The organism is Emticicia sp. TH156 (genome assembly GCF_002855535.1).
In the GTDB taxonomy this organism is placed as follows: domain Bacteria; phylum Bacteroidota; class Bacteroidia; order Cytophagales; family Spirosomataceae; genus Emticicia; species Emticicia fluvialis.
Map to the genome: position 1 here is coordinate 1 of NZ_PKRS01000016.1, position 57,671 is coordinate 57,671.

Genomic DNA, 57,671 nt, shown 5'->3' on the forward strand with positions numbered 1-57,671 from the left:
AAAACCCCGAAATTCCAAGAAATTGGCAGTTTTCGGGGTTGTTTTTTTATGTAATACGCTGATATTTAATTACTTATCTCTCATAAGGTTTCCCTATTTTCATGGCACAGGTAATACCTGACTGTCTTTGAAACTGGAAAGAATAACCATTGTTTGTGTATTGGCTACTTCTTCTATTTCATTAATAGTTTCCATTATCAGTTTTTGATATGAATTAATATCTTTGGCAATTACTTTCAATAAGAAATCGCAAGAACCTGTCACATGGTGGCATTCAATAATTTCCGGAACCCTCAATATTTTCTCTACAAAAGCATCAGTGATAGATTTTCTATGGCCTGAAAGAGAAACCTGAACGAAAGTCATAACACCAAGGCCAACTTTTTCTCTGTCAATCTGGGCATGGTAACTTTTAATAATTCCTGATGATTCAAGTTTTTTTACACGTTCTAGTGTAGGTGCAGGTGATAATCCAATTTCTTTTGAAAGCTGTGCGTTGGTAATCTTGCCATTGCTTTGGAGAATCTCCAGAAGTTTATGGTCGATTGGGTCGAGTTTATTAATACTCATTGCTTATAGGTATTTTGAAGTGCAAAATTTTATTTGGCTCAAAGTTATCGGTTTTTTCTTTAAATGCCTAATATAATACGGAATAGTTGCCAAAATGGGAAATTATTTTTTGTAAATCAAGGAAAATCAAAAAATGGCCTGCCTGCCTTAAATGAAAGTAATTATGGAATGTAATTTCTTCAAATAATGTTATTTGAGTAATACAACAGAATTGATTCAGATAAAATAGGATTAGAAATGGCATCTCAGATAAACGTAATTGTAACAGGCGCCACAGGCATGGTAGGCGAGGGGGTTCTGCATGAATGCCTTTTACACAACGAAGTGGCTAAGGTATTGGTTATTAACAGAAAGCCTTGTGGGGTGCTGCACCCTAAGTTAAAAGAAATTATTCATAATGATTTTCATGATTTTTCTGCAATTGAATCTCAGCTGACTGGATACAACGCCTGCTTTTTTTGCCTGGGGGTTTCGTCTGTGGGCATGAAAGAAGACCAGTATTACAAACTTACCTATTCGTTAACCATGCATGTAGCCTCTACATTAGCCAAACTTAATCCGGACATGACATTCTGCTATGTTTCAGGTTCAGGTACTGACAGCACCGAAGCTGGCCGCTTAATGTGGGCCAGAGTAAAAGGAAAAACAGAAAATGATTTGGCAAAATTGCCATTCAGGCAGGTGTTTAACTTTCGTCCTGCGGCTATTGAAGCCACCAAAGGCCTTAAAAATGTGCTGCCATATTATAAATACTTTAGCTGGCTTTTTCCGGTTGTTAAGTTATTTGCCCCAAATGCGGTTGTGAAACTCAGTGAAGTAGGTTTGGCTATGATTAACACAGTAACAAAAGGTTATGAAAAGCAGATTCTGGAAGTAAGCGACATAAAAATGCTGGCAGCCAGATAAAAGAAAAGTCTCACTAAAACAGAGAGACTTTCTTGCATTTAACCAACAGTTACATTTCTGTAAATGCTTAAATAATCTTCAGAGCAAGTGTTAATTGCCAGCCACTTGCTTTCTGGCTGAACTGAGCGTTGTTTTGCAGATTCAGAGCTGAAATTTCTGATAGACTTCCTTCTTTCCTTAAATCAATATCAAATCTTAAAAATTTTATACCTACACCTACCTGATACCCAAAGGTGGCTTTTTTCATGGCGTCATCAAAACTGCCTGATGAATAGCCCTTAATGGCGTCTTTCAGGCTTTGGTCTTCGCTAACTTTAAAAGTAGCTACCGGGCCACCCATAATGCGTATAAACTTTAATACTTTTACACCTAGTAGAACCGGTACATCAATGTTACTGTATTTATACTTTACTTTGCCTATGTTTTGCACTTCAATGGTGCCGCCGCGTTGGGCAAATAATACTTCAGGCTGTAGAAATAACTTATTACCAACACGGCCAAAGGCACCAAAAACATAGCCTGTCTGGGTATCAAGGCTTTCTTTTATATTGGTTTCCATGTTTCCGGCATCTGTGTAAACCTTATTGAAGTTTACACCGCCTTTAATTCCGATGCCAGACTGAGCCACGGCAGAGGTATAACAGGTAATAAGAGTAAAAAGGCCAAGCAATTTGATTTTTTTCATAAAGTTTTTTGTTAAAATGTTGGTAATGAACAATGATTTTGTTTCTGACTGTAAAGTTGAATCATCAATATTTCTGTAATGATTAACGATAATCAATTTCAAAATTGTATTATTAAACTCATTTTCCAAACTGAATGTTACCAGTTTTTTATTTAACAGCTTAAACGTATTTATTTTATATAACAATTGTGTATCGGCATAGACTTTAAAATTTAAAAGAAATCTAAATGGCAAAAATCAGAACCGCATATTTCTGTCAGAATTGTGGCTATAACTCACCAAAATGGTTAGGTCGTTGCCCATCGTGCGGCGAGTGGAATACCCTGGTTGAGGAGGTGCTCACAAAAGAAGAACCCGAGAAAGGTAACTGGAAGTTCTCAACATCTGGCTCACCCAAAACGGCCAGTAAGCCTAAAACCCTGGCTGAGATTTCAAAACATGAAAGATATAGAATCATAACTGAAGATAATGAGTTAAATCGTGTGCTGGGCGGTGGGCTGGTACCGGGCTCGTTGGTTTTAATTGGCGGAGAACCGGGCATTGGTAAGTCTACCTTAATGCTTCAGATAGCACTAGGTTTGCAAGACTATACGGTATTGTATGTATCAGGCGAAGAAAGCGAGCAGCAGATAAAAATGCGTGCCGAACGAATGGGTATCATGAACGAGCGCTGTTACATTCTGAATGAAACTTCTACAGACAATATTTTCAGACAAATAGAGTTGACAGAACCAGATATTGTAGTGGTAGATTCTATTCAGACACTTACTTCTCCATTAATCGAATCAGGTGCCGGGAGTGTATCGCAGGTGAAGGAATGCACTGCAGAGCTAATGAAGTTCTCGAAAGAATCTGATACGCCGGTTATAATGATAGGGCATATAACCAAAGACGGCTCTTTAGCCGGGCCTAAAGTACTTGAGCACATGGTAGATACCGTTCTGCAATTTGAAGGCGACAGGCACATGACTTACCGGATACTGCGTACCACCAAAAACCGATTTGGCAGTACCTCAGAACTGGGCATTTATGAAATGCAGAGCGAAGGGCTCAGGCAGGTGAGTAATCCATCAGAAATATTGATTTCGCAGCGTGAAGAAGACCTGAGTGGCATTACCATTGCTGCCATGCTTGAAGGTAACCGCCCCTTACTGATTGAGATACAGTCTTTAGTTAGTGCGGCTACTTATGGGACACCTCAAAGAACCAGCAATGGGTTTGATAACCGGCGTTTACAGATGCTATTGGCCGTTCTTGAAAAAAGAGGGGGATTCAGGTTGGGTACTCAGGATGTGTTTCTGAATATTGCAGGTGGGCTGAAGGTGGAAGACCCGGCCATTGATCTGGCCATTTGCACATCGCTGGTGTCGTCATTTGAAGACCTAAGCGTGCCTCATTTGTTTTGTTTTGCCGCAGAGGTGGGTCTTGGCGGAGAGGTTCGGGCAGTAAACAGAATAGAAAACCGCATTACTGAAGCTGAAAAACTGGGTTTTACCAGGATTTTTATTTCAAAGTTTAATATGAAGGGCTTGAATCCGAAAAACTATAAGATAGAAATTTTTGCTGCCAGTAAACTGGAGGAGGTTTTTTCTGAGCTTTTCGGATGACAAAAGTTTTTACCGATGGGTGCCTGCTGAGACAACTCGCTGGTTAGTAATTTTATCAACCCCGCATTTGAATGGTTGTTTATCTGACGGCCAGAACTTTTGCCTGCGAGTACCCGCCACCGGAAAGTCTGATAATATAATTACCAACAGGCAGGTTTTGCAGCTGAATTTTTCTTGAATACTTACCTGGGCTTAGTTTTTCATCAGGCAAGACCTTTATTTTTTTGCCTGATGAATCAAAAACTGAAATAGATAAAATGGTATTTTGTATGATTGAGAAATCTACCGATACTTCGTCTGCAGCCGGGTTAGGCAATATTTTCCAGTTAACTAAGTCGGCCTTTGGTTCTACTCCTGTAAGCGCGGGCCTTTCTTCTTTTACATTTTTCAGAATCTTGTTTTCAGGGTCAAAAATAACTTCAAGAACCTCGTCTTTCAGATTCGGTACTTCAATTTGAAAGGTTTCTTTATCTACAAAAACAGTAGTAGTAAATTCTGTTGAAGCAGTAACAATTTTAATATCTACCGGCATAGTAAAATAGGCTGGTGTTGTGTTTTTTTCCTGGGTTATTTTTAGAGTTAAGGTGGTTGTTCCGTCAGAAGTCGGCCTGACATCCCAGGCATAGGTATAAACCGGGAAATTTTCTCCGTATATCCATTGCTTAAAAAAGTAATCCAGAGTTAAGCCAGTGGTGCTTTCGGCAATCTTCTGAAAATCTTCAGTGGTGGCTGACTGATAAGCAAACGGCGAGTTAAGGTAATTCTGCAATATTTTAAAGAATTTATCATCGCCCACTATTCCTCTTAGCATGTGCAGTACCACCGAACCTTTGGCGTAGGTTCTGTTATAGTTAAAAATCTGGTTTTCGTCTTTGGTGTTCTGCACATAGATGCTTCCAATTGCTTTTTTTGCATAAATCATATTTGAGCTGATGTCTGCCTGATAACCTGCTTTGCCGCCGGTTGCCTCTGCATAAATTGACTCACTGAAATTGGCAAATCCTTCGTTTAGCCAGATGTGTTCCCAGCTTTTGCAGGTAATTTTATTACCAAACCATTGATGCGCCAGCTCATGCGCCACAAGGCTGCTTTCAAAGTTTCCCATTGAGCTGCAGGTCTGGTGTTCCATTCCACCATTTATTTTGCATTGGGCATGACCATATTTTTCTTTTATAAAGGGATACTGTCCGTATTTTTCGGTGAAAATCTTCAGCATGGCAGGTGTTTTGTCGAGTTGTTCTTTTACGGAAGGCGACAAATACTCCGGATAGACATAATGCGTAACAGCCATTGAGTCGTCAGGCGTGTATCTGAAATAATTTTTGTATTCTGTATAGTTGGTACAGGCAATAGAAATGAGATAGTGGGCAATGGCGTATCTGTTCTTCCATTGGTAGGTACGCGTTCCGTCTGGATTATCACTTACCTGCCCAAGAACCCCATTTGAAACAGATACAAATTCTTTGGGCATAGTTACCCACACATCAGAAGAGTCGGCTTTGTCAGCCGGGGTGTCCTTACAGGGAAACCAGCCGGGCGCACCATAAGGTTCGCTGAGCGTAGAAACAATAGGGGCGGGGTTTATTGTGCCATGTGTGCCAAAACTAAAACTACCAAAACCCGTATTAGCCGGGTAACCTCTGTAGAAAACAATTATTGTAACATTTTCATTTTTAGCGTAAGGGTAATCAAAATAAATATAGAGGCGGGAATCTGTCTGATTGAAAGTCAGTTTTTTGTTGCCGAGTTTAATGGAATCAACATTCATTTGATTACTCAGGTCAAGAAAACAATCAGTAATGGTTTTTACGGTTTTAAAGCTGATGGTTGCCTCACCTTTCAGGTATTTTTGTGCGTAAGAGATATCCAGATTGAGCTTGTAATAGCCGATATCAATGGTTTCGTCGCCAGTGTAAGCGGTTGCAGCGATACGAGCATTTTTTTTAAATACTGCCTGCTTGGTAATGGCACAACTTTGCCCACCTATTAAAGTTTGGGCAGATGTAAACAGCGGCAAAAGTAAAATAGCCAGCAACAAAAAACTGTTTCTCATGTTTTTAGTAAATCAGAATTCCCAACGGTAACTTAGAATCGGTATAAGGCCTAATTGATATTGTTTCACTACTTTTTTCTGATACACATCATAATAGCTGTAGGCTATGTTCTGATGACCTGCCACATTTTGCAGATCTAAGGCAAGGGTACGAGAGTATTTTTGTTTAGATTTTTTCAGGTAAACCCGAAAATCAGGTCTGAAGTAATCAGACTGTTTAATGGTGAAAGTTTTGCTGGTCTCGTAAACGGCCTGGCCATCCCTTTGTGAAAGTGTCTCATTAATTGGTGTTTCATAAAATCCACCTAACCAGATTACCCGTATGCTTGCGCCAATGGTACGGTTTTTACTTCTGTTCCACTCTTTACCTGCCGTCAGGTTAAAGATATGCTTACCGTTATAGCGGCTATTTCTTTTTATACCGTCTCCACCTACATAGGTTGCATTGTAAAGTGTTCCATTTACGAGGGTATAAAATCCATTAGTAAGATATTGCTGATAAGTAAGTTCTATACCATAGTTTTGGCCGGTTCCTTTATTTTGCAAAGGGTCTCCAGAAAAATCCTCAACCAGATTTAAGGTAGAAAACGTACCGTCTACTTCCTGTGTTGACAACAACGCGGAAACCTTAACCGGCGCATTAAATATTTTCTGATAAAACAATTCAGTTTTAAAATAAGAACCGCTTTTAAAATAATACTGGTGGCTTAGCACAAAATGATGTGCTTTGGTGAAATTGAGGCCAAGGTTTTTATTGATTTGAGAACTGCGGTCGATACCAAAATATACCTGCGGTAATTGTAACTGGCTGTGCAGGCCGTAAGCTATACTTAAAGATTGGTTGGTAGTTAATTGATAACCAACTGAAACCCGAGGTTCAAGGGATTGGGTTTTGTTTACAGTATAATTCAGATAATGTAAACCGATGTTTGCGGTTAATTTATAGACAGGTGTCAACTGCCAGTTTGCATAAGGTTGTAATACAAAACCGTTGCCTTTGCCAAGTGCTTCTTTATTGCCTGATTGTGAATAGATGGCATCAGACTGATGTGTAATAAAAGCACCCACTTTCAATAAGTTTTTTGAATTTATTTTATAGCTCAACGAACTGGAAACTGAGATTCTACTTTTGGTTACACTGTCTGACTGGGTTAATTGTCTTTGAAGAGTTGTTTTGTCGAGCAAATATCCTTTGCGCACACTTTCTAATCCGGAACCCACCAATACGGTTCTCCACAAAAGTTTGTTACTAATGTTTTTACTATGCGTGGCACCCAAAGCACCCATTTTGTTGGTGTAATTAATATCGTAGCCATCTTTCTGAACTTCCCATAAAGAGACATCACGGTTACCTTTAAAATAATTGCTGCTAAGACCGCCCATACCAAAAATTGTAAACGAACCAGCTTTGGTGGTAGGTGATGAAATATTGAATGATAAATCCTGAAAAGTGATGTCTTCACCACCAAATGTTACCCCCATTAATCCTAAAAGACCTGTAAATGAATAACGGTAATTAACCAGATAACTGCCATTTTTTTTAGTTTGGCTGAATGGGCCTTCGGCAGCTACATCAAGGCCTATTAGTCCGGCCTGAGCTGTAAATTCATGTTTCTGGTTGTTTCCTTTTCTAAGGCGCATATCCATCACCCCAGACAGTGCATTGCCATACTCGGCAGGAAAAGCCCCGGTAAGGAAGTTCATATTGCCCAGTAATTGTGCTGAAAGAATATTTACTCCGCCTGAGTTTTGCGTAACACGGTCGCTGAAAGTACCAGCATTACTCAGGTGGTTAGGGTTTACTATTTCAACGCCCTCCAGGCGCCATTGCATACCATTCGGAGAGTTACCACGAATTACCATTCCGTTGGCCTGATCATTTGAATTGGCCACACCCGCATAGGCAGATGCCAGCCGTGCAGGGTCCAGGTATGTACCCGGATAGCGGAAAATCTGCTCTGTTGTAATTGTGTGTATGCTGGTAAGCGAGCCTGATAGGTTATTTGATGGCGCCTTTATCTGTGCTTCACCCAGTAGTTTGGTGGCCTCTTGCAAGTGTATTTCAAGCACAATTTCTTTACCGGATTCAACCAGTATTTCAGAGATGGTTTGCATTTGGTAACCAACTGAGCTGATTTCTATCTGATAGCGCCCGACCTGCACTTTCTCAAGTCTGAAGTATCCGTTTTCGTCTGTTTTGGTTCCCTGTTTTGTGTTTTTTAAAGTTACACTGGCTGCAGCCAAAGGTTGTTCAGTATTGGTGTCAATTATTCTTCCACGAATGGTCTGGGTGGTTTGGGCATAAACTGAGGTAAAAGGTAAAACTATGATGAAAAACAGAAGAACTTTCTTAAACATTTGGTTGTGGAGTTGAATTATAAACGTACTTTAAAAATATTATAAAACCTTATGAGTAATCAAAAGACTGGTGCCAATTTCTCTTGTTACAAATTGCTGCAAATCTACATAAATCCAGTTTCAGAACATTGTTTTTTTGCCGCCATGATTCATAAATGTTCAGCATAGGCTATCGTTAGGGGCACACAATAATTGAATGCCCTCTTTATTTTTTTCTAATACAAATTTATCGGACTTATTCAAAGGCAATTATCAGCCGCATTTAGACCAATCCGGATCCGCTTTGTATAAATGTGATAGCTAAATTAGCATTGATATTGCACTCAATTCGGGTAAATGTTGTAATATTGTACCCTCACAAACCTGACGCATTAGTCAGTTTTGAATTTTCCCTGTCTATTCTGTAGCCAGGCGCTGTGAAATACTTTTATACATTAAATTTTCATTTTTAGCTTGACGAACTCAGCAAAAATCGCAAAGAATACCTTCTTTCTGTATATCCGTATGTGTTTTACTTTGGGTGTGGGCTTGTACTCATCCAGAATCTCACTCAACGTTTTAGGTTTTGAAGACTACGGTTTGTATGATTTGGTAACTGGTGTGGTTATGGTTTTTAGCTTTTTGCAAAGTTCTTTGATGGTTACCTCTACGCGTTTTTTTAATCTGGCTCTTTCTGAAAATAATAATTCACATCTGAAAGATGTTTTCGGTAGTGCATTGTACCTGCACCGGCAGTTTGCTTTGCTTCTTTTTTTAGCATCCGAAACCCTGGGTATTTGGTTCTTGAACTACCGACTTAATATATCTGATACCAAATTGCTTGAGGCAAACATCCTCTTTCAGTTTTCAACGTTAAGTCTTATGTTTCTGGTAACCCAGATTCCGTATCAATCAATCATTCTGGCCAGAGAAAAAATGTTAGCCTTTGCTTACATTTCGGTTCTAGAAGCCCTGCTAAAGCTATTGGTACCAGTTGCACTTATATGGGTGGGCAATATTCAATATAAGGTTGCTATTTACGGTGGTCTGGTTTTCTCGGTTGGCGTTATAATCAGATTGATTTACAGGAATTACTGTCGTAATGAATTTCAGGAAACAAGAACAACAGCTGTTGGCAATAAAGATATAGTAAAAAAAATGAGGACCTTCTTTGGATGGGACCTCTACAAGAAATTCAGTGAAATTCTGCTGGTTCAAGGTGTTAAGGTCAATCTTAATTTGTTTTATGGTGTAATAATTAACTCGTCTGTTGCAATTGCCAATCAGGCGCAGGGTGGAATAGCCGCATTTGTAAATAATTTTACTTCGGCTATCAGACCACAGACAACACAAAGTTTTGTTACGAAAGAATTCAAAAAGCTAAATGCAATCATTGATCAGGGTACCCGAATAGGTTTTTTCTTGCTGTACGTAGTTTGTGTACCGGTTATTTTTAATGCAGAATTCGTTTTTTCGTTGTGGCTTGGTAACGTTCCTGGTTTTGCTGTGGAATTTTTTAAACTTGGCATTTGCGCAGTTCTTATCAGTGTAATTACATATCCTGTTTTGATGACTATTGAGGCCTCTGAAAAAATGAAATGGATGAGTTTTACCTGTGGTACTTTAAATATAATTGGCCTGATTGCAGGATACTATCTTTTGAAAGCCGGATATCCGGAAACAACTCCGTTTATAATTAAGATAATCATTGAGGCTGTTTTCTTTGTTTTTTATGTCTTATATCTGAAAAAGGTGGTATATTATCAGTTTCAGATTCGTCATTTTTTACTCAAAGTTATCTTACGCATTGCAACTGTTGTAATATGTTCCGTAACTTTGCTATACTGGTTTAATAATGCGGTTTTAGATGCTGAGTCTTTTTTCCGCTTAATATTGAATTTTGCAATATGTTTATTTACAACCGTATTACTAGGTTTTAGAAAGGCAGAAATCAATTATGGTTTCAACCTAATTATTCTAAAGCTCAGACAGAAGCGCTGAATACAATGATTTAAATATTGTTTGCCTATTCTAAAATTTAGAATCTGCGTTTATTGATATTGTGATGGAGAATTATCAATTATGGATTTCGGGCGTTTACTTATTTATGAGCATTCTGGCGCTCGTGAATGCGTTGTGTCTCGACTTTCTGAGAAAAAGAATAAAAGGTGAATTATACATTTTTAACATCTTTATTCTGCTTTTCTTTATTCTGATATTTGGATTCAGAGATGTGGAGATAGGAACCGATACATGGTTATATCACTGGCAGTATTCAAATCCTGAAAAAGTTATATATGGCTTCGATTTCCTGATGCCATATATTAACAAGAGCCTGCATCTGATAAGTAGTAATTCAACGGTTTTCTTTTTGTTTATGGCATTTACCTTTATGGTTACGTTTTCTCTTGCATTAAGGAGTTTATCTAACTATTACCAGGCCAACTGGTTTTTGGTATGTTTCTCTTTATTCAGCTTTTATTTCTTTTATAGTTTAGGAACGAACATAATAAGACAAGGCACCGCTTTAGGATTTTTAATGCTTGCAATTGTTAACTACGCTTTAAATCCTGGCAATAAAAAACTGGCATTCTTGTTTGTGATTTGTTCGCTGGGCATACACTCAACCCTAATTGTGGCAGTTTTTATCTTTTTGCTGAGTATATTATTACGAAGAATAAAGCTCATATATTTTTACCTGACTTATTTATTGGTTATTGTTGCGGCCGCGCTTAATATAGGAATAATGCAGCTGGAACCCATTATTGGTTTGCTACTTGTTGACGACAGGCGTTCTTCATATCTTACCAATGAAAGCGTGGTTTATACAGTAGGGTTCAGGCCTACTTTTGTTTTATTTAATACTTTTTTTCTTGTAATTTTTGCGTATATATACAGAAGACTCGAAGAGAAGTCTGAGCCATATAAGCTTATTTTTATTTATTTTATACTTACCAGTGTCTTTTTCTTTTTTACGTTTCAAATTCCGTATTCAGACAGATGGGGTGTAATATCCTGGGTTTGTATTCCATTTTTAATGGCGCCTCTGTTTTCAGAAAAGAACGCATTCAGATTTGCAACAGCTGGAGTAGCTACATTATTTGTCATTTATGTTTTTTTTCAGTTTTATTTAGTAAGTGGAAATTAAAAAGGACAATTTGAAATGGAGGATAATTTTACCGGGCAAGCTGAAGCTTTAGTTACTGTAGGGTTACCGGTATATAACGATTCTAAATATTTGAAGTTCGCTATTCAGTCAGTAGTAAATCAGACTTTTACCCAATGGCGCCTGATTATCATTAATGATGGCTCAGTTGATAGCACTGAAGAGATAATAAAGGGTTTTCTGTTTGATAAACGGATAACTTACATAGCCGGTGAAAATGAAGGATTAGTAGCACGTTTGAATCAGCTGTCAAATTTGTGCAATACAAGGTATTACTGCAGGATGGACTCAGATGATATCATGCATCCTGAAAAACTTCAAAAGCAAGTAAATGTTCTTGAAACCCATCCTGAAATTGATGTATTGGGTACAAATGCCTATACCATTGATGCCTCTAATTTAGTGTCGGGTATGCGTAATGAATACGATGGGATTAATTATATCAGAAAAGTTAGGTCATTTATTCACCCGACAATCATGGGTAAATCTGAATGGTTCAGGGCTAATCCTTATGACCCGGATGCCATAAGGCTTGAGGATGTGGAACTTTGGTTCAGAACGGCCGGAAAATCTAATTTTATGGTCATTAACCAGCCTCTGTTCTTTTACAGAGAAGTTGGCGAAAACTATTTTAAGAAGTATGTGCTGATTGGAAGAAGTAGTTATAAAATACTTGAAAAATACAATGGTAATTCTACATGGCAAAAGTTTTTTATCAAGAATGCTTTTGTCGGAATGGTGTATTGGTTATTTAATGTTTTCAATAAAGAACAATGGCTTTTAGCCAGAAGAAACAAGGTCAGCTTTGAAGAAAGGATACACTATGAAAACTATTTACACGCTTAGCATCTTATTTATTGCGTTTTGTGGTTTCGTTTTTTCAATAGATATATTTCAGGTAAAAGCTGTGCCTGAGAATCTTTCCAGAAGATATTTTAACCCTGATGCTAAATTCAATTTTCCTGCAAATACGTTTCGCATTACCAATCAGGAGGTTAGAAATCAGCCCAGTGTAACGGCATATATACAAGATATGCTCAATAAGCACAACTCTGTTTTATTGCCTGATACAGTTTTAAGAATTGAAAAACCGGGACTGTTGATTCCATCAGGAAGAAACCTGTATTTTAGTAAAAATACACTAATTGAGTTTGTAAGCCAGGCAACATCAAGACTAGACGATATTCTGAAGATTTACGATGTGTCTAATGTGAGAATTTATAATGCAAAAATTAAAGGAAGTAAAAATCTGGAAGGGCAGAAAGGGGAGTGGAGTGCAGGGATAGCCATTCTTAACGGAACCAATATTTACATTGAGAATGCCCATATTTATGACACATGGGGAGACGGATTGTTCATAGGTTCTGAAAGCAACGGTGTTTCAAAGAATGTAACGGTCAGAAACGTCTGGATTGATAATGCCCGAAGAAATGCAATATCTGTTACTTCTGCAATTAATGCAAGCATTCATAATGTGTTATTATGTAATACAAACGGCACGCTGCCAGAGTGCGGGGTAGATGTTGAACCCAGCCTGTCTGGAGAATACCTCCAAAATGTTAAGTTCAGAAATCTGTATTCTTACAACAATAAAAATGCGGCTTTTAATATAAACCTGGGTTCATTTAGCTCAGACACATACCAATACCCACACCCTGTGGATATCGAACTTAATAACTTCGTTGATGAGCATTCCACACGTTTTGTTGGCATAAACATTAATAATGCTCATAATAAGTTTACACCTGCCGGGAAAATACGTATATTCAATGGCACTTCTTTTTCATCGAACCATAACATAGAATTTTGGAAGAAGGAACCAGAGGCCAATATTGATTTGATTTATGGAAATATCAAAAAGAAAAGTAATTAGAACCAGTACAGTGCCAGGTTCGCTTCGTGCATTATTAAAAGGACAATTGGCTTTTTTGAACCAGTATTTTGATGTGATAGCGGTGTCAGGCAACGGCAAATCGCTTGAGCATGTAAAAGAAACAGAAGGTGTGCGTACCTTTGCATTAGAGATGCAGAGGCAGATATCCCCGGTAAATGATTTTATTTCTTTATTAAAGCTCTACCTGCTATTTAAAAGAGAAAAACCACACATTGTTCATTCTATTACACCTAAAGCCGGTTTGTTATCTATGCTTGCTGCCAAATTGGCTGGTGTGCCAATCAGGATGCACACTTTTACGGGTCTCATCTTCCCGTCTAAAAAAGGGAGCTTGCAAAAGCTGCTTATAAAAATGGATCAGCTTTTGTGTTGGGCAGCTACCGACGTATTTCCAGAAGGTGAAGGAGTAAAAAAAGACTTAATCAATTTCGGAATCACCACAAAACCATTAAAAGTTTTAGCAAATGGTAATATTAATGGAATAGATTTTAATTATTACGACCCCGCGGCTTATTCAGACCTTCAAAAACAGGAACTAAGACAATCATTAAACATAAATCAGAACGACTTTGTATTTGTTTTTGTTGGCCGGCTTGTAAGAGACAAAGGAATCAATGAACTGGTCGTGGCATTTAATAGCCTGCTGCCGATGGTTGACAAAGACGAATCAAAAAGGTTAAAGTTAGTTCTGGTAGGATATTATGAGCAGCATCTTGACCCCTTATTGCCTGAAACGGTTAAGGAAATAGAAGATAATCAACAGATTATATTTACAGGTGCCCAGTCAGATGTAAGACCCTATTATGCCATTTCAGATTGTCTTGTTTTTCCGAGTTACAGAGAGGGTTTCCCTAACGTAGTTCTTGAAGCCGGAGCCATGTCTTTACCCAGTATTGTAACAGATATTAGCGGGAACAATGAAATAATAGAAACCGGGTATAACGGAATAATTGTACCCAAATATGACACCGAATTACTCATGGAAAACATGCTTTATTTGTTTAAAAACAATGAAGCCAGAATTGAAATGGCCATCAATAGCAGAAAGAATATAATTGAAAAATATGACAGACAATTAGTGTGGAATGCAGTTTTAAATGAGTACAAGGCTGCTCTGGCTGGTAAAAATATCTCAAATTAGTTTTAAAGTGAAAAACATACGCTACTACATATTCTGGTTGGTCGATTACTTAAAGGGTTCAAAAATCAGAAAACACTATAAAGAAATTGAAAGCATCTATAAAAGCGAACCTGGGTCGGTAAAGCAAAAAAACAATAGATTATTTGATTTATTAACTTACGCTACGCAAAACACCGCATTTTATAAAGATTGTGTTGCCCAGGATTTAAGCACTTATCCGGTACTTACCAAACAAAGTATTATGCGTAATATTGAGGCCTTGTTTTCAAGAGAGTATGCCGATATTAGAGAATCTCTTAAAACCATGACCACCAGTGGTTCAACGGGTACCCCGCTCAAGGTATATCAGAACGTCGAAAAATTCAGAAGAAATAAGGCCGATTTATTGTTCTTTTACAAAATTGGTGGGTATGATATAGGAGACAGGTTTTATTTCATGCGCACATGGACAAAACTGAACCGGAAACCGGTACTTAGCCGATTTTTTGAAAACCTGAAAGAATTTAATCTGATAAATCTGGATATTGAAGGCGCAAATCAATTTACAGAGAGCATGGTTGCAGACACAAGGCCAAAAGTACTATTAGCTTATGCCTCAACCATCCATGCACTAATGGACAAAATCAGAAATGTTAACATAAATTGGAGTATTAAGGCTTTTTTTACTGGCGCTGAGGAGTTACCGGTGAATATAAAGAATCAGATGCAGGAGACATTCCGGTGCCCTGTTATGTCAAGGTATTCAAATCAGGAATGCGGGATTTTAGGGCAGCAACCCATAACAGGTGAAAATTTTTTCAGGTTAAACGAGGGTAGTTATCATTTCGAGTTTTTAAAGATTGGGTCAGACGAAAACGCAGAAGAAGGAGAAAAAGCAAGGATTGTCGTTACAGATTTATTTAACAAAGCAATGCCAATAATCAGATATGATACCGGTGATATAGGTGTTTTTCGTATTGATGAAGAGGGCAAAAGAATATTATCTGAAATAAATGGCCGGTACACTGATTTTTTAAAAACGAATGATGGTAAAATGCTCTCTCCGCATGTAATTACCAATCTGATGTGGGAATATAACCATATTGTCCAGTTTCAATTTATTCAGGAGAGCCTCACCGCTTTTAAAATGATTTTGAAATGTGCGGGTGAAGAAGACATTATAACCATTGCCAAAGACCTGGAAACGAAACTGAGAGATATTTTTGGCCAGAAAAGTGTAATTGAAATTATCAGAGCAGACGAAATACCGTCTGAGAAGTCAGGAAAAAGAAAGTACATTATTTCTAAAGTTTAATGTGTGAAATTGGTATTTTTAGTTTAGCCGGGCTTAATGAAGCTGCGGTAATTGAATTTTCTGCTTGTCAATAATGAAAGATATTAGGTTTTATATTTTTTGGATTTCAGATTTTCTGAGGGGCTCGCCAGTTTACAAGCACTTTAGAGAGGTCAGAGGTATTAATAAAAATGAACCTTTGTCTGAAGTAACAAAAAGTAACAGGTTATCTTCAATATTGTTGTATGCCACCGCTAACTCTCCTTTTTATAGTTGTTTTAACCATCAAAGCATTGAATCGTTTCCTGTTTTGAAGAAAAAGGATTTTCAAGACAACATGGATTCAATGTTCTCTCGCCAGTATCTGAATCTGAAAGACAGATTGAAAAAAATGTCTACCAGTGGGTCAAGTGGTATTCCGTTCAAGATTTTTCAGGATTCTGATAAAGCCGCAAGAAATAAGGCAGATCTGCTTTATTTTTACGAGCTCGGTGGTTATCATCCCGGAGACAGAATCTACTCAATGAGAATCTGGAATGACTTGAATCAAAGAAGCAGTTGGACACAGCTCAAAGAGAATTTCCGTATGTTTGATACCTCTGAAATTGACGATAGCGGAGCCCGGAATTTTGTTAAAACCATGCTTGCCGATACCAATTCGAAGGTGTTATTGTCGTATGCCTCTTCATTTGTAAGTTTAATGAATCATATCAGCCCAGGTGAATACAGATGGAATATTAAGGCAATTTTTACTGGTGCAGAAGAGCTACCAGCCGACACCAGGCTTAAAATGATTGAGGTATTCAAATGCCCGGTTATTTCAAGATATTCTAATCAGGAAAACGGTATTCTTGCGCAACAGCCTGCAGCAGGCGGAGATTTTTTTTGTCTCAATGAGGCCAGTTATTATTTTGAGTTCCTGAAAACTGATTCGGATGCACCTGCCTCTGCGGGGGAAGAAGCCCGTATTGTAGTTACCGATTTGTTTAACAAGGCAGTACCGATGATCAGGTACGATACCGGAGATATAGGTAGATACCAATTACAAGAAGATGGCAGAAGGGTACTTACAGAAATTAGCGGCAGAAAACTAGACTTTCTGAAAACCACTGATGGCAAAACCATTTCACCTTATGCAGTAACAATACTGATGCGGGAACTCTTCAATTTGAATGATAACATTAGTCAGTATCAGTTCATTCAGGAAACCGAATTTCATTTTACCTTGAAGATTGCTTATAAGAAAAAAGATAAACCAATCATTGATGAAAATGCAATGGTTGAAAAACTGAAAGTGATTTTTGGTAAGGAAAGCGTAATTTCAATAATGACAGAATTTAGCATTCCGATGGAACCCTCTGGTAAAAGAAAATACGTTGTTTCGAAACTCGGATAGGTATATCTGTTCTAAAATCATTGTAAAATGTATGAATATAAACTCAATTATTAAGTTTGCTTTCTACTTTTTGCTGGATTCTGACCGGAAGCCGATTTTTGCAATGCTGAAAGATATCAGGGCTTTGAAGAGCCAATACAATTACAACCGGATTAGCCATTATTTTACATGCCTGATGTACAAAAAGAATTCTGGTAAGGTAAACGATTACTTAAGTAGAGAGGAGTTAGTGACGATACCAGAAAAATTTCATCTGCACAATGGGTATCATTCAGTACTGAGCAATAAGATTGCTTTCAGAATGTACCTTCAAAAAAAAGGTTTACCAATTGTAAAATTTCTGGGAGAAATAAAGCACAATACAATCATCAGCGATTCCGGAGAATTGATACCTTTAACTGACAAACTTAGCGTGCAGTCAGTTGTCAATAAATGGCTTGAAAAGCACGGGAGTATTTTTATTAAACAGGCAAGTGGCCTTGGGGGAAAAGGCATTTTTAAATTTGAAAGGGGGCAAAGTATTAACATTTCATTATTGACTCGCCATGAAGCATATATTATTGAAGTTGGTATTATCCAACACAACCTTTTAAATAACATCAACCCGAATAGTGTAAACACACTAAGAGTAAGCACTTTTTTTAACCATGGTAAAGTAGTTATGCTGAGTAGTTTCCTGAAAATGGGTACCGGGAATTCTTTTGTTGATAATGGCGCTATGGGAGGTATGTTTGTAAACTATGACATACAAAAAAATGAGCTTGGTGAAGTGGCCTACCAGCTGCCCAAATGCGGAGGGCGTTCATTTTTTCAGCATCCGAATACTGGTTTTGTTTTCAAAGGATGCAGCCTGCCTTATCCAGCAGCGATTATTAATCTGGTAACCGAGGCCGCACTGGCGTTTCCGGACAAAGAAATTATAGGTTGGGATATTGCATATACTAACGATGGGCCAGTAATTGTAGAGGGCAATAATAATCCGGATCTGACCATGACCCAAATTTGTGCGAAGGGAATCAAGAATAATCCTGATTTTAAATTGGCCTATGATTTACAATAATTGCTTTTATCAATAACCTTATTTTTAGTGAAAGGTTTGTTTTTAGTAGCCATGATATTGAATATTAAAAACACTTCATTAAAAAAATTAAGTAGTAATGCTTAGTTAAACTGTTTATTTTTTCTATTTTTAATAAATATTAAACCCGCTCACTAAAGTTTTACTTTTTTCAGATATTTTTTCGTTTTGACGTAATTCTTTAATAAGAGCTTATTGTTCCCAAAATGTATCGATTTTTTTTCAAGCGATTCTTTGACATCTTTTTTTCTTTTTTCGGGTTATTGATTTTTAGCCCTGTTTTTTTAGTCATAACTGTTTGTTTGTATTTTGTAAATGAAGGTAAACCGTTTTTTTTTCAGAAAAGACCCGGAAAAAATGGGAAGATTTTTTCAATTATCAAGTTCAAATCAATGAATGAAAAAAAGGATGCCAATGGTAGATTACTGCCGGATGAGCAAAGACTAACCGGGATAGGGAAATTTATCCGCAACGCATCGCTTGACGAAATACCCCAGTTAATAAATGTTCTGAAAGGTGACATGAGCCTTATTGGCCCCAGACCATTGCTGGAAAGATATCTCGATTATTACAATGATTTTGAAAAAAGAAGGCATGAGGTTAGACCTGGAATAACCGGATGGGCGCAAATAAATGGCCGTAATGCTATTTCATGGCATAGGAAATTTGAATTAGACGTGTACTATGTCGATCATCTCTCTTTATGGTTTGATATCAAAATTCTATTTAAAACTATAAAAAAAGTACTTTCTTCTGATGACATTGCGCTTGTACCCATAGAGCAATTTTTTAATGAAAAGATTAGAAATAATGAAAGTAAAGAAGTTAAGTAGAACCCATTTAGAGAACCGTTTGGCCTGGTTAAATCATCCTGACGTTTACCAGTACATGAATATGCAGTATCCGTTAACTTTTGAGGAGATGGAAAGTTGGTATGATAGAATTAAGGGTAATCAGCTGCGTATAGATTTGGTATTTGAAGAAGAAAATGAAGTGGTAGCTATGACCGGCTTAACCAATATTGATTTTGCAGATGGTTTGGCCGAGTATTATATTCTGGTTAATCCTGAGAAACAGGGTCAGGGTTTTGGTAAAGCTTCTACCCAATTTACTACCAACTATGCATTTAATAAATTCAATCTTAATAAAATTTATTTGTACACCAACAGCTACAATACAAGGGCAAATAAGCTTTACTTAAAATTAGGATTTCAACAGGAGGGCTTACTTAGAAAGCATAAATTCAAAAATGGTGGTTTTATCGACCGCTGTATTTTTGGCCTTTTAAAAGATGATTGGAAACAGCAGTCGTATTCTTCAGATATTGTTTCTTTAACATCTTAATAGGTATCATATCAGTGCTGTGGCAATTTTACTTATAACTATCAATGCTGTTTCTTTTTCAAATATTTACCTATTAGTGCAGGAAACATATTTGATTTTAATGATTTAAGATGAATATTTTATTCACTTGCGCAGGCAGAAGAAACTACCTGATTAATTATTTCAAGGAGGCCTTAAAAGGCAGAGGAAAGGTGTATGCTACCGATTCAAACCTGACAGCCGCGGCACTTGCAGAGGCCGATGTGGCTATTCATGTGCCGTCTATTTATGATGATACATACATTGATACCATTCTTGAAATTGTAAAAAAGAACAATATCAAGGCGGTTATCCCGCTCATTGACCTTGAATTGCCCATATTGGCGGCTTCAAAGGAGCTTTTCAGTAAAATAAATGTTCAGGTAATTGTTTCCTCTTCCTCAGTAATTGATATTACCTTTGATAAGTTGCAGACTATCCGATTTCTTGAGACAGTGGGGTTGGGGTCTCCCAAAAGTTTTGTAAGCCTGAATGAAGCAAAAGATGCCTTAGAAAATGGAAGCCTGCGTTTTCCGGTAATTCTGAAACCAAGATGGGGAAGTGGTTCTATTGGAATAGACATTGCCGACGATACCACAGAACTTGAGCTAGTTTATCAACTACTCGCTAAGCGGTTATCAAGAACAATACTGGCCAAAGCAAATAGTGGAAAAGCCGATGCTGCTATTTTGATTCAGGAGAAAATTACCGGAGTAGAGTATGGAATTGATGTGCTTAACAACCTCAACGGAGAATATGTTGGAACCTTCGCCAGAAAAAAAATTGGAATGCGCGCTGGTTCAACCGACAAAGCCATATCGGTTCTGAACAGCGATCTCGAATCTATAGGCCAACGCATAGGAAGCCATTTGAAGCATATCGGTAATTTAGACTGCGATGTGCTCAAATCCGGAGATAACTATTACGTTATTGATTTAAATCCCAGATTCGGCGGTGGATACCCTTTCTCACATCTGGCAGGTATTAATACTCCGGCAATTTACCTTGAATGGCTCAGCAATGGTAATAACATTGATCAATATATTAATTATAAACCCGGTGTATTGCATGCCAAATATGATAAACTTATAAGAGTTAACACTCCTTAACTTATTTTTTGAGCCTCTACGGTTAGAACCACCAATCATTCTTGCTTTTAAGGAACAGTTGATTTGAATTATCAGATTCGGCGAGTATCTTTAAACCAATATGTAGATTATTCAATCGCTTTCTTTATTTAAGATGGGCTTGAGTATAAAAATCACCAACCTAAAATGAATGCAATATTATTCTGCTCGGTGGGCAGGAGAGTCAGACTGCTGAAAGATTTAAGAAAATCTCAAAAAGACCTAAGTATCGTTGCAATTGATAAAAACCCTTTCGCTCCGGCTTTATTTGCGGCAGACCGCCATTTTATTCCACCGGCCATAACTGACGGCCAGTACATTGAGTACCTGCTAGATTTGTGCCAATCTGAAGGTATTTCGGCAATTACTACGCTTATTGACCCCGAAATTGAGATACTAGGGAAAAACAGACATAAATTTATCGAAAACGGTATTTTGCCCTTGGTGCCTACTGAAGAAACCGCAAGTATATGCTATGATAAGTATCGAATGTTTGAGTATTTACAAACACATCAGATACCAACCATTCTGACTTACCATACGTTTGAAAATTTTGTGGAGGGTCTTAATAAAGGAGAGATTTCTTTTCCTGTTTTTATAAAACCCCGAAAAGGAAGCGGAAGCATAGGAGCTGCAAAAATTAATGGCCTTAACGAACTGAAACAAAGGCTTGAAAATGCACAAACCGACTACATTATACAGCCATTGATGACAGGCCTTGACCTGGATGTAGATGTATATGTTGATTGTTTAAGCGGAAAACCTGTCTCTGTATTTTCCAAGCAGAAGATAGAATCGCGCGCCGGAGGGGCCATCAAAACAGTTTCTTTTAATGACATCAATCTTGTTAATTTTGTAAAGAAAGTAATAAGTAAGTTTGAGTTTTACGGACCCATAGACCTGGACTTATTTTATGTAAATGGGCAATATTATTTGTCTGAAATTAATCCCAGATTCGGCGGAGGGTATCCTCATGCCTTTGGTGCCGGTGTGGACTTCTTCCGGCTTATTGTTAATAATTTGAACGGCATAGAAAACATTGAACAGATTGGAAATTATGAAGAGGATGTTATGATGTTGATGTATGAAGATTTCATAATAGAAAAGAAATCAGAATTAACTCAATCGGCCTCTAAATTACAGCCACTTACTATTGAAATGAATCTGGTTTAAAATAGTATGTTGCTTGTTGGCAGCCACCATAACAGTCTATAATTTGAAAAAGGGTTAGGTATTCATTAGAAGCACAAAAGCTATGAAGATTCTATTGACAAGGAGACGTACTAATGCTGGTAATTATGTGTCTGATGTGAAAGAGGCAGATGAGTACACCATTGCAAACGAGCATATTGCCTCAATAGACCTCATGGAACGCGCTGCACGGGCATTTGTAAATTTCTTTGAAAGCAAATATAGTGTTTCTTATAAGAAAATTGTGGTTTTATGTGGGCTGGGTGATAATGGCGGTGATGGTCTGGCAATTGCTAGAATGCTCTATCATTCAGGTTTTGAGGTAGAAGTTATTGTGCTGGATTATTCTGAACGAAAGTCTGATAACTTTAAAACAAATCTTGGCCGGCTTGTTAATAAAATTGATGTCCGCCTATGCAAGGCAGATGTCGACTTGCCGCTCATTAATCCAGATTATTTATACATTGATGCATTACTGGGAGCCGGGCTTTCTAGGCCTCTTGAAGGGATACTTAAAACACTGGTTATCAATCTTAATGCAAGTGCCGCAGAGCTGGTTTCAGTTGATATTCCGTCAGGTTTATTTGCTGATTCACCAAACGGGTCTGATGATGTAATTGTAAAGGCAAACCAAACTATTACTTTTCAGACGCCCAAACTTGCTTTTTTTCTTCCTCAAAATGCTGCTTACGTGGGCGATTGGTGGGTGGTTAATATAGGCTTGCATGACGGATTTATCAGTCAGCTTAATTCAGGATATGAATACACTGATGCCCCAATGGCCAGGCAATTAATAAAACCAAGAAATAAATTCTCTAATAAAGGTAATTTTGGCCATGCTTTAATGATTGCCGGCAGTTTTGGTATGATCGGCGCTGCCGTTCTATCTTCACGGGCCTGTCTTCGTTCGGGCGTTGGTAAGGTAACTGTTTATACTCCGGCTTGCGGATATACAATTCTTCAGTCCTCAGTACCGGAAGCCATGTGCCTGCCTACCGACAATCAGAAAGAACTGGAAGATATGCCACCCCTAAACAATTATCAGGCTATTGGTATCGGTTGTGGTATTGGTACAAATCCTGGTACTGCCAGCATGATTGAGGCTATCCTGAAAAATGTTAAAGTACCAGTAGTTATTGATGCCGATGCATTGAATATCATTGCTGCCGATAACCATCAATTAAGCCTGATACCGGCAGGTGCTGTGTTGACACCCCATCCGAAAGAATTTCAGAGATTAATTGGTAAAACTTGGGCAAATGACTACGAAAAACTTGACCTTCTGGCAGCCTTTGCGGTAAGGCATCAGTGTATTGTTTGTCTAAAAGGCGCCTTTACCGCAATTGCCTCGCCAGATGGTAAAATTTATTTTAACTCAACAGGTAATGCCGGAATGGCAAAAGGAGGCAGCGGCGATGTACTGACAGGTATGATTCTGGCACTGCTGGCGCAGGGCTATACTCCAATAAATGCCTCTTTGCTGGGCGTTTATGAACACGGTTTAGCCGGCGACAGAGCCGCTCAGCTTAAAGGCACTACTGCCATGATAGCCTCAGATATCATTGAAAATATCAGGTTCTGATTATTTCCGGATTTTCTTTAATAACCCAGAACCTTCTAAGGCGTTACAATTACAAATTCTACCCGTCGGTTTTGCTTTCTTGCCTCCTCAGTGCTGTTGTCTGTAATGGGTTTTGTATCGCCGTATCCTTTAAACTGAATGCGTTTACCTGTAATTCCTTTCTGAACCAGATACTCCCGTACATTAAATGCCCTCTGTAAAGATAAGCGTTTGTTCTGCGAAGGGTCTCCTACATTATCGGTATGGCCTTCAATCACGATGGTCATGGTTGGGCTATTCTTCATCATTTTTAGTAAGCCATCCAGCTGCTCATACGATTGGTCTAACAAGCCAGACTCACCGGTATTAAAATATACTTTATCAAGCCTGAATTTGTTTTCTTCCACCTTTACCGGAGCAGCCTCTTCTTTTGTCGGTTCATTTTTGGGGGCAGCAATTGCCGGAGCCTCAGCGGGTTTGGTTTCAGCTTGTGGCGGTATTGTTTTTGATGCAACCTTTTCAGGCGTTTTTGAGGGAACAGGATTCAGATAAATATCCTGTGTAAACTGCTGGCCTTTCCTGAGTTTAGATAAATCAATACTGGTTTCTGTTGTTTCATATCCGGCAGCTGTTGCCGTAAAAGTGTATGCATCAGGCTTTAACGAGAAAGAGAAACCTTCATTCAATTGTACTATCCTGAAGCCAGTTTTTTTCGTATCCTTGTCTACTTTATAGGTTACTTTACCACTAATTGTTTTTTGTGTTCTTGCATCAATTAATTTGCCTCTGATGGTAAGTATTACGTCAGGGTTTGTATTTTTTGGAGGATTTTTAATGTGTACACCATTAAAATTCCAGAAAAGCAATTTTTGTCCGGGCAGGTTTTTACCCTCAACAAGATTAAACACTTCTAAACCAGGGTCAAGCCTTTCAAAATATACACTGAATTTATATACTTCGCCCGGATAAACCCGCTGCTCACTTTGTTCATCAGACAATTCTACTATTCCCACCGATTTTATGTATCTGAAATACTTTCCGTTTGCGCTCAGATAACTATCAGGATTAAAAGAAATTGTGGTGTAGGTCTTTTGTTCCTGATTAGGTAGCGGAAAACTGTAAAGGCGGTTTTTGCGCTTGCTTAATTGGTATCTGAAATGAATAATAGTATATTCACCACGTAATTCAACTTTAGTGATATCCGTTTCGTCACTGCTTTGGTCATCAATTCTTGGAAATTCAGTAACAACCTGACCATAGCTTTCTACAGCCAGGAGTAGGAGGAGTAGCAGATAAATTTTTTTCATAGCAAAAATGTTTGTTGCACCGATAGTAACGTCAAGGTTGTGTTTTTCATTTTTATCACAACGTTAATATTTGTTAAAATAGTAAAATACCGGCTATGAAACAAGGTTGAAGCACAGAATAATTAATTTGTAAAATGAAACATCTGAAAGACCTGCTTTTATTGGGGGACTCCCGTTTATATGAAGTTTGCGAACCCGTTAAACAGGAAGAATTGCCTTTTGTGCATGAATGGGTGAAAGATTTGCACCAGGTAATGGAAGAAATACGGGCAAAGTATCAGTTTGGCAGGGGCATTGCTGCCCCGCAATTGGGTATAATGAAACGTCTGATTTACATTAACATAGACCGCCCCATTGTAATCATTAATCCCGAATTTGAAAATCTTAGTCTGGATATGTTTGAACTATGGGACGATTGCATGAGTTTCCCGAATCTGCTCGTTAAAGTAAAACGTCATCAGTCGCTTGTGGTAAAATACAGAGATGAAAACTGGCAGGAGCAACGTTGGCAGGTAGAAGGGGCAATCTCTGAATTGCTGCAGCACGAATATGACCACCTCAATGGCATATTGTGTACCATGCGTGCCATTGACACCCAGTCATTCAGATGGCGACCGACACCTCCAACCGCCAATTAACAGGCTGGCACGCTTTTTTAATTAGTTTCAATAAATTCACTAAACTTTAAATATCATGAAACTGATTAATTATCTATTGGCCATTTGTATTGTTTTGGGAATATCTTCTTGTGATGCTATTGTTGGTATTTTTGAAGCGGGCTTCAATACTGGCGTTATCATTGTACTGGTTGTAATTGTGCTGATAATAGCCGGTTTGTTTAAAATGTTTGGTGGAAGCAAAAAACAATAATTTGGTTTGAACTTACTTTTGCTGATAAACTGCTGCAAACTGACTATTGCTCAAAAGAATTCAGATTTTGCAATAACACCAGCCAGGCTTCCTTTACTTTGTTTAGGCTTAATAGTCTTTGGGCTTCCTGGTGAAGAAAATCAGTAAGAACAGCGTTGTCTCCGGCGGCCAATTCAAAAAACGTTTGGATAGCCGGTGTCTGGCGGTAGGCCTCTATTTCTTCCGGTAATGGTAAAACTTCTGTATTACCAAGCTGCCCCAGATGGTTACCGGTGAGTATTTTTGAAAGTCTGATTTGCACAGGTATGGCGTCATAACCGATTCCGATTTTGGTATTGGGCTTTTCAACCTCAAACAGGGCGGGTTCATTCACACGTGCATACCAATCAGCACCCAGGCGCGCAACCCAATCGGTTTTGCGTTGATCAATTCGTCCGTTTTCGCCGATAATGGTATCAGCAAAGTGAGCCATGATAATCTGGCAGATAAACAGGTTCATGGTGCCAATTTCACGCACTTCAAGCACCTTGCACTCAAACTGAGCCGGCGACTCCTTCACTCTTGGTGGCCTGACGAGTAAGGAAGATTCTGGCGTAAAACCTGATTTAATAAACTCGTTTATACCTTTTGGATACTCAACACTGGCCAGCGACATCTGTTGCACCATGTTGTAATCTACCATATTTATTACCACCTCGTGCACTTCGCTGATATTGAGCGTGGTATCTTTTTTAGAATTGTCTCTGCTTCGGTTATTGGGAGCAAATACAAGTAAAGGCGGATTAATGCCCATGATATTGAAGAAACTGAACGGGCTAAGGTTTACATTGCCGGCATTATCTATACTGCTTACCAATGCAATTGGGCGCGGCGCAACAGTGCCTGTCAGATAACTGTAAAATATTCTGGGTTCTAAATCCAGTGGGTTAATTGTAAGCATTAATCAGTAATAATTATTGGTTTGTTGAAAGGTTTCTGGTTTTTATCATCCCAAACATCATGGCAAGGGCTGTAAGAAAAATTACCTGGGTTAATAATCCTTTATTTACCTCAAGTATCTGGTGTGAATCAGGTATGGCCAGGAAAAGTAAAATAGTAATAAGTCCTCTGGGGGCAATGTATAAAAGCGGGTCAGATTTAACCTTAAGTATTCTGAAAACCAGATAGCGACCCCCAAATATAAAAGCAAGAATAACCACCGCATTTACAAAATCTCTTGCACTGAGCACAGCTTTCAGATTGGTGTAATAGCCGAACAGAATAAAAAAGAAAGACCTGATTACAAACGTAACTTCGGCTATCAGGTGTTCAAAAGAATGCACCTCTTTCTTAATGGTATCGTTGTTTATCCATTTCTTCATAAAGTCAAACTTAATCAGGTTTACGTTATTCAGAAACAAACCAAACATAAGAACCAACACCAGAGAGGGCAGGTGATAAATTTTGGCAATTACGTAAAACAGAATCAGGATGGTGATAATGGGTATATATTTGATGTGATGATTCAGCTTGCTTATCATGCTTCCGAGTGCCAGACTGGCTACAATTGAAAGCGCTACAATAATGACGATGTCAAAGAAAAAAGAGGTAAAGGTTGCCACCCCGAAAGTATTGTGCAGAACCAGAAAGTTAAAAAAAATGATGCCAAGAATATCAGAAATAGAACTTTCATAGATGACAAATTCTCGGCTTTCGGCATCAAGATTTTTTACACTGGGTATGGCAATGGCACTGCTGATGATTCCCAGTGGAATTGCGTTAATCAGGCAGGTAAGAAAAGGCTTATGAATAAGAAAATACAGGCCTGTGGCCAGCATCAGGCTAAAAAGCGCCAGGCCAATAAAAGCGCTCTTCACTGTCGATACAAAAAGGGTTCTTTTCTGAGCTGTGATTTCAAGCTCCAACGAGCCCTCCAGTACAATAAGAATCAGGCCTATTGTACCTACCACGGGCAGATATGGCTCTAAATTAGGTATTTTAAGACCCAGATAAGTGGTTATTATCTGCGATATGATTCCTACCGAGAGTAAAAGAATAACGCCCGGAATTTTTGTGTTTTTTGCCGATATATCAAAGATATACGCAATGAGAATCAGCGCACAAATGATAAGAATTATTGTATTTGTCATGAAGTTGCGGTACCTGGTGTTTAGATTCAGGGCAGTAAATTACAAAAAAATCAATTGGCTGCAAGTATTTTACCGCTCACTTCACCAAATCCCACCCGCAGCCCATTTTTTTGGCTGAACCCTTTTATGGTCAACAAATCGCCGTCTTCAAGAAAGGTTCTATTTTGGTTAAAGTCTAATTTAATGGGTTGCGTGCCTCCGAAGGTTAGTTCCAGCATAGAGCCGCAACTATTGTGTGTCGGCCCGCTGATAGTGCCTGATGCCAGCAGGTCACCAACTTTTAAATTACAGCCATTTATAGTATGATGTGCTATTTGTTGTGCCAGATTCCAGTACATATACCTGTAATTAGTACTTGAGATCGGATATGTGTTCTGGTTGGGGGTTTGTAAAGCTACCTCCAGCTCTATGTCAAAATTACGTTTACCATCAAATTGCAGGTATTCTAAGGGTTGAGGGTCTTGCAGTGGGGTGCTTACCCTGAAAGCCTCAAGCGCTTCAAGTGTTACAACCCATGGCGACATAGATGAAGCAAAGTTTTTACCAAGAAATGGCCCCAACGGCTGGTATTCCCATCGCTGGATATCACGTGCTGACCAGTCATTAAAAAGTACCAGACCAAAAACATAGTTTTCAGCCTTCGCGGTGCTAATGCTTTCTCCTATGTCTGAATTTCTACCAACAATTGCTCCAATTTCCACTTCAAAATCCAATTCTTGGGTAGGTGAAAAAATAGGTAAACGGCTATTGGCCGGAATTATTTGCCCTTTGGGCCTGACTATAGGTGTACCTGATACCACAATTGAGCTGGCGCGGCCATGGTAGGCGATGGGCAGGTGCTTCCAGTTGGCAACCAGTGGGTCAGCAGGCCTGAACAGTTTGCCTACATTTGTAGCGTGTTCAAGACTTGAATAGAAGTCGGTATAATCGCCCACCCGCACAGGTAGGTGCATTTTTATGGACGCAACCGGATGAAAAATCTGATTAAAGTGCTTTTGGAGTGGCGATTCCGGTTTTATGAGCCATTCTTGCAGTAGTAGCCTTATTGCACCAGTTTTCTTTTTGCCTAAACCAATAAAAGTATTGAGGTACGGCTGATTAAAAACATGACGTGGGATTTCGAGCAAACCAAGCCGGCGCATTTGCTCCAGGTCTATTACATAATCTCCTATGCGCACACCTACGCGCGGTGCATCTTTGCCTGTACTAAATATACCAAAAGGAAGATTATGAATAGAGAAGTCTGTGTCTGTTGCTATATCTAACCATGGATTCATGTTGATTTTTTTTAGGCCTGTGCCTGCCTAACTGACATTTTTATGAATGGTGTTCATGATTCTTACCAGTTCATCATAATCTGCATCAGTCAGCCCATCCCAGGATTTCCGTCTGATTTCTCCTATCACCTCCAAAGCAAGTGCGTGCAGTTTTTCACCTTCTTCGGTCAGGTATATATTAAATTTTCTTCTGTCTTCGTCTGCCATCTGGCGTCTCACAAGCTTTTTCTCTACCAGTAAATCCAGAATCCTGGTTACCGTAGGGGCATCTTTGGCGGTATCTACAGCCAGGTCGTTCTGGCTGATGCCCGGCTTAGGCATTATGTGGTCAAGCACTACCCATTGGTCAACTGTTAGGTCTATGCCGTTATCGGTAAGACCTTTTTGCATAAAGCTGCGGATGCGCTTAATGGTGGTGTCAATTTTAAAAAAGTATGAGCGTTGGTCAGAGTGTGTCATTTTTTATAAAGTTCTTCCTTTTGTGTATTGAGCAGCTAAATATGCTGTTCTTTTGATTACCTCCGGTTTGGGCAAAATTCAACCAAACTATAAAAAGAAAATTCTGCAATAATCTTTTTTGGCTATAATATGTTTTACAAAAGTAGGAAAAAACGTCAATTATTGACACACTAATAATTGTTGCTCCAGAATTTTTTCAAATTGAGGCAGTGAACCATACAGTTGCTCGTAAGAATCAACAATGAAGTACTTCTTCTGGTACTCATCAATTTTTACATCAGTTGTCAGTATTTCTCTGATATTATATGGTACCCTTTCAGGCAGGTGGCTATACAGGCTGTAATCACTTTCACCACTTGACGACAAAATACCGCCTCCATAAATTTTCAACTCATTGTCTTCTTTTATCAAACCAAACTCAACCGTGTACCAGTACAGCCGTTGCATAAGTTTAACAGCTGTTTCGTCTTCAATATATTTTAATGCAATTTTACTGAATTCAGCCAGAAAATCGCAAAATGCCTGATTAGTAAGCAAGGGTACATGCCCGAATGTATCATGAAACATATCCGGCTCTTCAAGATATTCCAGTTGGTCCGGGCTTCTTAACCATGTAGAAGCCGGAAACTTTCTGGCGGCCAGCAGTTCAAAAAACTCTTTTATTGGCACAAGCCCAGGCACACCAATTACCGACCAGCCTGTTAGCGCCTGCAAACGGGGAGTCAGTTCCTTTTCAAAATCCGGTATTTGCTCGGCAACAAAGCCGGCTTTTTCAATACCTGCTAAGTAATCTTTGCTAGCCAGTTGGGGTAATTTGATGGTTTGTCTTATAAACAGCATACGCCAAAGCTGGTGGTCTTCTGCCGTGTAAGACGAATATGACTGATTCATGATTTTCCAGGTTTTGTTACAAAGTGCCTCTCAATACTTGTTCGCGTTCAATGGCTTCAAAAAGAGCCTTAAAGTTTCCTTTTCCGAAAGACCTGGCACCTTTTCTTTGAATAATCTCAAAAAACATGGTCGGGCGGGGTTCTATGGGTTTGGTGAAAATCTGTAACAAATAGCCCTCTTCATCCCGGTCAACCAATATGCCCAGGGCTTTCAGTTGTTGTATCTCTTCATCGATAACGCCAATTCTTCCTTTTAACTCCTCGTAGTAGCTTTCCGGGACACGCAAAAACTCAACACCGCGCTCTTGCAGGTGGGTTACTGTTGTAATAATATCATCGGTGGCTACTGCAAGGTGCTGCACACCGGCACCGCCGTAAAAATCAAGATACTCTTCTACCTGAGATTTTTTTTTGCCCTCGGCAGGCTCATTGATTGGAAACTTAATGCGACCGTTACCGTTAGCCATTACCTTGCTCATCAATGCGGTATATTCAGTAGAGATATCTTTGTCGTCAAAGCTCACCAGTTGAGAAAAACCCATTACCCGACCATAAAAATCAACCCATTCGTTCATTTCATTCCAGCCTACATTGCCCACCATGTGGTCAACGTATTTTAAACCAACCGGGCTTGGGTGGTAATCTGGTTTCCATGCCCTGAAATTGGGAAGAAATACACCTTTGTATTGGCTTCTTTCTACAAAAATATGAACGGTATCGCCATAGGTATGAATACCCGAACGCACAACCGTGCCGTTTTCATCTGTTTCCACGATGGGTTCCATATAGGGCCTGGCACCGCGAGAAATCGTTTCATAATAGGCATCTCGGGCATCGTCAACCCATAACGCAACTACTTTTACACCGTCACCATGCTTGTCAATATGTAGGCCAACTTCCGTCCCTCCGCGAAGTGGCGAAGTAAGCACCAGCCGGATTTTACCCTGTTGCAATACGTAACTTTCGTGGTCTTTCAAACCTGTTTCCAGACCTGCATAGGCTAGTGGCTGAAACCCAAAAGCCGATTGATAATAATGCGCTGCCTGCTTGCAGTTGCCCACGTACAGTTCCAGGTAATCGGTACCGTTAATTGGCAGGAAATTGGTACTTTCTGATGGTTCCAGCGTATTTATTTGTTGATGAAGCATAATTGTCAGTTTTTTTATTCTATCCAGCTATTAAAATATTTTCCGTCGTCCAGCTTTAAGGCTTCTTCTGTCAGCATTAATGGCCTGAAAGTATCAACCATTACTGCCAGCTCATGCGTTTCTTTCTTGCCGATACTTCGTTCCATTGCTCCCGGATGTGGCCCATGCGGAATACCACCCGGGTGAAGCGTAATATGCCCTTGCGCTATGTCGTTTCGGCTCATGAAATCGCCGTCTACGTAGTAAATCACTTCATCAGAGTCTATATTGGAGTGATTATAAGGTGCTGGAATTGCCTTGGGGTGATAATCATATAACCTTGGACAAAACGAGCAAACCACAAAGGCATCTGTCTGAAAGGTTTGATGTACCGGAGGTGGCTGATGCACACGTCCGGTTATCGGCTCAAAGTTGTGTATGGAAAAACCCCAGGGGTAATTGTAGCCATCAAAACCTACCACATCAAATGGGTGATATTGGTACATCAGGCTATGTAATTGGTTCTGTTTTTTGATTTTGATGATGAATTCACCTTTTTCATCATGGGTTTCCAGGTGTTCCGGCAATTTATAATCACGCTCACAAAAAGGTGCCTGTTCAAGCATCTGACCGAAATAATTGCGGTAGCGTTTGGGTGTGTAGATAGGAGAGTAAGACTCTACGTATAAAATGCGGTTGTCGGTGGTATCAAAATCAATCTGATAAATTACTCCCCGCGGGATAACCAGGTAATCGCCATATTCAAAAGAAATATTGCCTAGTTGGGTGCGCAATGTACCGGTACCTTTATGAATAAAAAGTAGTTCGTCGGCATCGGCATTTTTATAAAAATAATCTCTTAATGGTAGCATGGGTGCTGCAAGGCCAATAACGCAATCTTTATTAACCAAAAGAGGTGTACGGCTGTTGAGATAATCGTCCTTCAGTTCTACATTAAACCCTATCAGCTTGCGCATCATTAACTGATGTGTTGCTGCCAGCCGAGGGGCAATATCCTTGCTTTCCTGTATTTGCATTACCTGCGTAGGCCTATTAATATGGTACATCAGAGAAGACATACCATCGAAACCGATGGTACCGAATAACTGCTCATAATACAAACCGCCACCATCCGGCTTTTCGAATTGTGTATGGCGTTTAGCAGGTATTTTCCCGAGTTTGTGATAAACAGGCATATTTGCTATAACAATTATTGTTATGCAAATAAAATAAAATTAATTGTTATGACAAATAAATTAGTAATATTTTTTTATTGAATAGGATAAAAGTGTGTTTTTGGTGGGTGGAGAGTTCAAAAAAAAGGTCTTACCTTACAGTAAAACCTTTTTTATAAAATGGTTGCGATAAGACGCTAAAGGATTGCGCTTACTTTAAAGCCTGCGCGCCTTCCTTAATTTCCTGCACCACGCTTGGGTCAAGCAGAGTAGAGATGTCGCCCAGATTTGAGGTTTCTCCTTCTGCTATTTTGCGTAGAATACGGCGCATAATTTTACCCGAACGCGTTTTAGGTAAACCGCTTACAAACTGTATTTTATCTGGCTTGGCAATGGGGCCAATAACGCGCGATACCGTTGCCAATATATCTCTTCTTGTAAGGTCAAGGTCATTCAGATGGCTCTCACAAATTACGTATGCGTAGATGCCTTGTCCTTTAATATCGTGCGGATAACCTACCACGGCCGATTCAACCACGCCAGTGTGCATATTAATGGCGTTTTCAACTTCTGCGGTGCCTATTCTGTGGCCAGATACATTCAAGACATCATCAACCCGGCCTGTAATCCGGTAAAACCCGTTTTCATCACGCATGGCTCCATCACCGGTAAAATACAACTCAGGATAGGCCGAGAAATAATTGGTTCGGCAACGTTCATGGTCGCCCCAGGTAGTGCGTATAGTTGACGGCCAGGGGAATTTGATACAGAGGTTTCCGCTTACATTGCCACCGAGTATCTCGTTGCCGTTTTCATCAACCAGCATCATTTGTATACCAGGCAGTGGAAGAGAAGCCCAGGCGGGTTTCAGCGGAGTAATGCCTGCCAGTGCCGATATCATAATGCCACCGGTTTCGGTTTGCCACCAGGTGTCAACCACCGGGCATTTATCTTTACCTATGTTTTTTGAGTACCAATGCCAGGCTTCCTCATTAATGGGTTCACCTACCGAACCAAGCACCTTTAGTGAGCTTAGGTCTTTACTGTCTACGTATTCGGGGCCAAAGCCCATTAACGAACGAATGGCCGTAGGCGCTGTATAAAGTATATTTACACGGTGTTTGTCCACAATGTCCCACATACGGCCGGCATCGGGGTAGGTAGGCACGCCTTCAAACATTAAAGAAATAGCACCACAGGCCAAAGGGCCATAGAGTATGTAAGAGTGTCCGGTAATCCAGCCAATATCTGCAGTACAAAAATGTACCATACCTGCCTTATACTGAAACACATTCATAAACGTGTAGGCAGAATAAACCATATATCCACCGCAGGTATGCACCACACCTTTAGGTTTACCGGTTGAGCCAGATGTATATAAAATAAACAGCGGGTCTTCGGCATCCATTTCCTCGGCAGGGCATTCATTGCTTACATATTTTACTTCTTCTTCCCACCATACATCACGGCCTTTAATCATACTTACAGGTGTGCGGGTGCGGGTAGCCACAATTACTTTTTTAACCGAAGGGCAACCAATCAGGGCATCATCTACGGTGTCTTTCATGGGTATGGCTTTGTTGCCACGCACGGCGCCGTCTGTGGTAATAACTGCCACACATTGCGAGTCATTTATGCGGTCGGCAATAGATGAGGCAGAAAAACCACCAAAAACAACCGAGTGTATGGCACCTATACGGGCACAAGCCAGCACGGCAATGGCCAGCTCAGGTATCATAGGCATATAAATACAAACCCTGTCGCCTTTATGAACCCCGTTTCTTTTTAAAACGTTGGCAAAGGCGCATACGCGGTCAAACAACTGGCGGTAGGTAAGTGTAATGCTATCTTCGTTGGGGTCGTTGGGTTCCCAGATAATGGCAGGATGCTGGGGTTTTTCTCTTACGTGGCGGTCAAGGCAGTTTTCTGTAATATTTAGCTTGCCACCCACAAACCATTGTATTTTTGGTTCTTTAAAATTCCAGTCTAAAACTTTTTTCCAGGGCTTTTTCCATTCAAAATTATTAGCCGCAATTTCCGCCCAGAATCCTTCCGGGTCTTGCACACTGGCCTCATAGGCGGACTGGTACTCTTCAAAGGTTTGAATAAGCATAATTTAATAAGGGGTATTATAAAACAATAATAATAATGGGTTGAACGCAATGCCAGAAACAAACGTACACTATTGCAAATATCGCAGTTTATCACCCTACAATCCAACTTCCGGCTTTAGGAATTTTACTGATTATTTTTACAATCAGATAACTGAAAACTACACCCAGCAGGAAATGAACGGCGATTCCTAATAAAGGATGAATCCAGGTAAAATTGATATGAAACTGTCTTGACAGTATGCGTAAAATCAAAGCATGTACCAGGTACATTCCGTAACTGCTCATATCCAGCTCGGCCATTACTCCGGTTGCAAAGGGTTTGTCATAGTGCTGTTTGAACAACAGGAACATCAGAACAGACATTAGCATAACAGGCACGCTGAGGTAATCGGTGTAATCGTAAATATATTTGCCGGCCTGCCATGAAACATCATAACAAATATAGGCTGTTAGCGCCCAAGAAGCCAGAAATGAGAGGATAAGTAAGCTTTTTGGTAGAATTGTGCCTGAATTACCCAGCCAATAGCCTAATACAAAGTAACCGATAAAGCCTGAAAAATACCGGAGCTCAAATTTTATTTCAATACCAAACCACTTGTTTAGCAAGGTGTAAACTACATTTCCAGTAAACCATAAAACCAGGAAATACAAAATTTCGGTACGTTTGGTTAAAGGATTTGCCGAGGTTTCTGTACCCTTTATCCATCGGCTAATTACCGGTGTAATGGCATATATTCCCAATAGCATATATACAAACCACAGGTGGCCAGACCCACCTCCGTTACCAACCAGTATCTTACTGATGAAGTCGCCCAGGGCCCAGGGAGTTCGCTCACTCTGCACGCCTTTAAAGTTAGACCATATCATGTATATCAGGCTCCAGATCAGAAACGGAACAAATATACGGCTGAACCTCTTTTTAATAAAACTACTTAGCTCTTCATATTTGCCGATAAGTAAATAACCAGAGAGCATCACAAATACTGGCACGGCAAATCTGCCAAATACGTTAATAATATGGCAAATCCACCAGTCAGACAGCGGTATTTTCTTAACATGTAAAGAGCCGTATCCTGCTGCATGTAGCAAAATGACGGTCAGTGTAGCCAGAACCCTCAGGTTAGTTACCCAGTATTTTTTCATAATTTTTCGCCGTCCTTGGTGCTGTAATCACCCTGCCAGGCATAATATCCAAATACAGACATGCCCAGTGAAATAATGGGCGCCAGGATAAAAGTGTAAATAATGGCAGGTACGAGGTCGTTACCACCTGTTTTCCAAAGAGGTACAGCCTGAAAATAGATAAGATAGATTCCGGCACTTACACCAATTACAATCCAGATAATTCCTAATATTTTTCTTAATGCGTTCATTGTTAGTTGCTTAAAGGTTAGTCATGAATATTCCGGTCTTTGCCATTAATATAAAAGAGCCCAATAAAAAAGCAGACCCCAGCTATGATAATTGGGTAATACAAGCCTTGCAGATAGGGTTTGGCAATTACCAGAGCTTGGCCGGCATTGGTTGCTTTGGCATTAATTTCATTGGCCTGAGTAGCCAGAAAAGTGGCAATGGCCGGCATTAACCCGCCAAACACCCCATTGCCGATATGGTAAGGCAATGACATTGATGAATACCTGATTTTTGTCGGGAACATTTCAACCAGAAAAGCGGCTATTGGCCCATAAGCCATGGTAACAAATATTATCAGGCAGAAAACCAGTAAAACCAATGTCCATTTATCAGTATCATTGAGTGTTATCGTTTTCTTTACTTCAGCCTTGGGTACATTAACCGATTTATCGGCCAATAGGGTGGTTCTGGCAACTTCTTTCATAATAGTGCCATCTTCGTAGTCGTGAACAGAGGTAGTAGTAATTACCGAATCTGCCAGAGTTTTTTCCATTAACTCCACTTTAACAGTGGTTTTATCTATGGTATTGATTTCGGTTTTATTAGCTACATTGGCGGTCTGATATATCTTGTCAAAAATAGGTCTGTAAAGTAGTACCGCCAGAAACATACCTGCCAGCATGATGCCCTTACGCCCGATTTTGTCTGACAAAGCACCAAAAACTATAAAAAACGGTGTGCCCATTATAAGCGCCCACATCATAATGCTGTTGGCTTGCACGTCATCAATGTTACAGGTTTTTAATAAGAAATTCTGCGCATAAAACTGGCCTGTATACCAAACCACGCCTTGCCCCATGGTAGCTCCAAAAAGTGCCAGTAGCACAAACTTGAAGTTAAGCCTATTGCCGAACGACTCTTTTAATGGATTGGCAGAAGTTTTACCCTCTGCCTTTGCCTTGGCAAAGAGGGGAGACTCTGACATATTCCGACGAATGAGAAACGACACAAATACCATAATTATAGAAACCAGAAACGGCAAACGCCAGCCCCAGTCTTCAAATGCCTCTTTTGTCATTGATTTCCGGGTAATCATAATTACACCCAGAGAGACAAACAGCCCAACGGTAGCCGTGGTCTGAATCCATGATGTCCAGTATCCGCGTTGACGTGCCGGAGAATGTTCGGCAACGTATGTGGCGGCGCCGCCGTATTCACCACCCAAAGCAAGGCCTTGTAAAAGCCTTAATAAAAGCACCAGTATGGGGGCCAAGGCACCTATGGTTTCATAGCTGGGTATTAGTCCGATAGTAAAAGTGGCGCCTCCCATCAACATCAGAGTAACCATGAAGGTGTATTTCCGGCCAATTAAATCGCCCAGGCGACCAAAAACCAGAGCGCCAAACGGACGAACCACAAAACCTGCGGCAAATGTAGCCAGGGTGTTAAGAAAACCTGCTGTGGGGTTGTCGGTTGGGAAAAACTTGGAGGCTAAAACAGTTGCGAGGCTGCCAAAAATGTAAAAGTCGTACCACTCAATAAGCGTACCCACAGAAGAAGCTCCTATGATGTAGCCCAAACTTTGTTTTTTTTCAGACATTTTAAATGAGTAGATGTTAAGGGAATAGATTTGATTAATTATTCTTTAGTCTTTTTAGAACGCTCCCACCTGATGAGCAAATAGCCGTCGTTAATTTCGGTTGTTATGGTGCCTGTGCCTTTCAGGTTTTCTTTGTCTTTATAAAAGGCAAGTAGTTCTTCATGTGTAACTACGGAAGAGGTTGGCTTGTAATCATTGGGGTGGTCCGGAATCATAATCTTATATTTTTCTACCCAATTCATAACCGTTACATGGCTTACTCCCAAAAGCCTTTCAATTTCTCTGAAACTTACGCCGTCCAGATACAATTGCAGTGCTTTGGTTACCAGATAACCATCCAGGTTTCTTCCTTTTTTTTCAAGGGTAAAGTTATACCCGCAGGCTTTGCATTTGTATCGTTGTTTTTCCTTCACAATCCCGTTTCTGGAAATGCTGGCCGAATCGCAATGAGGGCATTGAGGCAAAACCATTATTTGCTGGGTTTTTTAGCAAATATAATTTTTTTGTGGAATAGTACAATTCAGTAGCAGTTTAATCTTCAATAAAGAATTTAAAATCTGCCTTAATCAGAAATTAACATGGGCTATTAACAACAAAAGCCCCTCAGATAGGCGAGGGGCTTTAAAGAATGCGGTCGGATTACTGTTAATTAAAAAATACCTGATACTGTATAATTGTAGAGCCTTTGCGGTTGCTGAACTCTCCTTTCCCTTTGGCATCAGTCAGGAATATCGGGCGATTCTGGTACGCCAGCGTCAACTTAGATGTATGTCCATTCAGCAGCCAGTTAACGCCAAAGTCCCAGTAGTTCATCCCCTGATTCAGACGTTCATAATTGGCATGTTGTATAGAAACATACGGCATTAGTGTGGTTTTGCCTATCAGATTATCTTTCAGCTTATAACCAACCTGCGCGTAAATTACGTTTCCGGTTCCATACCCCGGAAAACCATTACCCGACCCATTGATCACATTTTTCATCGTGGTGCCGTTGGTTGGGTTCATGGCTGCAATATTGCGTATATAATTTTTGCCGAAATCAAAATGCCCTACAGAGGCATAAGCGCTGATAGCCTGGCCGTCTTCACTTACCGGTGCATCATAAAAAGCATCCAAAGAAAGCTGTACCATATTTGTTTCAACTGTATCTACTTTGTTGTCGGCCATTGTCCACATGGCTTTAGGCTGATATACAAAACCAGCCCCAATATTAAACACTTTTTTCTTGCCCAGATAAGTGCCTGTCATGTAGGGAGTAAGGTCTGATTCCTGGTCAAGAAATTGCCACTGAAAATACCCGTTCCATTGAAATTTAGGAGGTTTTGATGAAAAATTGGCGATGTCCGGGCTGATAACAGCACTGTAAGATGATGCTTTCTGAAAAGCCATCGGGTCAGACAACACTACGCGGTAATCAAACTTACCTAATTTACCTTTGGCATAGACCGCCAGTTTTCTAAGAAACTGGTCAGTAACATCGTTGGTTGATTGCTGATAAAGCGGGGCATCAACACCCAGAATACTACCAACTGCCGGAGAGGCAAAACGCGCCAGACCACTCCAGGCTGTTAAGCCACCACCTAAAGAGAATTTATTCTTTACAACGGCATACTCGCCAATGGCGTCATGAACAAAAAAACCAAACTTACGATCCTGAATGCCATTAAAGTTATTTTCTCCCAATTGGGTATAAATAAACACCCTGTCGGTCAGTTGTCCATAAAGCTGCATTCTGAACCGGCGGATGCCGATGTCCCATCCGTTTTTTTTGGCATAACCAAAAATGGTTGAGCCCTCATTAAACTGGGTGTTGCGTAGCCAGGTCTGATTTACGATAGTGAATTTCAGATAGCGAGACCCGTCTTCGTTCAGTGTTAGTTTTCCATCTTTTAATGCCTGTGCCATAGAAAGTACGGGCAATAAGATAATAAGTAGCCCGGTAAGGGCTATTTTTGATGACTTCATAAAGCTAGAATTATTTGTGAGATTTAGGAGCAGGCTTTAAGATAACTTCTACAAAAAGAAACCATTTCTTGTGAGCATTCTTAAAGCCTGCAACTGATAAAACTTCAAAGTTAAGAAAATTATGCAACCGTGGCCAGTTTAGGCTTTTTACGGGCCGCCAGCTTGTGAGAAGATACAGGTTTGTGGTCTGCGATACCAATTATTTCTACACTTCCGCCATCTCCAAGGTTTTCGTAATCGTGTTGGAAGTGTTCCAGATTTTCCATTACCGAGTGGTCAATTAACTGGGTATTTTTCAAATCAATAAATACTTTGAATCCCGGAGGAATGGCATCCAGTTTGCTTTTTATACCCAGATAATTGGTAAATACTGCCGATTTGTCAATTTCAACTACATAAGTATCTTCAGTAAAAGAAACCTGTACCGGTGCTTTAAATAAAGAACGCACCGGCGCTCCGCCGCTGATAATATGATTGATGATTTCTACCGCAATACCTGCAGCTATACCAACCAACAGGTCTTCAAAAAGAGTAAAGAAAATGGTAACAAGGAAAATGGCCAATTGCTCTTTACCGATTTTGAAGGTCTGTACAAATTCTCTTGGATGTGCCAGTCTGATACCCACAGTAATAAGCATGGCAGCCAAAGCAGTATTAGGTATTAACTCGATCAGGTGCGATGCCAACAAAACAAAGCCCAGAATAAAGAAACCATGGAAAAAGTTGGCCCAGCGGGTTTTTGCGCCATTGGCTACGTTGGCCGAGCTGCGCGCTACTTCTGAAATCATTGGCAGGCCACCTAACACCGCAGCAATAGTATTCCCGATTCCAACAGCTATGAGGTCTTTATTTGCGTTCGATTTACGTTTGTATGGGTCAAGAATATCAATTGCCTTTACAGTAAGCAGAGATTCAAGAGAACCCACCAACGCAAACATAACAACGTATTTAATAAACAATGATGTTTGGGCAAAACCAGAGAAATCGACATTTACTTTGATGCTTTCCATCAGATTACCCAGGTGAACCAGCGCATAGGCAGGTTCGGTATGTTGAAAATCAAGCAATAACTCGGCAGGTATCGAAAATATTAATACCATTAATGGTGCCGGAATTTTTTTGATAGGGTGGTTAATAAACGGCCATATCAACATAATAAACAAACTTACAGCGCCTACTATGGTGGCTTTGGGGTCGAGGTGCATCAGGAAGTCTGGAATATGGCCTAAAAGTGCGAACGGGCCTTTTCCTTTGGTCATGGCCGGGTCTACATCAAGCAAAACCGGAATCTGTTTGGCAATAATAATAAGACCAATTGCTGCCAGCATACCATGTATGGCCGAAAGCGGGAAAAAATCAGCCAGTTTGCCTAACTTTAATACACCGAAAAGTATCTGGATAATACCGGCAATAACCATAGCACCAAGAGCCAGATGCCAGCCTTGTTCTCCACCGCCAAATTCGCCTACGGCTCCGGCAACAATTACTATTAGACCGGCTGCTGGGCCTTTAATTGTTAACCTGGCACCCATTAAAAAACTTACTACTATACCACCAATGATGGCTGATACAAGCCCCATAATTGGTGGGAACTCCGACGCTTTGGCAATACCAAGACTAAGCGGAAGCGCCAATAGAAATACGATGAATCCGGAAATGGCATCTGTTGACCAGTTTTCTTTCAGTCCGGCAAGGCCGTCCAGGGGTAGTTTTAGTTTTTCTTTTACTTTGCTCATATTCTTGTAGTTTTAATCAGCAGGCCATTACCTGCCATTAATTGAAAATTTTGTACTGTAACAGTCAGGGTTATTTTAAGATGATCGATAGGCTACTTCATGATTAATTTTATAATGCGGCCCCATAAAAACCCTTGCGTAGATTCTGAAAATGGCAAGGCCGTCAAGAATCAGACTTAGGGCGGTTAAGGCAATGAGCAGGTATTGGTTTTTACCTACATGGCCCAGTATGATGTCTTCTCCGATAAAAGTAGGAGTGATGGGGAATCCTGAAATACCAAGGCAAGCCAACAGAAATACAAAAGCCAGCCCCTGATATGTATATGAATGCCCATGGTAGGTATCCAGGCTGATTGATTCTTTTTTGCTGATAAGAAACTGCATGCAAGAGAAACCAATAATGGCCGACAAGAAGATGCCACTCAGGTAAAGATGAATCTGGCTGAACTCAAATTGCTCATTAAAAGCAATAGAAAGCGAGGTAAATAGCTGATTTATAATTACCAAAGACCACGCACGTCGGGCGTCTGACCTTTTGGCAAATGCCCTGAGAGCCATAATCAGGCCAAGCACCGCAAAAAGTATAGGCAGTGCGCCCATCAGTTCTTTTGATATGATATCTTCATGATACACCAGATAGAGGCCAATCAGATAAACCGGTATAAAAAAGAAGTAAATGTCTTTAAACCCAAAGGTGGCAAATGCACGGCCTAGTTTCTTAAGCGGGTTCCAGAGTGTTTTAAACATCAGGGCGTCCAGATTCCATTCTTTAATGCAGAGTACATAAAAACTCATTTTTATTTTTCCCCAGAAGTTATCTTTCATGTCGGTCTGAGGCCTAATAAAGTTAAAGAACTGGTCGTGTATCAGATAGCTAAGCACCGAAGGGGATACCAACAACTGGTAGGTACGAAGAAAAGTATTACCCACAAAGTGGATAAGCACAAGCCAATGCCAACCTAAAGCTACTTCAATAAACATTATGCCTATTTGTGCTATAGAAGAGTAGGCTATCTGGGTCTTAACAGTAGATTGAACCCTGCCAATACCTGTGGCTATCAATGACGTAAACAAACCAAAAATGATGACAATGATTTTAAAGGTTGTGTTTTCTTCCCACAAAGGGTAAGTTCTCAGCATCAGAAAAACGCCGATGTGAACTGAAAGCGAGCCATAAAAAATAGCGCTTGATGTGGTTGGGCCTTCCATGGCACGCGGTAACCATGAAGAAAACGGAAACTGAGCCGATTTTACCAGTGCTACCACCAGAAATACAAGCGGGATAATCAGTTGAAAAGATTTGTCATGGAGAATCTCAATATGCCGGCTTTCAAGCGAATAAAGCTCCTGAAAGGTTATGCTTCTCTCAAACACATGATGACAAAACCAGATACCCAACAAAAGGAAAATATCTGCAAGGCGATAAAAAGATACTACCTTTAGCGCATTTTTAACAGGCAGGTAGCGGTCGCGGTAATAAGATATCAACAAAAACGAGGCAATACCTATGATTTCCCAACCAATAAACATGGTTTCGAAATTGCCTGAAAAAATAATGAAATTGATACCCAGATAAAAAAACAGAATGGTATTAAAAAAGCGTTTGAAGCCTCTCTCACGGTGCATGTAGTATCTGCTGAAAACGCTTACCAGAAAAGTGATGGCACTGGTAACCATACCGTAAACTACGGTTATTTTATCGAAGTAAAAATTGATTGAAAAATGAGACTCATGGGTTGCATAAAGGTCAATACCTTTATAAAATATACCCGGGGCTCCGTTCATCAGCCAAACAATGGTAAAGACACTACCCAGAACGAGATGCCCAACAATGGTGGTGATAGTTACTCCGAAGATGATTTTCTCCTGCCTGTTTGGAAAAAACGTACTCAGGATAAACCCTGTAAGCGGAACCAGAATAAAATATATCAGCAATTGGTTATTCATAATTATCTTTCTATTACATGAACAGGTAGGTTTTCTTTGGTAGCATTGGTAATATGGCTTACCTGCATTTTAGTGGCCGACTCCAGAAACGCGTGTATGTCATCCAACTTATTTACTTTATCAGAAAGTGGCTCGAAAGGCTCAAATTTTTCATTTCTGAAGAAATAGAACTCGTTGGTGTCTGGATGAATAGATACCAGATGCACCCATTCATTGGCAAACCATTCATACAGTGCAGCTTCAGACCTGATGGTATTCAGAATTACTTCAGGGTAATGTTCTACCATAATTACTAGTCTTACTGGGTCATGCACTTCAATCATCTGTTGGGGTAAGCCCGGGCGTAAATCTCCATCGCAGCTACTTACAACACCTACCAGGCCTACAATATTATGAGACAGCTTGGTACCGGCACCCATTTTGGCGTTATCCATTCTTGAGAAGAAGTACTCCAGATTAATACCTCCGCAAACGGGCGGCAATGGCCGCATAACACCCAATAGGCGTTTTCCGTCAAGGTCTGTCCGGTAATCATAAGAGTTCATGAATGCCCGGCGGTCAAGAAAAATATTTTTTGTAAGACTGCGATGCCCAACAAAGCACAAAGCATTGGTGCTGTGGCCCAATTCTGGCCGCGGCTCAAAAAATGAAACAGACCGTCTCCTGATGGCCTCACGTACTTTTTTGATGTCTTGTTTTGTGTCTATAGATACAAACCTTCTTGAGCGTTCTTTAGCGTTGAGGTCCAGTGCGTTTTCAAAAGCCTCTTTATTCGCCTTATGTGCCTTCCGGTTTTGGGCAGATATCTGAAGTTCATCATAGAAAGCAATTTCATCGCTTGATGTATCGTGCAGGGCGCCAATAAACTGGGTTTGCTCTGGTATATGAAGCCCGCCTGCATCAAGTATGGCTCTTACTTTGGGGTGATTGGCCATTGCAGCAAATACCCTGGCATTAACCGAGCCAGGTCTGCCACTACATGCGCCGCAGTCATAAGCACCATGGTGTGGATTATTGGCACTGCTGGCGCCATGCCCCACTACATAAATTAATGGTGCAAAATCTTTTACCATACCTATACCTCTCAGAAGGCCTTCTACTCTTACCGCCATTTCTTCAACGGTAAAACCAACCTGCAGGCCGTTTTCTATGTCGTCGGGGCTTTTGTTCTCAAAATGCAGTTGGCCGTCAATATTCATGTGTCTGAACGCACTGGCAAACGCGGGGCTTGATTTGGGTACAAACAAGCCTTGCAGTAATTTCCAGGCGGCCATTAAGCCCAATGAAAGAGAAATAAAAAAGCCCTGAACAAAATTGTGAGATTGCTTGGTATATAGCAGCTCGTGTTTTTTCTTTTCTTTTACATCATATTCTTTCACCAGATACTTCGGTGTTACAGGGGCAGGGCATAGTTTTTCATAGAACTTACCATTCTGCGGCTGAAAATAAAACTCAACCCCAAAAAAACCGGGGCATCCGAGCGTTTCTGAATTTGTATCGACACTTTCAAGGTGCCGGCGAAGTGAGTCTTCACGCTCGTCGATACAGAATATTGCCTGAAAACTTTTCTGGGTTACCTCATCTTTATCAGCATAATTCAGCTTTGCATATTTTACCGCCGAAAATACCTGGTCATAATAGCTCCATTCAAAAGCATCCTGCCATATTTTTAAAACTTCCTGCTGCTCGCCTGCTTCTACTTTGGCAAAGAGGTCTAAAGGTGGTGCGCTTACATGGTTTGTCAGTGCGTTCCAATGCTCGCCCAATGCAGAATCAAGTGCGTCAATCTCAAGTAGCAAATCAAGGATTATCAGGTCTTTAAGCGATATTTTTTTATGATACAAAACGGTATCAGGATTATCTTCTATTGAAGCCACCAGTCCGCTCCATCCTCTGTGGCTCCATTGCTGGTCAAAAACGTATTGTTCAAAATAAGCTTCATCACCAACCAGTATATCCAATAAACTGCTTATTGTTATGGTCTCGTCAAGCAATAGGTTTCTGGCTCTTTTGTTTTTAAAGAAACTGCTGTAACTACCTTTTTCTAGTTGTCTGATGGCAAACAGCAGGCCTTTGTCTTCAAACGGAAAGTGCCATAAGGCAATGCCCTGATCCAGGTAGCTACCGAGAATCCTGAATAAAATAGGTTGTACCAGGTTATCCAGGTCTATTTTATAAACAGATTTCCAGTAAGCTCTTAATCGGCCTACCCGAGGATTAAAAGACTGTTGAAAGTCTTTTTCAAGGACAAGTTTTTTCCAGTGTTCAAAATCTTTCTCCCCTTTGCGGTCTTTAATAATTTTAGTGAGTACGTCAGCCCTGATGCGGCCGTTTTTGTACAAAGCTCTGTAATCATTAACAGGGAATGCCACTTCAATTCCAAATATTTCGGATGCCTTATAAATAGCATCATAAAATTTCTGACTCTGAAAGGCATGCAATGAGTTGTGATGGATAAAGTCTTTCAGGGGTGTTTGTGAAGGTAAGTAATGCTTTAATTCATGTAAAACATGATGCTCATCGAAATTCAGATTCCGCATATTTCACTATAATTTATTGATTTTTTGACTTGTCGGCGGTGATTTACCTTAACTGCCCTTTCTCATTAAAGGAAACCCTTAGCCCCTTTCTCCTCTTCAGGTACAAGGGCAGTAAACAGGTAAATAATGCTGTATTAAACCGGGCCGGGTTTGAGGTAATGCTTTACCGGACGAAAACTATTTATGCCCACTTGCATTCGGTCCAGAATTGACCGACTGATAAGAGCAAGGCATATAAATGAAGATGATTAAAGGGAAATAAAATGTCTCCAGGAACAATAAAGGAGATACAAATGTCGATTGCTAGCCGTTGAATGGCTATGCGCTTTGGCAATTATCTGTCGTGAATAAAATGACTGAAACAATAAAACCGGATGATGCTGATAAAAATTTTCCAGAACGTCATCATCTGGCATTACTTCTTCGGCCATAATTACTTCACCAGGAAGCTCATGGTGAAAAAAAGTAGATAATGTAAAAGGATGAAACAAGGCCGACTGATGCAGGTTGGCAGGAGTATCTGCCGGTGTAGAGGCCGGTTGAGGTGCAGCAATTGTGTTGGTGTAAAACAAAGATATCAATACCAACCATTGAATGGCCGGAATCCGGAAAGATTGGGTATTGAAAAATCTTTTAAACATTACAATTTGAACAATTTGCCTCCTGAATAAGAAACTACTGTTGCAAATGTAAGAAATAGCTAAAATGACACAAGAGGTGTTTTTACAAAACGGATCTTAATCTTGGATTTGTCCTATTCTGTTAGCCCGAATGTCCAATCGTAATCGTTAATTTAATCAGCTTTTAATCTGATTTTCAAACAATTAGAAATAAAAAAAGACGCCCGTCATAGCAAATACAATTTGCTGACAGACGCCTTTAAAAACAAACGCAAACTGTCTCTTTAAATGTCTACCTCTTCTACCGCTTTCTTCTTTTTCTTGTTAAAATCAAAGTTGTAGACATCTTCCAATGCATCATGGTCTTTCGATTCAATCTCAATAATAGGTTTAATCAAACCTGTTTTCAGGTCTACCACCCAGCCATGTATCATCGGGTACTCACTGTTAGACCAAGCATTCTGCACAATGGTTGTTTTGGCAACGTTTTTTACCTGTTCAATTACGTTTACTTCCACCAGGCGGTCAAATCTTTCCTGATCGTCATCAATGCTCTGTAATTCGTCCTGATATTTAGTATAAACATCTTTAATATTTCTCAACCAGTTATTGATTAATCCGTAGTCGTTATTGGTCATTGAAGCCTTTACACCTCCGCACTGATAATGCCCTACAACCAGAATATGCTTAACCTTAAGCACCTCAACAGCATATTGCAAAACGCTCAGCATACTCATGTCAGTATGTATTACCAGATTGGCCACATTCCGGTGAACAAAAATTTCTCCGGGTTGCGTGCCAGACACCTGATCGGCTGGTACACGGCTGTCGGAGCAACCAATCCACAAAAACTCCGGCTTTTGGTCAGCTGCCAGGTTCTTGAAATAGGTAGGGTCTAGCTGAAGTTTCTCAGAAGCCCAAGCTTTATTGGCTAATAAGAGTTTTTGATACGATTCCATCACTTTTCCTGTAGTTTAATTTTCTTCTTTTGATATTCTTAAATTCAATATTAATATGTCTTGATTTGGCTTCTGCCTGAAATTCTTCAAGTGTCAGGAAAATGTCATGGTCAATAAATGTAGTTCTGGTACCGTCTATCAGCACAATATCGCCAGAATTAAGGGCAGCCAGGTTCTGCATCAGCTCCGACTTGTTAAAATAAAATATGTCTTTATTAAACTGAATCAAAACATTATTCTTGTCTCTTACTACCGACATAGAACCTTTGTAGTTGGTATATAATATGTATATCATAGCTACCAGTGTGCCAACACCTATACCTGTAAGCAGGTCAGTAAAAACAACAGCCGCCACGGTAACCACAAATGGTATAAACTGGTCTGGCCCTTCTTTAAACATAGTTTTAAAGACACTTGGTTTGGCAAGTTTGTACCCAACCATAATTAATACTGCAGCCAAAGAAGCTAACGGAATAAGGTTAAGCATGGAAGGGATACTCAGTGTACAAATTAAAAGAATGAGTCCGTGGATAACAGTTGACATCTGCGATTTACCACCGGCAAGAATATTGGCAGAACTGCGCACAATAACCTGTGTAACAGGAATACCACCCAATAACCCCGATACGATATTGCCCGTACCCTGCGCAACTAGTTCGCGGTTGGTAGGGGTAATTCTGCTTTGAGGGTCAAGTTTGTCGGTTGCTTCTACAGATAAAAGTGTTTCAAGGCTGGCAACAATTGCAATAACAAAAGCTGTTTTCCAGATGAGAGGATTTGATATAGCAGCGAAATTGGGAAAGGCTAAAAGGCCCGAAAACTCAGAAATTGAACCTGCTACAGGTAAAGATACCAGATGATTACTCTGTAAATGAAAATTGGCAGGTAATATTCCCAGGCCGCTGTTCAGCAAAATACCCAGTAAAACAGCAATCAAAGGCCCGGGTATAATGCCCAAAAGTTTATTTTTTTTAATAAAGTTCTGGTCCCAGAGTATCAATACAAGAATAGATATTACCCCAATTACCAGTGCACCTTCGTTAAAAAATTCAGTGATATTCAATAATTCAGAAAAGGTGTTTTCACCGTCTTTCTGGGCAAAGGCTTCGTCTCCTTCATAATCTTTGTCTATTCCGGCCACATGCGGAATCTGCTTCAGAATAATTATTATTCCGATGGCTGTGAGCATTCCTTTAATAACAGATGACGGAAAGTAATAACCGATTACACCTGCTTTGAGGGCACCGAGAATAATCTGTATTACCCCGGCCAGCACAACTGTCAGTAAAAAAGAATCAAATGCGCCAATTTCAGTAATGGCATTCAATACAATTACTGTTAGCCCTGCTGCCGGGCCGCTAACGCCCAGCTGAGACCCACTAACCAGGCCTATAACAATGCCACCTACAACACCTGCAATTATACCCGAAATGAGTGGTGCGCCTGATGCAAGAGCAGCGCCCAGGCACAACGGGAGAGCCACAAGAAAAACGACAAGACCCGCCGGAAAATCGCTTTTAAGATTTGAAAAATTTATACTTGATTTCATTGTTTTGGATAGATGATTGTTCAGATTGCTCTTCAAGTGGTTCTCGCGCAATAACCTAAACCAGGGTTTAGAGTATAGCCAGAAAAGCCTGCAGAAAATCCTGACAGCTTGCTTAATGCCTATAAATGACACTAAGACAAATAAAAACGGATTTTACTTTGCACCAGAATGATAAGAGGCGAAGCCAATTGGTAAGTAATTACGCCTTTGGAGGGGGAGATTGTATGAATCTGTAAGGAAACCGCTCGGAGGATTTCGTATCTAAGTAGGTACTTTTTTCAGTCTGAAAAACATCAAAAGTAAAATTGAGCTCGAAGAATGATATTAGGTATTTGTTCGGCTCATTTTTGTTCTCCTGATTCTCATTTTCACATTCGTTGCCGTCTCCTTCACAGATATCAAGGCTGCAAGAGATTACCTCGCCAAAAAAATCTTTGACGTATTCGCTGAAGGTCGAACATTCGATAATCAGAAACAGAATGAAAACTGCAAATCTTTTGGTCATAGAAATGAGAATGGAATCCCTTTGAGTTGACAAATTAACGAAAAAATATTTAAATTCGTTCATGAGTTCAGGTCTTGAACCATAAAAAAAACTGAGTTGTGGACATTTTATAAGAATTTAATTTTGAGTTTGTCTTTCGTTAAAGAATTTAAGTTTAAAATTTCCTCTTTCATTAGTGTTTTTTGATTGTTGAAAGCGGTTTACCAAACCCGGTTGCATACTCATCAGTTCTCAAATCCATACTTTTTATAAAATTCGTTTCTTTTCTTTTGCATTTGATCAGCAAACCTTCTGTCAAACCATATAAAATGTCCTCCGCCTTCAAGCGGTTGAAAATCGATTTCTGTATTTCCGGCTGCAATCATATCTTTTGCAAATTTTCTTGCGGTTTCAAAAGGAACATTCATATCATTTGTACCATGAAACAGGAGTGCGGGCGGTAAGGTTTTATTTACCAGAAAATTAGGAGATATGCTTCTGGCCTGGTTTTTATCTGGTAAGTCTTTTCTTAGCCACGCTGTTATGTCGTCTGTCAGGTCATATACGCCGGCATTAATAACCAGTGCATTAGGTACCGGGCTAACGGACAGATTATCCGTTTTTTCGTTCCAGTTATTTGCCAATGCAGTTGAAAGGGCCAGATGCCCGCCAGCCGAGTTTCCGGTAGCAACAACTCTGGATGTATCAATATGGTAGGTTCCGGCATTTTTTCTTACCCATCTTATGGCCGAGCGGGCGTCTTTTACAGCTTCAAAGGGTAAGGTGCCATGCCTGCCATAAGTTCTGTATTCAACGGCACAGGCTACCCATCCTTTGCCTGCATAGCTTTGGCAGGTACTGAAAAACCAGTCAGGTTTTCCTTCACTCCAGCTTCCTCCATGAAAAAAAACAATAGTAGGCCTTGCCCCGGTGTATTGAAGTGTATCAGGCACAAAAACATGAATATCCAAACTAAAAGGCCCGGTTTTTTTATAGGGTTTTATAATGTGGTTTTTCAAGGCTGCCAGGTCTTCATCGTACAGGCGTTTAACCTTATTTACCAATAATGTATCTGATGTTGCGCTTACAAACTTTTTATAATACTTGTCTATTTGCTTGGTTCCGTTGTTATCAATTTGGTTATACAGGTAATCAAACTGCCAGTATTCCAGACATTTTTTGTTGTTAATATACGATTGAATGGTTTTCCAGGAAACCATAAAATGCTGGTTGTCCTGGTTTTTATAATTCCCTTTGCGCAGCTCCAGACTCGTTTTCAGGGCTATAAATGCCTTAAAGTAGCTAGTGAAGTCGGTGTTTGTTAATAATTCCGGTTTATTGAAGTCTGCCTCATTGGCCTTTAACAAAATTGGGATTTTTGAGCGATTGGCTGGAGAGGCATCAGCATAAATCTCATGTGTTAAAGGATATTCAATCAAGAGTCTGTCAAAATAATATTTTATTTCTGCCTTTTGGTTTTGGTAAAACTTAGCATCAAGTTTGCCTTTATATTGTTGAAGCGCATGATTGAAAATTGTTCTGGAAGAATCTATCAATTGAATAAACTCCTTTTCAGGTCTGCTGTAAATGGTCTTGTAGTTGCGGTAAAAACTACTACTGAATTGTTTTCCTATCGTTTTTATCTCAGCAAGATAAGCCTGCTTCACGGTGTCAATGGTTTGAGCCTTTAACAGACAAACAGTAGCTAATTTTAATGCTAAGGCTAAGTAAAAGTTTTTCATAAGTAAATAAAGTATAAGTTTACTGATACTCTACGTGCAATTTAACCATTTTTTAGGTTTTGTAATGAGTGCCAGGCAATAAAGTTTTTATTGGGCGGGCAACTGCTAAACCGCAAGTTTCATTTGTCGGGGCTGTCTAATTCTTTTAATTTTACTGCTAAATTGTGGTAGCAGGACGAAAAAGCTAAGTAGATGAACATTGAAACACTCAGGCTCGCAAGAGATAAAGCATGGCAGTTGCAAATTGCAGATATTCAGGCGTATGTTCTGAAAAATCCGGATAAACTGAAGACTGACTTTTTGCAGCTGGTAGCCGACCAGTGGGTAGCCAGGCAAAAAGCAAAATTTAAACTGCCGGGTTGGTATGCCAATCCGGATATCATTTACCCTGCACCTCTTTCTGTAGAGCAGTCTTCGTCTGAGGCTACTGCAGAATACAAGGCCCGACTTTTTTTTAATGCCGGATACCCGAATTTAATTGACCTGACAGGCGGAATGGGAGTAGACAGCGCAGCGTTTGCCAGCAATCATCAGTCGGTCATTTACGTTGAAAGAAACAAAAGCCTTACCGAAATAGCAGCCAGCAATTTTAAAACGTTGGGGCTTAATAACATAAAAGTGGTTAATGCAGACGCGGTTCAGTTTTTGTCTGCTGCAAGTCTGGCTGCCGATACGCACTTTTATATAGACCCAGCCAGAAGAGACGCTTCAAAAAACAAAGTTTTTAAAATTGAAGATTGTGAGCCAGATTTATTACAGATAAAGCATGAATTATCCAGCTATTTAATAAAATATTCGCCCATGCTGGATATAAAGCTGGCCATGTCTCAGCTGGAAACGGTGGCTGAGGTGCACATTGTAGCAGTAGACAATGAAGTAAAAGAGCTACTTTTTTTGTGCCATAAACCCAACGGCCATGCTAAAATTACAGCTGCCAATTTAACCAATAATCACTGGCAAACCTTTAGCTTTAATTATGAGACAGAGCAAATAGCTGAGGTGCAGTTTAGTTTGCCTTTGGGCTATATATATGAACCCAATGCTGCAGTACTTAAAGCCGGAGCATTTAAAAGCATAGCTCAAAAGTACGGACTGAATAAACTCTCTGGCAACAGCCATCTGTATACATCTGAAACACTTATAAAGGATTTTCCTGGTAGAGTTTTTGCCTGCCAGTCGGTTTGCCGATTCGATAAAAGTGAGGTGCTCGCACATCTGAATAGCAACCAGGCAAATGTAAGTACAAGAAATTTTCCTCTAAAGGCAGAAGAAGTAAAAAAGAAACTTGGCTTAAGAGACGGTGGCGACACTTATTTGTTTGCAACTGAAAATTTTAAGCACCAAAAAATAATACTGATTTGCCAGAAACCCAATGAACCAAGGCAAACATAAGAGCCGGGTTAAGCATAAGCACGCTTAATTTTAACAAAAGTTAATAAATGCAATCTCTAACTACTTTAGGCCTAAAATTACCTACTGACCCACGTTGGGTTGATATTGCAGAAATGAACCTGGCCGATATTCTGATAGACCATGCTTTTTGCGAGCAAAAGGCGGCTTCTTCTTGTATATCGCTCATTGTAAGGTATCCGGAAAAAGAAAAACTGGTTGAAACCCTTACGCCTGTAGTTGCAGAAGAATGGGGGCATTTTCAAAGAGTACTAAAAGAAATGCGCAAAAGGGGCATTAAACTGTCTCATAAAAGGAAAGATGAATATGTAGAGAAACTTCAGGCCTGTATCACTAAAACTTCTGACAACGGCATCAGGCTAATGGAGCAGCTATTGATATGTGCTTTAATTGAGGCGCGTAGTGCAGAACGTTTCAAGTTGCTTTCAGAAAACATTGCTGACGAAAGCCTCAGGAAGTTTTATCATGAACTGATGATATCTGAAGCAGGGCATTACAGAAACTTTATAGAACTGGCAGAGGAATACATGCCAAAAGAGCAGGTCAGAGAAAGGTGGGTAAGGTTTCTTGAGCAGGAGGCTGAAATCATGAAAACGCTTGAAGTAAGAAAAGACCGTTTTCACTAATGCCGCCTGATAACCAATTGTTTAAAGTACATTTGTGCTGCTAATGATGAGCAGCGAATGTTAATTTAAAAATTCTGGATTCTGCCGAAATCTCCTTTGTATTAAAGCAACAAGTTTTTTAATTTTTACAATTCATTAAATACCATACATTTCATCTTTTGCATTTTTTTCTATTTTTGCAAATACCACCTAAACAAACCTATCATGACTGAACTGGCGGAGAAGATAAGACTTAACCTAAGAAAAGATAACAAAGGATGGAAGCGATGGGGTCCCTACCTGTCGGAAAGACAATGGGGAACAGTGCGAGAAGATTACAGTGTTTATGGCAGTACCTGGGACTACGTTTCTCATGATATGGCTCGCTCGTGGGCCTATCGTTGGGGCGAAGATGGCATCGGTGGCATATCAGATAACAAGCAGTTTATGTGTATCGCCTTTTCGTTCTGGAATCATCAGGATAAAATTGTAAAAGAAAGATTATACGGGCTTGCAGGTTCAGAGGGTAATCACGGAGAGGATGTCAAAGAACTCTATTATTACCTGGACAGCACCCCCACGCACTCATATATGAAGATGCTCTACAAGTATCCTCATAATGAGTTTCCGTATAAACGCATTATTGAAGAAAACCAGCGGAGGTCCAGAAAAGACCCTGAGTTTGAGATTTTAGAAACCGGGATTTTTGACAACGACGAGTACTTTGATATTTTTATTGAATACGCCAAAGCAGATGAAACCGATGTGCTAATTAAATTAACTGCCCATAATCGTGGGGCAAAGGCTGCCAGGTTAACTATTCTGCCAACTATATGGTTCAGAAATACGTGGTCGTGGGGATACGAGAATTTTAAGCAAAAGCCGATGCTTACCGGAATTGCCAATTCTCAGATAGAGGCCAATCACCACATGGTAGGCAAATACAAATTATATCTGGACGAAGCCGACGAGCTGCTTTTCTGCGAAAACGAAACCAATATGGAACGTGTTTTCGGAAAGCCCAACAATACCATGTACGTAAAAGACGGAATCAGCAATTATGTGATTACCGGAAAAGATAAGTATGTTAATCCGAACAAGATAGGTTCTAAGGCAGCTGCCAGATATACGCGTACCATTGAAGGGGGCGACTCATTTACGGTCAGGCTAAGGTTCAGCCAGAACAAGCTGAATAAACCGTTTCAGGATTTTGATGATATTTTTGAGGAAAGAATCCAGGATGCGGAAGATTTTTATGCTGAGGTACAGAAAAACGTAAATTCAGAAGAACTGCGCCGAATACAGCGGCAGGCATTTGCCGGTATGATGTGGAACAAGCAGTTTTATTACTATAATATAAACGAGTGGACCAACGGCGACCCTAAAATGCCGTTTGAGTTTAAAGGCAGGGCATACCAGCGTAATCATACCTGGAAACACGCATATATGGCAAATATATTGTCAATGCCTGATAAATGGGAGTATCCGTGGTTTGCGGCCTGGGACCTGGCCTTTCATACCCTTACATTAGCCCGAATAGACCCCGACTTTGCCAAAAGGCAGCTGGCGGTTATCCTGCGCGAATACTACATGCACCCTAACGGGCAGCTACCTGCCTATGAGTGGAACTTCTCTGACGTAAACCCTCCGGTGCACGCGTGGGCAACCTGGAAAGTTTATGAAATTGACAAAAAAAATAACGGCAAAGGCGATATTTTGTTTCTTGAGAAAGTCTTTCATAAACTGTTAATGAACTTTACATGGTGGGTAAACCAGAAAGACGAAGAGGGTAACAATATTTTTGGTGGTGGTTTTCTTGGGCTGGATAACATTGGGGTATTTGACCGCAACACTCAGATACCAGGGGTAAAGCTGGAGCAGGCCGATGCCACCGGCTGGATGGCCATGTACACCCTGAATATGCTACGAATTGCTTGTGAAATTGCCCTTGAACGGCCTGTTTATCAGGATATGGCCTCTAAATTCTTTGAGCATTTTCTGCACATAGCCGGAGCCATTAACAGACCCATAAAAGGTAATGACCTGGGGCTATGGGATGAAAGCGACCAGTTTTATTATGACAAACTGCATGCCCCGAATGGCGAAACGATATTTATGAAAATCCGTTCTTACGTTGGGCTAATTCCATTGTGTGCAGTAGAGGTTTTAGATGAAGATATGCTAGACAAGCTGCCAGACTTTAAACGTAGGGTAGAGTGGGTTTTAAATAACCGTCCAGACCTGGCTTCTTTGATTTCGAGATGGCATGAACCAGGCAAGGGTGCAACCCATTTACTTGCCTTGTTGCGCGGGCACCGCATGAAAATGGTAGTAAAACGGATGTTCGACGAAGCCGAGTTTCTGTCTGACTACGGCTTAAGGTCATTATCTAAATCGCATCACGAAAACCCATATAAATTTAATATGCATGGCGAGATTCTGAGTGTGCAATACACACCGGCAGAATCTGATTTGAGTATTATGGGTGGAAATTCTAACTGGCGTGGGCCTATCTGGTTTCCAATCAATTTCCTGATTATTGATTCAATGCTTAAATTTTATGAATATTATGGAGATGATTTTGAGATAGAGTACCCAACCAATTCGGGCAATATTATGTCAATCAAAGAAGCTACCATGATGGTAGCTCAACGCCTCATTAATATTTTTATGGCCGGAAAAGATAACAAGCGCCCGGCTATGAATGGACATAGTAAATTTGACGACGATGTTCATTTTAAAGATTTATACTTGTTTTATGAATATTTTAATGGCGATACCGGAGCTGGTCTGGGAGCCGCCCACCAATGTGGCTGGACAGGCCTGGTAGCAGATTTAATTGCTGCCGTAAGTGACAAAGAAGCTGCAAAGATTCAGTAACCACTTATTTGATTGATATTTGAATTTTGTTCAGCCTCACTCCGTTAAAACGGGTGAGGCTGTTTTTTTACACTTGCAAAAGATTTTAATTTAAAAAGCGTTTCAAATATTAATTGCTGGCCAATATTATTAAAATAAGCAATTTGTATATTTGCCGGCTAACTCAACAAACAAAACCTGAAATGAAAAAAGTCTTAAAAGCACTGGGTATAAAATCTATAAATGAAGGCGTAAGCACCGGTGTTGCATCGTGGGCCGGAGCCGGAAAGGTTCTCAGCTCGTTCTCACCAGTTGAAGGTGCCCTAATAGGTAAGGTTCGTCAGGCAACACATGCCGATTACGAAAAAGTAATGATAAAGGCAGGAGAAGCCTTCAGTATCTGGCGGAATGTCCCGGCTCCGAAAAGAGGAGAAATAGTAAGACAGATGGGAGATGCACTGCGTGCAAATAAAGATAATCTGGGCAGGCTGGTAAGCTATGAAATGGGCAAAAGTTTGCAGGAAGGCTGGGGAGAAGTGCAGGAAATGATAGATATCTGTGATTTTGCAGTAGGGTTATCCAGACAATTGTATGGGCTAAGTATGCATTCTGAACGCCTGCAACACCGCATGTATGAGCAATGGCATCCGCTGGGGGTGGTTGGTATTATTTCGGCCTTTAATTTTCCGGTAGCGGTATGGTCATGGAATGCAATGCTGGCATGGGTTTGCGGCGACGTATGCGTATGGAAACCCTCTGAAAAAACACCGCTTTCGGCCATTGCCTGTCAGAATATCATTCGTGATGTATTGAAGAATAATGATATTCCTGAGGGTGTTTCGTGCCTTATGATAGGTGATAGAAAAGTAGGAGAGTGGCTGTCTTCCGATACCCGGATTCCGTTGGTGTCAGCCACAGGGTCTACCCTGATGGGCAAGGCAGTGGGTAGCGCAGTGGCCAATCGACTGGGCAGGAGTTTGTTAGAACTAGGTGGCAATAACGCCATAATAGTAACCGAAAATGCCGATTTGAAACTGGTTATTCCGGCAGTTGTTTTTGGCGCTGTTGGCACAGCAGGCCAAAGATGCACTACCACCAGACGACTGATTTTGCACGAAAGTGTTTACGAAGAAGTAAAAAATAGTCTTGTAAAGGCCTATTCACAACTTCGGATAGGTAATCCGCTCGACATCAAAAATCACGTTGGCCCTTTAATTGACACAGGTGCGGTAAAAAACTATTTGTCTGCCATAGAAACCGCGCTTGAAGAGGGTGGCAAATTACTTACCGACAGCGGGATTTTAACAGGGGCAGGCTATGAGTCTGGCTGTTATGTGAAGCCCGTTATTATTGAGGTTGAAGAGCAAACGACTATGGTATGCCACGAAACGTTTGCTCCTATTTTATATGTAATGAAATACAGAACCATTGAACAGGCAATTGAGATCCAGAACGCCGTACCTCAGGGTCTTTCTTCTGCAATTTTCACATTAAATGTGAGAGAGGCTGAGCGCTTTTTATCTGCCAATGGGTCAGACTGCGGAATCGCCAACGTAAATATTGGTACTTCCGGTGCCGAGATTGGCGGGGCTTTTGGTGGCGAAAAA

47 protein-coding genes (1 of these 47 running past the window's edge) are annotated in these 57,671 nt (G+C 40.1%); 21 read left to right on the forward strand and 26 right to left on the reverse strand.

Annotated features, from left to right (window positions below; all coding sequences use genetic code 11):
• Window positions 1-99: 99 nt before the first annotated feature.
• On the reverse strand, window positions 100-570 hold the full coding sequence (locus tag C0V77_RS21715) for an Lrp/AsnC family transcriptional regulator (protein WP_101728498.1): 471 nt from the start codon (window positions 568-570) through the stop codon (window positions 100-102).
• 237 nt (window positions 571-807) lie between these two features.
• Here C0V77_RS21715 and C0V77_RS21720 point away from each other — a divergent pair, with 237 nt between their 5' ends.
• Complete coding sequence (locus C0V77_RS21720; RefSeq protein WP_101728499.1) at window positions 808-1,476, forward strand: NAD-dependent epimerase/dehydratase family protein; 669 nt, start codon at window positions 808-810, stop codon at window positions 1,474-1,476.
• Window positions 1,477-1,543: 67 nt separating this feature from the next.
• Here the strand turns inward: C0V77_RS21720 and C0V77_RS21725 are convergent, their stop codons facing one another.
• The gene (locus C0V77_RS21725) at window positions 1,544-2,161 is read right to left on the reverse strand and encodes a porin family protein (RefSeq protein WP_143706157.1); all 618 of its coding nucleotides are present in this window, start codon (window positions 2,159-2,161) and stop codon (window positions 1,544-1,546) included.
• A 227-nt stretch (window positions 2,162-2,388) separates the two neighbouring features.
• Between C0V77_RS21725 and radA the strand changes: the two genes are divergently transcribed.
• The gene (gene radA, locus C0V77_RS21730) at window positions 2,389-3,768 is read left to right on the forward strand and encodes a DNA repair protein RadA (protein ID WP_101728501.1); all 1,380 of its coding nucleotides are present in this window, start codon (window positions 2,389-2,391) and stop codon (window positions 3,766-3,768) included.
• A 79-nt stretch (window positions 3,769-3,847) separates the two neighbouring features.
• Here the strand turns inward: radA and C0V77_RS21735 are convergent, their stop codons facing one another.
• Window positions 3,848-5,821 carry a M1 family aminopeptidase gene (locus C0V77_RS21735; RefSeq protein ID WP_101728502.1) on the reverse strand — a complete coding sequence of 658 codons (1,974 nt, stop codon included), beginning with the start codon at window positions 5,819-5,821 and terminating at the stop codon, window positions 3,848-3,850.
• 12 nt (window positions 5,822-5,833) lie between these two features.
• Window positions 5,834-8,179, reverse strand: a complete 2,346-nt coding sequence (locus C0V77_RS21740) for a TonB-dependent receptor (RefSeq protein ID WP_101728503.1) — start codon at window positions 8,177-8,179, stop codon at window positions 5,834-5,836.
• 453 nt (window positions 8,180-8,632) lie between these two features.
• Here C0V77_RS21740 and C0V77_RS21745 point away from each other — a divergent pair, with 453 nt between their 5' ends.
• From C0V77_RS21745 to C0V77_RS21805, 13 genes are all read left to right on the forward strand, one after another.
• On the forward strand, window positions 8,633-10,159 hold the full coding sequence (locus C0V77_RS21745; RefSeq protein WP_143706158.1) for a lipopolysaccharide biosynthesis protein: 1,527 nt from the start codon (window positions 8,633-8,635) through the stop codon (window positions 10,157-10,159).
• A 64-nt stretch (window positions 10,160-10,223) separates the two neighbouring features.
• The gene (locus C0V77_RS21750) at window positions 10,224-11,306 is read left to right on the forward strand and encodes an EpsG family protein (protein ID WP_101728505.1); all 1,083 of its coding nucleotides are present in this window, start codon (window positions 10,224-10,226) and stop codon (window positions 11,304-11,306) included.
• Between the two features lie 15 nt (window positions 11,307-11,321).
• Window positions 11,322-12,170: a glycosyltransferase gene (locus C0V77_RS21755; RefSeq protein WP_101728506.1), complete on the forward strand. Its 849-nt coding sequence runs from the start codon at window positions 11,322-11,324 to the stop codon at window positions 12,168-12,170.
• Window positions 12,148-13,197: a right-handed parallel beta-helix repeat-containing protein gene (locus tag C0V77_RS21760; protein ID WP_101728507.1), complete on the forward strand. Its 1,050-nt coding sequence runs from the start codon at window positions 12,148-12,150 to the stop codon at window positions 13,195-13,197. The genes C0V77_RS21755 and C0V77_RS21760 overlap by 23 nt, the downstream gene beginning before the upstream one ends.
• The gene (locus C0V77_RS21765) at window positions 13,169-14,359 is read left to right on the forward strand and encodes a glycosyltransferase family 4 protein (RefSeq protein WP_101728508.1); all 1,191 of its coding nucleotides are present in this window, start codon (window positions 13,169-13,171) and stop codon (window positions 14,357-14,359) included. Before C0V77_RS21760 ends, C0V77_RS21765 begins: the two co-directional genes overlap by 29 nt.
• A gap of 7 nt (window positions 14,360-14,366) precedes the next feature.
• Window positions 14,367-15,653 (forward strand): hypothetical protein, encoded by a 1,287-nt coding sequence (locus C0V77_RS21770; protein WP_143706159.1) that lies wholly within the window; start codon window positions 14,367-14,369, stop codon window positions 15,651-15,653.
• Between the two features lie 178 nt (window positions 15,654-15,831).
• Window positions 15,832-17,028 carry a hypothetical protein gene (locus C0V77_RS21775; RefSeq protein WP_143706160.1) on the forward strand — a complete coding sequence of 399 codons (1,197 nt, stop codon included), beginning with the start codon at window positions 15,832-15,834 and terminating at the stop codon, window positions 17,026-17,028.
• A gap of 31 nt (window positions 17,029-17,059) precedes the next feature.
• Entirely contained in the window at window positions 17,060-18,088 is a 1,029-nt protein-coding gene (locus tag C0V77_RS21780) for a sugar-transfer associated ATP-grasp domain-containing protein (protein ID WP_101728511.1), read from the forward strand.
• Window positions 18,089-18,312: 224 nt separating this feature from the next.
• Entirely contained in the window at window positions 18,313-18,939 is a 627-nt protein-coding gene (locus C0V77_RS21785) for a sugar transferase (RefSeq protein WP_101728512.1), read from the forward strand.
• Window positions 18,899-19,450 carry a GNAT family N-acetyltransferase gene (locus tag C0V77_RS21790; protein WP_101728513.1) on the forward strand — a complete coding sequence of 184 codons (552 nt, stop codon included), beginning with the start codon at window positions 18,899-18,901 and terminating at the stop codon, window positions 19,448-19,450. The genes C0V77_RS21785 and C0V77_RS21790 overlap by 41 nt, the downstream gene beginning before the upstream one ends.
• A gap of 110 nt (window positions 19,451-19,560) precedes the next feature.
• On the forward strand, window positions 19,561-20,577 hold the full coding sequence (locus tag C0V77_RS21795) for an ATP-grasp domain-containing protein (protein ID WP_101728514.1): 1,017 nt from the start codon (window positions 19,561-19,563) through the stop codon (window positions 20,575-20,577).
• Between the two features lie 165 nt (window positions 20,578-20,742).
• Complete coding sequence (locus tag C0V77_RS21800) at window positions 20,743-21,768, forward strand: ATP-grasp domain-containing protein (RefSeq protein ID WP_101728515.1); 1,026 nt, start codon at window positions 20,743-20,745, stop codon at window positions 21,766-21,768.
• An 82-nt stretch (window positions 21,769-21,850) separates the two neighbouring features.
• Window positions 21,851-23,368 carry an NAD(P)H-hydrate dehydratase gene (locus tag C0V77_RS21805; protein WP_101728516.1) on the forward strand — a complete coding sequence of 506 codons (1,518 nt, stop codon included), beginning with the start codon at window positions 21,851-21,853 and terminating at the stop codon, window positions 23,366-23,368.
• A gap of 35 nt (window positions 23,369-23,403) precedes the next feature.
• Here C0V77_RS21805 and C0V77_RS21810 read toward each other — a convergent pair whose 3' ends face one another.
• Entirely contained in the window at window positions 23,404-24,654 is a 1,251-nt protein-coding gene (locus C0V77_RS21810; protein WP_101728517.1) for an OmpA family protein, read from the reverse strand.
• 134 nt (window positions 24,655-24,788) lie between these two features.
• Between C0V77_RS21810 and C0V77_RS21815 the strand changes: the two genes are divergently transcribed.
• On the forward strand, window positions 24,789-25,292 hold the full coding sequence (locus C0V77_RS21815) for a peptide deformylase (RefSeq protein WP_101728518.1): 504 nt from the start codon (window positions 24,789-24,791) through the stop codon (window positions 25,290-25,292).
• 55 nt (window positions 25,293-25,347) lie between these two features.
• The gene (locus tag C0V77_RS23270; RefSeq protein ID WP_173830576.1) at window positions 25,348-25,524 is read left to right on the forward strand and encodes a hypothetical protein; all 177 of its coding nucleotides are present in this window, start codon (window positions 25,348-25,350) and stop codon (window positions 25,522-25,524) included.
• Between the two features lie 43 nt (window positions 25,525-25,567).
• Here C0V77_RS23270 and C0V77_RS21820 read toward each other — a convergent pair whose 3' ends face one another.
• The 21 genes from C0V77_RS21820 to C0V77_RS21920 form a co-directional block, all read right to left on the reverse strand.
• Window positions 25,568-26,464 (reverse strand): flavin reductase family protein, encoded by an 897-nt coding sequence (locus C0V77_RS21820; RefSeq protein ID WP_101728519.1) that lies wholly within the window; start codon window positions 26,462-26,464, stop codon window positions 25,568-25,570.
• A 13-nt stretch (window positions 26,465-26,477) separates the two neighbouring features.
• On the reverse strand, window positions 26,478-27,653 hold the full coding sequence (locus tag C0V77_RS21825; protein WP_101728520.1) for a cation:proton antiporter: 1,176 nt from the start codon (window positions 27,651-27,653) through the stop codon (window positions 26,478-26,480).
• A 50-nt stretch (window positions 27,654-27,703) separates the two neighbouring features.
• The gene (fahA, locus tag C0V77_RS21830) at window positions 27,704-28,930 is read right to left on the reverse strand and encodes a fumarylacetoacetase (RefSeq protein ID WP_101728521.1); all 1,227 of its coding nucleotides are present in this window, start codon (window positions 28,928-28,930) and stop codon (window positions 27,704-27,706) included.
• A 27-nt stretch (window positions 28,931-28,957) separates the two neighbouring features.
• Window positions 28,958-29,389 (reverse strand): MarR family winged helix-turn-helix transcriptional regulator, encoded by a 432-nt coding sequence (locus C0V77_RS21835; protein WP_101728522.1) that lies wholly within the window; start codon window positions 29,387-29,389, stop codon window positions 28,958-28,960.
• A 159-nt stretch (window positions 29,390-29,548) separates the two neighbouring features.
• Complete coding sequence (phhA, locus tag C0V77_RS21840) at window positions 29,549-30,280, reverse strand: phenylalanine 4-monooxygenase (RefSeq protein WP_101728523.1); 732 nt, start codon at window positions 30,278-30,280, stop codon at window positions 29,549-29,551.
• 16 nt (window positions 30,281-30,296) lie between these two features.
• A complete protein-coding gene (gene hppD / locus C0V77_RS21845) occupies window positions 30,297-31,427 on the reverse strand; it encodes a 4-hydroxyphenylpyruvate dioxygenase (RefSeq protein ID WP_101728524.1) in 1,131 nt (376 codons plus the stop codon).
• A 14-nt stretch (window positions 31,428-31,441) separates the two neighbouring features.
• A complete protein-coding gene (locus tag C0V77_RS21850) occupies window positions 31,442-32,602 on the reverse strand; it encodes a homogentisate 1,2-dioxygenase (protein ID WP_101728525.1) in 1,161 nt (386 codons plus the stop codon).
• Between the two features lie 190 nt (window positions 32,603-32,792).
• Window positions 32,793-34,694 carry an acetate--CoA ligase gene (gene acs / locus C0V77_RS21855; RefSeq protein ID WP_101728526.1) on the reverse strand — a complete coding sequence of 634 codons (1,902 nt, stop codon included), beginning with the start codon at window positions 34,692-34,694 and terminating at the stop codon, window positions 32,793-32,795.
• 91 nt (window positions 34,695-34,785) lie between these two features.
• Window positions 34,786-35,838 carry an acyltransferase gene (locus C0V77_RS21860; protein ID WP_101728527.1) on the reverse strand — a complete coding sequence of 351 codons (1,053 nt, stop codon included), beginning with the start codon at window positions 35,836-35,838 and terminating at the stop codon, window positions 34,786-34,788.
• Window positions 35,835-36,068 (reverse strand): DUF6814 family protein, encoded by a 234-nt coding sequence (locus C0V77_RS21865; RefSeq protein WP_101728528.1) that lies wholly within the window; start codon window positions 36,066-36,068, stop codon window positions 35,835-35,837. The genes C0V77_RS21860 and C0V77_RS21865 overlap by 4 nt, the downstream gene beginning before the upstream one ends.
• Window positions 36,069-36,085: 17 nt before the next feature.
• The gene (locus tag C0V77_RS21870; protein ID WP_101728529.1) at window positions 36,086-37,648 is read right to left on the reverse strand and encodes an MFS transporter; all 1,563 of its coding nucleotides are present in this window, start codon (window positions 37,646-37,648) and stop codon (window positions 36,086-36,088) included.
• A gap of 38 nt (window positions 37,649-37,686) precedes the next feature.
• A complete protein-coding gene (locus tag C0V77_RS21875) occupies window positions 37,687-38,118 on the reverse strand; it encodes a terminase gpP N-terminus-related DNA-binding protein (RefSeq protein WP_101728530.1) in 432 nt (143 codons plus the stop codon).
• Window positions 38,119-38,293: 175 nt separating this feature from the next.
• Complete coding sequence (locus C0V77_RS21880) at window positions 38,294-39,613, reverse strand: hypothetical protein (RefSeq protein ID WP_101728531.1); 1,320 nt, start codon at window positions 39,611-39,613, stop codon at window positions 38,294-38,296.
• Window positions 39,614-39,732: 119 nt separating this feature from the next.
• On the reverse strand, window positions 39,733-41,349 hold the full coding sequence (locus C0V77_RS21885) for a SulP family inorganic anion transporter (protein WP_101728532.1): 1,617 nt from the start codon (window positions 41,347-41,349) through the stop codon (window positions 39,733-39,735).
• A 75-nt stretch (window positions 41,350-41,424) separates the two neighbouring features.
• The gene (locus C0V77_RS21890) at window positions 41,425-43,296 is read right to left on the reverse strand and encodes a proton-conducting transporter membrane subunit (protein ID WP_101728533.1); all 1,872 of its coding nucleotides are present in this window, start codon (window positions 43,294-43,296) and stop codon (window positions 41,425-41,427) included.
• Window positions 43,297-43,298: 2 nt separating this feature from the next.
• Window positions 43,299-45,836 carry a YbcC family protein gene (locus tag C0V77_RS21895; RefSeq protein ID WP_101728534.1) on the reverse strand — a complete coding sequence of 846 codons (2,538 nt, stop codon included), beginning with the start codon at window positions 45,834-45,836 and terminating at the stop codon, window positions 43,299-43,301.
• 248 nt (window positions 45,837-46,084) lie between these two features.
• Window positions 46,085-46,477, reverse strand: a complete 393-nt coding sequence (locus C0V77_RS21900) for a hypothetical protein (protein WP_101728535.1) — start codon at window positions 46,475-46,477, stop codon at window positions 46,085-46,087.
• 263 nt (window positions 46,478-46,740) lie between these two features.
• A complete protein-coding gene (locus tag C0V77_RS21905) occupies window positions 46,741-47,415 on the reverse strand; it encodes a carbonic anhydrase (RefSeq protein ID WP_101728536.1) in 675 nt (224 codons plus the stop codon).
• A complete protein-coding gene (locus C0V77_RS21910) occupies window positions 47,381-48,964 on the reverse strand; it encodes a SulP family inorganic anion transporter (protein ID WP_101728537.1) in 1,584 nt (527 codons plus the stop codon). The genes C0V77_RS21905 and C0V77_RS21910 overlap by 35 nt, the downstream gene beginning before the upstream one ends.
• A gap of 199 nt (window positions 48,965-49,163) precedes the next feature.
• The gene (locus tag C0V77_RS21915) at window positions 49,164-49,469 is read right to left on the reverse strand and encodes a hypothetical protein (protein ID WP_143706161.1); all 306 of its coding nucleotides are present in this window, start codon (window positions 49,467-49,469) and stop codon (window positions 49,164-49,166) included.
• A gap of 224 nt (window positions 49,470-49,693) precedes the next feature.
• A complete protein-coding gene (locus tag C0V77_RS21920) occupies window positions 49,694-51,190 on the reverse strand; it encodes an alpha/beta hydrolase (RefSeq protein ID WP_101728539.1) in 1,497 nt (498 codons plus the stop codon).
• Window positions 51,191-51,382: 192 nt separating this feature from the next.
• Here C0V77_RS21920 and C0V77_RS21925 point away from each other — a divergent pair, with 192 nt between their 5' ends.
• From C0V77_RS21925 to C0V77_RS21940, 4 genes are all read left to right on the forward strand, one after another.
• Window positions 51,383-52,582, forward strand: a complete 1,200-nt coding sequence (locus C0V77_RS21925; protein WP_101728540.1) for a THUMP-like domain-containing protein — start codon at window positions 51,383-51,385, stop codon at window positions 52,580-52,582.
• Window positions 52,583-52,629: 47 nt separating this feature from the next.
• A complete protein-coding gene (locus C0V77_RS21930) occupies window positions 52,630-53,226 on the forward strand; it encodes a tRNA-(ms[2]io[6]A)-hydroxylase (RefSeq protein WP_101728541.1) in 597 nt (198 codons plus the stop codon).
• A gap of 204 nt (window positions 53,227-53,430) precedes the next feature.
• Complete coding sequence (locus tag C0V77_RS21935; RefSeq protein WP_101728542.1) at window positions 53,431-56,085, forward strand: MGH1-like glycoside hydrolase domain-containing protein; 2,655 nt, start codon at window positions 53,431-53,433, stop codon at window positions 56,083-56,085.
• Between the two features lie 182 nt (window positions 56,086-56,267).
• Window positions 56,268-57,671, forward strand: partial view of an aldehyde dehydrogenase family protein gene (locus C0V77_RS21940; RefSeq protein WP_101728548.1) — the 5' portion only. Its footprint extends 123 nt past the window's final position; only the first 1,404 of its 1,527 coding nucleotides appear in the window; its start codon is at window positions 56,268-56,270; its stop codon lies off the right edge, out of view.

Excerpts from the sequence above, each read along its gene's own strand:
- C0V77_RS21715 (WP_101728498.1), bottom strand. The coding sequence starts at position 570 with ATGAGTATTAATAAACTCGACCCAATCGACCATAAACTTCTGGAGATT.
- C0V77_RS21720 (WP_101728499.1), top strand. The coding sequence starts at position 808 with ATGGCATCTCAGATAAACGTAATTGTAACAGGCGCCACAGGCATGGTA.
- C0V77_RS21725 (WP_143706157.1), bottom strand. The coding sequence starts at position 2,161 with ATGAAAAAAATCAAATTGCTTGGCCTTTTTACTCTTATTACCTGTTAT.
- radA (WP_101728501.1), top strand. The coding sequence starts at position 2,389 with ATGGCAAAAATCAGAACCGCATATTTCTGTCAGAATTGTGGCTATAAC.
- C0V77_RS21735 (WP_101728502.1), bottom strand. The coding sequence starts at position 5,821 with ATGAGAAACAGTTTTTTGTTGCTGGCTATTTTACTTTTGCCGCTGTTT.
- C0V77_RS21740 (WP_101728503.1), bottom strand. The coding sequence starts at position 8,179 with ATGTTTAAGAAAGTTCTTCTGTTTTTCATCATAGTTTTACCTTTTACC.
- C0V77_RS21750 (WP_101728505.1), top strand. The coding sequence starts at position 10,224 with ATGGAGAATTATCAATTATGGATTTCGGGCGTTTACTTATTTATGAGC.
- C0V77_RS21755 (WP_101728506.1), top strand. The coding sequence starts at position 11,322 with ATGGAGGATAATTTTACCGGGCAAGCTGAAGCTTTAGTTACTGTAGGG.
- C0V77_RS21760 (WP_101728507.1), top strand. The coding sequence starts at position 12,148 with ATGAAAACTATTTACACGCTTAGCATCTTATTTATTGCGTTTTGTGGT.
- C0V77_RS21765 (WP_101728508.1), top strand. The coding sequence starts at position 13,169 with ATGGAAATATCAAAAAGAAAAGTAATTAGAACCAGTACAGTGCCAGGT.
- C0V77_RS21780 (WP_101728511.1), top strand. The coding sequence starts at position 17,060 with ATGAATATAAACTCAATTATTAAGTTTGCTTTCTACTTTTTGCTGGAT.
- C0V77_RS21785 (WP_101728512.1), top strand. The coding sequence starts at position 18,313 with ATGTATCGATTTTTTTTCAAGCGATTCTTTGACATCTTTTTTTCTTTT.
- C0V77_RS21790 (WP_101728513.1), top strand. The coding sequence starts at position 18,899 with ATGAAAAGATTAGAAATAATGAAAGTAAAGAAGTTAAGTAGAACCCAT.
- C0V77_RS21795 (WP_101728514.1), top strand. The coding sequence starts at position 19,561 with ATGAATATTTTATTCACTTGCGCAGGCAGAAGAAACTACCTGATTAAT.
- C0V77_RS21800 (WP_101728515.1), top strand. The coding sequence starts at position 20,743 with ATGAATGCAATATTATTCTGCTCGGTGGGCAGGAGAGTCAGACTGCTG.
- C0V77_RS21805 (WP_101728516.1), top strand. The coding sequence starts at position 21,851 with ATGAAGATTCTATTGACAAGGAGACGTACTAATGCTGGTAATTATGTG.
- C0V77_RS21810 (WP_101728517.1), bottom strand. The coding sequence starts at position 24,654 with ATGAAAAAAATTTATCTGCTACTCCTCCTACTCCTGGCTGTAGAAAGC.
- C0V77_RS21815 (WP_101728518.1), top strand. The coding sequence starts at position 24,789 with ATGAAACATCTGAAAGACCTGCTTTTATTGGGGGACTCCCGTTTATAT.
- C0V77_RS23270 (WP_173830576.1), top strand. The coding sequence starts at position 25,348 with ATGAAACTGATTAATTATCTATTGGCCATTTGTATTGTTTTGGGAATA.
- C0V77_RS21820 (WP_101728519.1), bottom strand. The coding sequence starts at position 26,464 with ATGCTTACAATTAACCCACTGGATTTAGAACCCAGAATATTTTACAGT.
- C0V77_RS21825 (WP_101728520.1), bottom strand. The coding sequence starts at position 27,653 with ATGACAAATACAATAATTCTTATCATTTGTGCGCTGATTCTCATTGCG.
- fahA (WP_101728521.1), bottom strand. The coding sequence starts at position 28,930 with ATGAATCCATGGTTAGATATAGCAACAGACACAGACTTCTCTATTCAT.
- C0V77_RS21835 (WP_101728522.1), bottom strand. The coding sequence starts at position 29,389 with ATGACACACTCTGACCAACGCTCATACTTTTTTAAAATTGACACCACC.
- phhA (WP_101728523.1), bottom strand. The coding sequence starts at position 30,280 with ATGAATCAGTCATATTCGTCTTACACGGCAGAAGACCACCAGCTTTGG.
- hppD (WP_101728524.1), bottom strand. The coding sequence starts at position 31,427 with ATGCTTCATCAACAAATAAATACGCTGGAACCATCAGAAAGTACCAAT.
- C0V77_RS21850 (WP_101728525.1), bottom strand. The coding sequence starts at position 32,602 with ATGCCTGTTTATCACAAACTCGGGAAAATACCTGCTAAACGCCATACA.
- acs (WP_101728526.1), bottom strand. The coding sequence starts at position 34,694 with ATGCTTATTCAAACCTTTGAAGAGTACCAGTCCGCCTATGAGGCCAGT.
- C0V77_RS21860 (WP_101728527.1), bottom strand. The coding sequence starts at position 35,838 with ATGAAAAAATACTGGGTAACTAACCTGAGGGTTCTGGCTACACTGACC.
- C0V77_RS21865 (WP_101728528.1), bottom strand. The coding sequence starts at position 36,068 with ATGAACGCATTAAGAAAAATATTAGGAATTATCTGGATTGTAATTGGT.
- C0V77_RS21870 (WP_101728529.1), bottom strand. The coding sequence starts at position 37,648 with ATGTCTGAAAAAAAACAAAGTTTGGGCTACATCATAGGAGCTTCTTCT.
- C0V77_RS21875 (WP_101728530.1), bottom strand. The coding sequence starts at position 38,118 with ATGGTTTTGCCTCAATGCCCTCATTGCGATTCGGCCAGCATTTCCAGA.
- C0V77_RS21880 (WP_101728531.1), bottom strand. The coding sequence starts at position 39,613 with ATGAAGTCATCAAAAATAGCCCTTACCGGGCTACTTATTATCTTATTG.
- C0V77_RS21885 (WP_101728532.1), bottom strand. The coding sequence starts at position 41,349 with ATGAGCAAAGTAAAAGAAAAACTAAAACTACCCCTGGACGGCCTTGCC.
- C0V77_RS21890 (WP_101728533.1), bottom strand. The coding sequence starts at position 43,296 with ATGAATAACCAATTGCTGATATATTTTATTCTGGTTCCGCTTACAGGG.
- C0V77_RS21895 (WP_101728534.1), bottom strand. The coding sequence starts at position 45,836 with ATGCGGAATCTGAATTTCGATGAGCATCATGTTTTACATGAATTAAAG.
- C0V77_RS21900 (WP_101728535.1), bottom strand. The coding sequence starts at position 46,477 with ATGTTTAAAAGATTTTTCAATACCCAATCTTTCCGGATTCCGGCCATT.
- C0V77_RS21905 (WP_101728536.1), bottom strand. The coding sequence starts at position 47,415 with ATGGAATCGTATCAAAAACTCTTATTAGCCAATAAAGCTTGGGCTTCT.
- C0V77_RS21910 (WP_101728537.1), bottom strand. The coding sequence starts at position 48,964 with ATGAAATCAAGTATAAATTTTTCAAATCTTAAAAGCGATTTTCCGGCG.
- C0V77_RS21915 (WP_143706161.1), bottom strand. The coding sequence starts at position 49,469 with ATGACCAAAAGATTTGCAGTTTTCATTCTGTTTCTGATTATCGAATGT.
- C0V77_RS21920 (WP_101728539.1), bottom strand. The coding sequence starts at position 51,190 with ATGAAAAACTTTTACTTAGCCTTAGCATTAAAATTAGCTACTGTTTGT.
- C0V77_RS21925 (WP_101728540.1), top strand. The coding sequence starts at position 51,383 with ATGAACATTGAAACACTCAGGCTCGCAAGAGATAAAGCATGGCAGTTG.
- C0V77_RS21930 (WP_101728541.1), top strand. The coding sequence starts at position 52,630 with ATGCAATCTCTAACTACTTTAGGCCTAAAATTACCTACTGACCCACGT.
- C0V77_RS21935 (WP_101728542.1), top strand. The coding sequence starts at position 53,431 with ATGACTGAACTGGCGGAGAAGATAAGACTTAACCTAAGAAAAGATAAC.